The sequence below is a fragment of the Phytohabitans sp. LJ34 genome, from assembly GCF_052068095.1.
Taxonomy (GTDB): Bacteria; Actinomycetota; Actinomycetes; order Mycobacteriales; family Micromonosporaceae; genus Phytohabitans.
The window spans coordinates 1-54,729 of sequence record NZ_JBQHDG010000028.1 but is presented as its reverse complement, the minus strand read 5'-3'; the positions used below and the strand labels follow the sequence as shown (position 1 = coordinate 54,729).

Here is a 54,729-nt window from a genome sequence, read left to right as displayed (position 1 = left end):
TCGTTGGTGGTGTAGTCGGCGCCGAGCGGCGGACCAGATCCAGCTTCCGGCTGTGGTCCACGCCGGTCACGTGCGCGCCACTAGCCTTCGCGAGCTGCGCGGTGATCGCTCCGACGCCACCGGCCGCCCCGTTGACCAGCACCCGCTGGCCGGACTGGAACGATCCGGGTGGAGGTTGGCCAGGACAATGTATCCGGCGGTCGGCACTGTTGCCGCCCGCTCGAACGTAATGTTGGGTGGTTTGACCGCGAGCCTGCTCTGCGGCACCGAGACGTAGTGCGCGAACGCGCCGCCGTTGCGCCACGAGTATCCACGTAGCGTCTTCCCGAAGACCTCGTCCCCGGGCTGAAACCTGGTGACCGCATGACCGGCCGCCTCGACGGTGCCGGCAACGTCGGTGCCCGGGATGCGGCCCGTGGGGCGGTGTAGGCCCGAACCCTTCGGGCGCGGTACGAACGGCCGACCGGTCACGACATGCCACACGTCCGGATGCACGGACGTCGCGCGCATCCGGAGCAGCACCTCGTCGTCGCCGACCGCCGGCCGGTCGACCTCGGCCAGGCGCAGTCGATCGGCCGGGCCGTAGCCGTCCTGAACGATCGCACGCATGCGCCCCCATCGTCGCATCGTCCCGGCCGAACCAAGCGAACTGTCATAGGAGCGTGGCAATCCTGATCGGTGATCGCCACAAACGGCGGCAAGCGTGGATCGCGTCAGAGCTCTACCGGAGGTGTGCCCCCTCCCGTTCTGGACGGAGATGTGATGACTCTCGTGATCACCACTCGTCGTGTACCCGAACCGTCGATGACCATCGCGATCGCGCCGCAAGGTGGAATCAGGGCGGAAAACGCCCGCATGCTCCACGATCGGGTCATCGCCGTGCTGGCGGCGACTCGACCCCACCGCATCGTCGTTGATCTCAGCGCCGTGCCGTCCATCGACGAGGGTGGCATCGACGCCTTGCGGGCCGGCCAGGAGGCGGCCTCCGCCCAGGGGGCGCGCCTGGTGGTGGCCGACCCGGATCCACGTGTGCGTGAGCTGCTTCGCCGCCACGGCCTCGCCCAGGTCCTGGACGGTTCGGTCCCCGCATAGGCCGGCCCTCAGCGCAGGCGCCGGCTGCGGTGTTGCGGCGCGTCGTTCACACAGCTGCACCTGTGCAAAGATTGCCGAGATGAACGCGGTGTGGTCGGCGCCGGCATGAGCATGCAGCCAAGGCCGAAGCCGGGGCAGCCCGGGTTCGTCGTCCTCGTGTGTGAGCGGTGCGCGGTCGAGTTCGGCTCGGCTGTTCACCTACGGGACTGGTTCGTGCTGTGGCCGGCGGCCGTCCGGGCCGGGTGGAGCGGGGAGCCGAGGCCCTTCGGCACGCACTTTTGCGGCACCTGCGGTGGGCCGGCGGTGCCGGACGAGGTGCCGTCGTAGCTGGTTGTCACGGGACTGTCATGGTTCCGCGAAGGTGCCTCCACATGGCCGCACCAGTCTGGATTTCGTACCGGCCGACGTGAGGAGGTGCGGCGTGAGTGTGGTTGCGCAACCTGTGGCCGGGCCGGTGTCGGTGCCGGTGTTGGAGATCTACCTGACCGACCGCCTCGATCGCGCCAGTTTGGCGCCAGTGCAGGCGGCACTGGACACGGCAGTGCGGCTGCGCCCGGACCGGCTGGTCGTGGATATGGCCGGATGCGTCGGGATCGACGCGGCGGGCGTCGCGCTGCTGCTTGATGTGCACCGCCAGCTTTTGCGGGTCGGTGCGGGCCTGACGCTGCGCGCGCTGTCACCGCGTCTGCGGCGGATTTTGCGGATATCCCGGGTGGAGCAGGTGCTGCACGTGGTGCCCGAGGAGGTGCCGCGCTCCGGGCATACAACGATCGGGAGCGCGCCGTGCTGACGCCGTGGCCGATGCCCGACGACGGGTCCGGACAGCCGGTTCGCCGCCCGGCGCCGCACGCGAGTCGGGACAGAACGCTGGCCGACAAGGTGGTGGCGCGGCTGGTCGAGGATGAGCGGACACGTCTGCAGAACATCGCGGTCGAGGTGCAGAACGGTGTCGCCATCCTCACCGGCCCGGTCGACACACCGGAGCTGATGTTCGTCGCCGGAGGCCTGGCGTGGCAGACGCCGGGCGTCCGCGACGTCTGCAATGCCCTCGAACCGTCCGATGGGGACGATCTGGCCAGCATCTGACCCCGAGTTCTGCGGGCGTGGGCTGCTGCTGGTGTCAGGGAGGAACTGTGAAAGCGATCATTTGTGGTGCGGGTATCGCTGGGCTCACGCTGGCCTGGTGGCTGGAGCGGGACGGCTGGGACGTGGTCCTGGTCGAGCGGGAGGACGGCCCGCGGGCCGGTGGATACATGATTGACTTCTTCGGCTCGGGCTACGACGTTGCCGAGATGATGGGGCTGCTGCCCGAGCTGAACAAGGCCCATACCAGGGTCGCTGAGCTGTCCTATGTAGACCACAATGAGCACGGCGAGGGCGGCATCGCCTGCTCGCGGGTCGCTTCGGTCTTCGACGGACGGATCCTGTCGCTCATGCGCGGCGCCCTGGAGCAGGCGCTGCTCGACGCGGTCAAGGGCCGCATCCACATCCGCTACGGCACGACCATCGAACAGGTCAGCGACGGCGACGCTGTCACGGTGAGGTTGAGCGACGGCAGCGTGCAGCGAGGTGACCTGCTGGTCGGCGCGGACGGCGTGCACTCGCGGGTCCGGGAGCTGGTCTTCGGGTCGCAGGAGCGTTACCTGCGCTACCTGGGCTACCACGCCGCCTCCTTCGTCCTGCGCGACGACGAGCTCGGCCGCCGGGTCGGAGATCGCTTTGTCATGGTTGGTGTGCCGGGCCGCCAGGCCGGGCTGTACCCGACCAATGACGGCCGGCTGGCCGCGTCGTTCATCCACGCCAGCCCCGACCGTGCCATCCCGCAGGACCCGCAGCAGGCGCTGTGCAAGCTGTACGGCAACCTCGGTGGCCTGGTGCGGTGGACGCTGCGGCAGATGCCGCAGGACGGCGAGGTCTTCTACGACCAGGTCGCGCAGATCGAGATGGACTACTGGAGCCGCGGGTCGATCGTGCTGATCGGTGACGCCTGCCACGCCGTGTCCCTGATGGCCGGGCAGGGAGCCTCGCTCGCCGCGGGCGGCGCCTTCGTGCTGGCCGAGGAGCTACGCACGGGCGCCGGTGTCGGACGGGCCATCGCCGCCTACGAGCGGCGGATGCGGCCGTTCGTGCAGGACCGGCAGCGGACCGGACGCAAGACGGCACGCTGGTTCGTGCCCACCGAGCATTGGCGGATGACCGCCCGCCGGATAGCCTTCGCCGCAGCCCGTCTTCCCGGCGCCACCGCGGTGCTGCGCGCCGCCTTCAGCCCACTGCGTGACAGCGTCGTGGAACGGCCAGTGGAGGCGCGAGCGGCATGAACGACGACTCCCAGCCCGAGATGAGCATGTTGATAACGGAGCGGCATAGCGACTCCGGCGTCCGTCTCCTACCGTTCGGTGAGATCGACATGGCCACCGTCGGCCAGGTGCGCGACGCGATCATCGCTGTGCTGGCCCGGGACAAGCCGGCAGCGATCGTCCTGGACCTGCGACACGTGTCGTTCATCGACTCGACCGGCATCGGTGAGCTTGTGCGATGCCACCGTGCCGCGGCCGTCTCCGGCAGCGTCCTGACGGTGGAAAACCTGGCCCCCTTCCCACGCCGCCAACTGTGGGCCACCGGCCTGCTCGGCCTGTTCGGCATGGCCGACCAGCACCACGACGGCCCGGTCCTGGCCCCGCAGATCGAAAGAAGTGCGTGATGGCGGTGCTGTGGCCGTACCCGGAGGACGCCTTCTTCTACCGTGCTCAGCCGGGCCGCTCGGTCGACCGCGAGGATGTCGACCAGGCGGTTGCCGAAGGCGTGCTGGCCCGCCTGTTGGGCCACGACGTTACCGGCGACCAACCCATCCACGTGGATGTGCAGAACCGGGTGGCGGTCCTCACCGGCTCGGTTGACTCGTCCGAAATGATCGGCATGGCCGGCGATCTGGCCTGGCAGGCCCCCGGCATCGTGGACGTCTGCAACGCGCTCACCGTGCGAACCTAGCGGGGTCTGAACAGTCGCCAGGTGCCGCCGATACCGGCGACGATGGCGACGATGGTGATGATCCAGACGTCGGAGGAGTTGAAGCCGCTGCCGGCGGTGGCGCCGGCGAGCGTGGCCCCTTGCAGTGAGCCGCCGTTTTGCTGGTCGCCAGGCAGGACTGCGGGCGGCAGGTCACCGTAGCGGACCAGGCCGGTGCTCTCCAGCAGGGTGAGGTGGTTGAGCACGAACTTGTTCGCCGCCTCGGCGACCTGACGCACGACATCGTTTCGGGTGCCGGAGCGGACCGCGCCGATGACCGGAAAGATCACGCCGTGCGCGGCCCGGAGCCGGTGAACGAAGATGCGGTCGAACTCGCGGTCGGAGGCGGCGCCACGCATTTCGTCGAGCCACTTTTGCTGGGTGGCGCTGGGCTTCGTCGGCAGTTGCACACCGAGCTTGTTGGCGCCATCGACGACGATCTGGTCGAGCTCGGCGTGCTCGGCGGCGATCTGCGCGCCAACCTCGCGGACCCGCTGGGCACTGCCGCGCTCGGCGGCCATCTGCCCGGCCGGCATCTCCCACAGCCCGGCCAGCCGCACACCGTTGAACAGGGCGAGGTCCGTCGCGCCGAGCTGTGCGGGCGCCGCGGGCTGAGCGTTGGCCGCGGCGGCCGGCGCGCCCAATGCGAGTGCCAGCCCGACGAGGACGGCCGTAAGAGCCGTAAGATATCGGCGGGTCACCACGAAATCACCTCCGTGAGTGTCGGCCAAACGCTTCTATTTGAGCACGCTAAACAGTCCGCTATAGGAAGTCAAATGGTGACTTCTTAAGAAAGAATTTGCGCTTGGTCGTTGAATCGACCGTGTCGTCCAAAAGGACGAAGTGGCCACGTCAGAATACGTTTGTTGTGAATGCCACAATACCGCTGCCGGCCGTTTTCCGGAGCGGTTTCGGAACGCTATGGGGTGTGTCAGTCAGTCATGGCCGCCGCCGGTCGCGCGTCGGTGCGCGACCGGCGGGTGGTGCGGGACGAGATGGTCATCCGGCCTGCTCGGTCACGGTGAAGGTGACGGTGCTGTCCTGGATGGCCGCGTCCAGGGCTTTGTCGTCCAAGGTCCGTACCGCCTCGGCGTCGAGATAGACCCGCGCTCCGGAGGTGTCGAGCACGTGGTCGCCGTCGAGAGGGCCGCTGACGACCCCGACGGTGAGCGCACCGGCGGCTGATCCGGTCGCGATGCGCAGGCCCGCTTGGTCGGGGATTCCGGGCCGGTCGGTGAGGCGGCGGATGAGGCCGATCGCGTTGTCGGTGAGGGTGACCATAGGTGTGGAACTCCTTGCCTTTCTGCCGGTTCAGGTGCTGCCGTCCGCGGGGGCGCGGCGGGGGTTCAGTGCGGGGTGCCGATGGCGACGTAGCGTGGATCACCGTCGGTTCGCAGCGGTGGTGCGGCGAGCGCGTGCAGAAAACGTCCGACCCAGCTGTCCATGTCCTGGCTGTGCAGCCGTTGCCGGGTGGCGCTCAGATTGGCGGAACGGATCCCGGTCTCGGCCGCGGCTGCCGCGATCGCGTCGAGCAGGGCGTCCGGGTCGTGCGGGTTGACACTCGTCACTCCGGGCAGCCGTTCGGCGGTGAACTCGCTGAGCACCAGTCGCGCGGTGTCGTCGGTACGCGCGGCGAGGAATTCCTTGGCGGTGGTCGCAGTGCCGGCGCTCAGCGGTGTGGCGAGCAGGACGTCCGCGGCCAGGTAGAGCGCCACCCGCTCGCGCAGCGGCGGGCTACGGCGCAGGTAGTGGATGACCGGGTGTCCGACCCGGGCGTGTTCGCCGTTGATTTGCGCGACGCGGCGGTCGATCCGGGCGCGGACCCGTTCCCGGCGTGTCGTGTCCGGCCCATCAGGGGCGGCGACCTCGACCAGGACGGTGCGGTCAGGGTCCAGGCGCCCGGTGCCCAGCAGGGTGGCGTAGGCGTCGAGACACTGCTCGATCCCCTCGGCCGGGTCCAGCCGGTTGACCGCGAGCAGGGCCGTGCGGGCACCGTGCAGCTTGGCCCGGATGCCGGTCGCCCGGGCACGAACCGAGGGATCGGCGGCCAGTAGTTCGATCGCGGCCGCGTCGATCGATAGCGGATATGAGCCGACCGTGACCCGCCGGCCCTCGATCGTTACGGCGTCATCGCGGACCGCCAGTTGCAGCAGGTGGCCGGCGAGTTCGAGTACGGTGGCGGCCGCCCGCGGGTGCGGCACGCCGATCAGGTCGGCGCCGAGCAGCCCGTGCAGGGTCTGGGCCCGGGTGGGCAGTTGCACGAACAGCTCGGCCGGCGGAAACGGCGCGTGCAGGGACATACCGATGCGCAGGTCGGGTCGGCGGCGGCGCAGCAGGGCCGGTACAGCCTGCAGGTGGTAGTCGTGCACCCAGACGATGCCACCCGGTGCCGCCAAAGCGGCGGCCGCGTCCGCGAACCGCTGGTTGACCCGCTGGTAGGCCACCCGCCACTGGTCCCGGAACTCGGGCGTCTCCACCCGCCCTTGATAGAGCGGGGCGAGCGAGGCGGCGCAGTAGCCCCGTTCGTAGTCCAGGACGTCGGAATGCGACAGGCCGACCGGATGCAGCCGCAGGCCCTCGTGCTCGAACCACGCGGTCGATGCGTTGACGCCTCCGGCCCAACCCAGCCAGGCCCCGCCGCGAGCGGCGACCGCCGGGCCCAACGTGGCTGTGCCGTCACCGATCCGGTCCGCCCACCTCGGCTGTGTGTCGTCGACCGTGACCGGCAGCCGGTGCGAAACCACCACCAGGTCGTGTAGGTCCGGACTGCGGGACCCGGTCATGATTCTCCGATGTGGACAGTTGTGGCGCCTGCCTCACCCCGCCCGTCGGGGGGATGGGAAGGGCGGGGTGAGGGGCTCAACGGCGCCACCGTCACCGCGTCGGCCGCGGGTCCACGAGTGTGCCGGTGCCGGCCGCCGCGGACCAGTCCTCGGCCGGCAGCGAGACCTTAGGCAAGACAATGTGCAGCACATTCGCCACGCGGGCCAGCTGAAGGTTGCGGTGCACGCTGGGCGACGGTGCGCGCAGGCTGAGCCGCCCGCCATCGCGCATCGCTTGACGGTGCGTCTCGAGCAGCGCGGCGACGCCGGACGCGTCGACGTGCGTGCAGCCAGCGAGGTCCACCACGAGGTGCTCCGGCCGCAGTGCGAGGACCTCGTCGAGCAGGACGCGTAGGCGGGGCGTCACCTGCGCGTCGATCGCCTCGGTGACAACGACCTCGACCAGTGGTACTCGGCCCGGCCGTGGCAGCAGCTCGGCCAAGGCTGGAGTACTCACCTGGAACCTCCCGCGTGCAGGACATGATGATCTGGGGTCTGTCCAGACTCTTTAGGTGGTATGGCGGTCCCTCCGCGGTCCTGTGACAGTCCCATGACAAACCGCCGGGGATCCCGGCCGGGCTGCGAAACCTGCTCCGTGGCTGGGCATGATTTAGCGATGGAGCACGTGTTGCTGATCGAGGACGACGACCGGATCCGGCTGTCCTTGACGCTCGGCCTCGAAGACGAGGGCTACACGGTCCGGGGCGCGGCCACCGCGGAAGAAGGGCTGCGGGAGCAGCGGCGCGCGCCGGCCGACACGGTCCTGGTCGACCTGATGCTGCCCGGCATCGACGGCTACGAGTGCATCCGCCAGTTGCGCGCCCGCGACGACGTACCGATCGTGGTGGTCAGCGCGCGCGACGACACACACGACATCGTGGCCGCCCTGGAGGCCGGCGCCGACGACTACGTCGTCAAGCCGGTCGCGGTCAAGGAACTGTCCGCGCGGCTGCGGGCGCTGCGGCGCCGTGCCCGCGCCAGCACGGTCGCCGCCGTACCAGCACTGGTCTTCGACGACCTGGAGATCCGGCCCGAAGCCGGCGAGGTCGCGCTGCGGGGCGAGCCGGTGGCGGTGACCCGCACCGAGTTCCGGCTGCTGTGCGAACTCGCCGAGCACCCGGGCCGGGTGCTGTCCCGGGCGCAGCTGCTGGAACGGGTCTGGGAGTACACCTACGGCGACGAGCGACTCGTCGATGTCCACATCGGACGGTTGCGGCAGAAGATCGAGGACGATCCGACCTCGCCTCGGCACCTGGTGACCGTCCGCGGCATGGGCTACAAGCTGCAACGATGAGACGTCCTGGCCTGCGCTCCCGAGTGACCGCCGCGTTCGCGGCGGGCGCCTTCGTGTTGTCCGCGTCGATGGCGGCACTGTCGTACGAGTTTACCAGCCAGGCACTGATGGCCGGCCGGGAACGCAGCGCCCTGCGCTCGGCCTATTTGGACGCCGGCGTGGTACACGCCGGCCTGGCCACCGAACGGCCCGACATCTCCGCCGTGCTCAGCACCCTCAACACCGGCAACACCCGCCGCGCCCTGCTGCACCGCGACGGCCGCTGGTACGCCCGCGCCGCCGACGCCGGTCTGACCGACGCCATCCCGCCCGCGCTGCAAGACATGGTCGAGCAGGGCAAGCTCGGCATGCAACGGGTCCACACCGACAGCGGCCCCGCGGTCGTCGTCGGCGTGCCGCTGCCGTCGTCGTCCGGCTTCTACGTCATCGACTCGATGCGCGAGCTCGACCAGACCCTACGCACTCTCGCCCTGGTACTCACCCTCGTCGCCGCCGGCACGACCGCGGCCGGCGCCGGCTTCGGCTGGTACCTGACCCGCCGCGTGCTACGCCCTCTCGACACGGTCACCGCCGCCGCGCGTGAGATCACCGCAGGTGACCTCAGTGCCCGCCTCGACCCGGCCACCGAGCCCGATCTGGAACGGTTGACGACGTCGTTCAACGAGATGGTCGACCAGCTTTCGGCCCGCCTGGAACGGGACCGCCGGTTCGCCGCCGACGTCAGCCACGAGCTGCGCTCACCACTGCAGACGCTGTCCGCCGCGACCAGCGTGCTGGACCGGCACCGACCCCGGCTCGACGGCCGGGCTGCGACCGCGGTGACTCTGCTGTCTGACGAGGTGGATCGGTTCCAGCGGCTTGTCGCCGACCTGCTGGAACTGGCTCGCGACGATCGACCGATCCAGCGCACACTGTTCGACGTCGCCGCGGTGGCACGTGAAGAATGCCGCGCTCGCCGCCTACCCGAGCAGGTGGTGCGGGTGGCCGAGGGGAGCACGGCGACCTGGTCAGTCGACCGGCGCCGCTTCATCCAGATCCTGGGCAACCTGCTCGACAACGCCGACCGGCACGGCGGCGGCGCGGTCGCCGTGCGCCTCAACGCGACATCCGACGCGTTCGTGCTGGAAGTGGACGACGAGGGACCGGGCGTACGACCGGAAGACCGCGAGGCCATCTTCGACCGGTTCGTGCGCGGCCGCGCCGCCAGCGCACGCGGGGACAGCGACGGCACCGGACTCGGGCTCGCCCTCGTCGCCCGGCACGCCACCGCACACGGCGGACGCGTGACGGTGACCGACCGGCCCGGCGGCGGCGCCCGATTCCGGGTCGAACTGCCCAGGACGAACTCGTGACCAGAACACGCCGCTCTCCGTACGCCGGCACGCTGTCGGTGCTGCTCGCGGCCGCGGTCACCGGATGCGGCGCCCAAGCCGAGGACCTCCCTCGCGAGGTGAACCCTCCCAATGGGGTCTCGCACGCCTGGGCGACCGAGACACCGCCGGATCCCGGCCCTGGCGCCGGCGTTGTCGCGGAACGCCTGTACTTCGTCCGGGACGGCGAGCTGGTCGCCGTCACCCGCAACGTCGATGCGCAACCCAGCGTCGACGAGCTCGTCGACGACCTGCTCGCCGGACCCACCGACGTGGAGCAACGCGAAGGGCTCACCAGTTCGCTGCTCGGCAACGATATCGTCGTCGGCGTCCAGCTGAGCGACGGCCGGGCCACAGTCGAGCTCACCGCCGCCTTGGACGAGAGCGGCCGCACCGACCAGATCCTCGCCTTCGCCCAGATCGTCTGCACCCTCACTGCCCAACCCGGCATCACCGCCGTGAGGTTCACCCGCGGCGGCCAGCCTGTCGGTGTACCCCACGCCGACGGCTCGCTGTCCGAGGCTCCGGCCACCGCGGCCGACTACGCCAGCCTCCTCGCGACGTAGCCGGTGCGCGTTGCGGGCACCGCCCAGGCCGCATACGTTGGACACAGGTGTGCCGGGAAGGCTGGTCGGCGATACAGAAGGAGGCCGACCATGCCGCCGACGCAGCGACCAGGCACCCAACGGCAGGGCACACTCCGCGAGGTCACGTCGTGACGCTGTCGATCGCCCACCTCTATCCGCACGGCAGCGAGTCGGTCGTCCTGGCTCTGCGCGGGACGCTGGACCACCACACAGCCCCACACCTGCGTATGGCGATCATCGCCGAAGCCGAGCGGATGCCGCGCCCCCGGTCGATCCTGGTGGACCTGACCGATATCGAGCAGGTCGACCCGGCCGGCGTGGGCAGCCTGGTCGCAGGAAACCGCTCCTGCGCGGTGGCCGGCATCGGCTTAGTCGTTCGCGGCACCTCGCCGCTGATCCGCGCACTTCTACAGCTGCAGACAAGCCGCGGACCGGCGCCTGCGACCGCGAGCCAACGGACCTCACAGTGGTGCACGCCTCGCCGCCCGCCACGCCGGCTCCGCCCGACCGGAGGGACCGCCGCCCCGCCACAGGCGCCGGCGCGGACCCGACCCGGCCGCGGACGGTGACAGGGTGGCGCGGCTCGTTGTCTGTTCGGCTGGCGGCGACTGCGTGTCTACCTTGCCGTGGTACTGCTTTCGGGTCCCGGGATCGCGGTCGCTGGCTGCGATACGCAACCAGGGCGAAACCCCCATGGTCACCGCCGACCCCGCGTGGGCCCTGGCGGATCAGCCGGTACAGCTGCGGATCTCCGGCCTCAGAGCTGGCCAGCGGGTCGAGGTCGCGGCGACGTCAACCGACTACCAAGACATGAGTTGGCGCGGCCATGCGGCCTTCACCGCCGACGAGGACGGCACTGTGGACCTCAACCGCGCCGCGCGATGGCACCTACGACCAGGTCGACGGCATGGGCCTGCTCTGGTCAATGGTCCCAGCGGACGGCGACCCAGACCAACAGTGGTTCTTCCCCACGTGCCCGGAACTCGCCGCCGCATTCGAGATTCAGGTCGCCGTCACGGTCGACGGCCGCGCGGATGCCAACCGCACGCTGCGTCGGCAGTGGATGTCGCCCGCAGCCACCCATCGGGTATTCCGGATGGAGACCGAGGGCATCCACGGCGACCTGTACCTACCGCCAGCGGGCAGCACACCCGCGTATGCCGGCGCTTGTCTTCGGTGGCTCCGAGGGCGGCACCAGTCAGAAGTTCACGGCCGCGTTGCTGGCCTCGCACGGCCATCCCGCGCTGTCGCTGGCGTACTTCCGAGTGCCCGGGCTGCCGCAGACGCTGGCGGACATCCCGCTGGAGTACTTCACCACGGCGGCGCGGCTGCTGGCACGTCAACCTGGCCTCAGGCCGGAACCCGTCGCCGTCGTCGGGTACTCGCGGGGCAGCGAAGCCGCTCTCCTACTCGCCCACCACTACCCCGACCTGTTCCGCGGCGTGGTCCTGCACGCGCCCGACGACACCGTAGGCCCGCGTTCCCGGATCCGGCAAGCCCTGCCTGGACCAAGGACGGCCGGGCCACACTCAGCGGGCCGATTCCTGTCAGCAACGTCGAAGGGCCCGTCCTGGCCATCGCCGGTGGCGAGGACAACCCGTGGCCTTCGACGCCGCAGGCCCAGGCCATCCAACCACGGCTGCACGCCGACGCCGCCAAGGCCACCGTCGAGGTGCTGACCTATCCTGCCGCCGGACACGGCGCTGCCACCTACCCGTTCCAGCCGGCAGGCGTCGTGGGCGTACACCCCGTCGACGGCCGCACCTACCACCACGGCGGCACCAGAGCCGCGAACGCCGCCGCCCGCAGCGACAGCCGGTCCAGGGTGATCGCCTTCCGCGCGGACCTGCCCTAGCCGCCCCGATAGCCTCAGGTCGCCTCGAGGTCGCGGCGGAGCAAGCCGACCAGCCCGGTCGCGACGAGCGCGGTCGCGGTCGGGACCGGCGAAGGGGTTCGTCTCCTGGGCTTCATCGCCGAGGACCAAGCCCGACGGCAAGACGTTGCGCCGGCAAGGGATTGGCGGGACAACTTACCGCGCCCGCGTGGTGGTGAACCTTACCGAACGGTGACGACCGCGCCCTCGCTGATGCGGTTCTTACAGGCCGATGACGTGCGTGCGCGTCACTCATCGAGGTGTCCGCTGCCGCCGTACCCACTGGCGCCGCAACCGCGGTGCCATCGGCTTGGGCCGTGGCGTATCGAGTGAGGTGAGAGCATGCGTCAACGCGTGATCCGGACGCGGTCACAGGAGTTCCGCATCGTGGCGGTGCTCGTCGTGCTGGCGGCGACCGCCGCGGTCACGGCGGGCATCGTGTCCAGCGCCCGTAACGGCAGAGCGTTCGCCGAAGCGGCGCCGCTGTCCAGCTTCGTGCCGATCCAACAGGTGGCACCGAACGTGAAAGCCCCGGCACCGCGCCGTGGAGCCTCGACAGGTGTGTTCACCGTGGACTGTGGAACGAACGAGAACGAGAAGTTCAGCCCGGACAACCCGGTCGCGCAACCCGGGATCCGCAACGGCGCCCAGCACGTGCACGACTTCGTCGGCAACCTGTCGATCACCGCCGACTCCAGCGACGAGAGCCTGGCCGCCTCCGACACCACCTGCCGCAACGGCGACAAGTCGTCGTACTTCTGGCCGGTGGTCCGTATCGACCGGACCGCGAACCGGCAGGCCAACCCGGTCGGTGCGAACCCCGACACACTCAAGACCGCCGGCACCCCCACGGTCGCGTGCCCCAGCGTGGCCGACAAGCTCCCGGCCGTCCCGGCCCCGGCGTCCGCCGAGGTGAACCGCAACCTGCGACTGCTGGACCAGCAGATCGCCGAAGCGAACCAGCGCATCGTGACCAGCCGGGGCCAGGGCGGACCAAACTTCGTCAACAACGCCATCCTCGGCCCGCTGCGCTCCAAGCGAGTGGCCACATTGGACCGCATCGCCATCGCCATCGGCCGCCAGGGCACCCACCCGACCGGACTGGCCTCCTTGGCAGACTGTGACCTGAGCTACGACGGTGCACACGCCGGACACAACGGCGGCAACGACACCGGCGCTCCCGCATCGGCGCCGGCCGCGATGACGCCGACCGTCAACTGCCCGACCGTCCGGGACAAACTGCCGGCCGTCCCCGCTAGCGCGCTCGACGAGGTGAACCGGAACCTGGCCCTGCTGGACCGGCAGATCGCCGAGGCCAACCAGCGAATCGTCACCACACAAGGACAGGGCGGCCCCAACTTCATCGACAACGCCATCCTCGGCCCGCTGCGCGCCAAGCGAGCGGCCACATTGGACCGCATCGGCATCGCGATCGGTCGGCAGGGCACCCGTCCGACCGGCCTGGAAGCACTCGCCCCCTGCACCCTCAACAGCGGCGGCAACAACAACGGCACCGAGCAGGAACTGCCCGGCGTGCAGGGTCCGAACCAGGAGATCGCCGGCAACGTCGGCGGCATCGTCCGCCCCGCCAAAGTGCTGATCGAATACCGCGGCAACCCCACCAGCAAGGTGGTGCCGATGCCCAGATTCCTGCGCGCGATCACCGGAGACGCCAAGCCGACCAGCCGCGGCCCGGCCAACGCCCGCAAATCCTGGACTTGCAGCGGCTTCGCCGACCGGCTCTCCGACAAGTACCCGATCTGCCCGCCCGGCAGCCAGGTCACGCGCGTGCACGACTTCCCCAGCTGCTGGGACGGCAAGAACACCGACAGCGCCAACCACCGCACCCACATCCAGTTCCCCGACGCCAAAACCGGCGCCTGCCCCACCGGCACCCGCGCCGTGCCGCAACTGCGGATCAGCGTCAGCTACGACATCCCCCTCGACGTCCAGAAGAAGGGCCAGTACCAGCTCGACACCTTCCCCGAGGAGAACCACAACCCGTTCTCCGACCACAACGACTTCCTCAACGTCAACTCCATCCACCAGATGACCAAGATCACCAACTGCGTCAACGCCGGCCGCCGCTGCCGCTGACAGGCGCAGGCTCGTACCAAAGTGACCATGCCCTACGACGGCCTGTGCGGGGACAGGGAGGGTAGCCGTCTCCCACAGGCCGTCCTGGCCCTCGATAACCCGAAGGCCCGCGTACGTTGCCGAACGGTCGGCGACAAGTAGGGACCAATCCTCGATCGACGTCTTTTGGCATCTCAGTGCAAGGTTCGACAACCAATGGCAAGCCGGGATGGGCACATGTGGTGCAAGGAGTCGCCGGGTCAGCGCGGCCGTCCCGACTGCAAGGGGTCGCAGGTTAGATGCGGCGCAACGGGTGCGCCGATGTGGAATCACCGGCACCGGCGGCCGAGCCCGCCGATCGGGAGCAGCCGGACAGCGCCCTTGCGCAACCTCGTTTCCGATGCCTGGACGCCGTGGCATCGCGACGGTTAGCGGCGCCCCTGATCGGCGGCCCGGTCGGCGCCGCCCTGGCCCGCCTGGAGCGCGGAAACCCCGCCGAACGGATCCGCACCGCGCTCGACCGCGCGGTCGTGCTATGGAGCGAGGACTCGGCGGATTCGGCGGCTAGAATTCGGCCGGCTGCCGCAGGTGTTGCGAGTGGCTATGGTTGCCTGTTCGTGGCCGAACACCGGGTCTAGCGATCACGGTGGTCGCGGTGCTGACCGCGATCAACGTGCGTGACGTGCGGGCGTCCCGGTTCGCGTTCGCGATCCCACCCACCTGTGGATATGGCGCGGGCCGGGCGCTTGATCTGCTCGGGTCAGCTAGGCGGGACAGTTGCCTGCGGACACCGGGCGGGTTAGGTTGTGGTTGGTGTGCCGGGAAGCCTGGTCGGCGAGCACGAGGAGGCTGACCATGGCGGTAATGCGGTTCCCGGTATCGCATCTAGCGAGCGTAACTCTCCCTTTTGCGTGGTGCGGGCTGATGTGTCCGCGCGTTCGACGCTGCGTGGATTGACTTCGGCCGTTGGTGGGGCCGCAGGGTGCGGTCCGGTCGGGTCATGTCGGTGTTCGCGTGTTGGGTTCTTACCGAGGGGCGGGAGAGTGCTGCTGTGACGCTGTCCATGAGTTGGCGATACATGCTTGACCGGTCGGTGGTGTTGGCGTTGCGCGGTCAGCTCGACTACGCCGGTGCGCCCGATCTGCGGGCCGTGATCTCGGCCGCTGCGGTCCGCGACCCGCGGCCGCCGAGGATCGTGTTGGACCTGAGTGGGGTGACGTTCATCGACCACGTCGGTGTGGGCACCCTGGTCGTGGGTAACCGCATCTGCGCCCAGGTCGGTGTCGAGCTCGCGGTGTCCAACCCGTCACCACTGATTCGGCAGCTGCTCGGGCTGCGCAAGGACCGCCGGTCCGACGGGCCGGACCTGACCGGGCCGGTTCGCGAGACCACCGAGCCCGTTACGCCGGGCGGGGAGTGGATCGATGTCAGCGCGAGGGCTGGATAGCCAGCGCCTGGATCGCCCGCTGATGACGCGGGCGGCATTGGGTGGACTGTGCGCGGCGGTCTGCGTCTTCGGCGCGCTGCTGGCCGCACCGGGCATCGCGGTAGCCCAGGCATCCACGGTCGCAGTGACCACTGTGGACGGTCCAATCACACCGGTGGTCGCGCAACACCTCATCGACGGGGTGGGCGAGGCCGCCGCTGGGGGGCACCAGGCGCTGCTGGTGGAGCTGGACACCCCTGGCGGTCTGGATACTTCGATGCGGCAGATCATCAAGGCGTTCCTGGCCGCCGATACGCCGGTGATCGTGTACGTGTCACCGCCGGGTGGCCGGGCCGCGTCGGCCGGGGCGCTGATCACGTTCTCGGCGCACCTGGCGGTGATGGCGCCGGGCACCACCATCGGTGCTGCGACGCCAGTGAACGCCGAGACCGGCGAGAAGGCCAGCGACAAGGTGATCAACGACGCGGCGGCGTTCGCCGAGTCGGTGACCCGTCAACGCGGCCGGAATGTCGACTTCGCCGTGGCCACTGTCCGGGAGGGACGCGCCGTGACCGCCGACGAGGCCGTGCGGATCGGTGCGGTTGACCTGATCACGGACAACCGGGCCGGGGTGCTGGCCGCCGTCGACGGGCGTACGGTCACCGTTGCCGGTGGCCGGCAGGTCACGCTGGACACGGCTGGTGCGCGGACGGTGGACTACGAGATGGGGCTGCTGCGTCAGCTGCTGGCCGTCATCGCGGACCCGAACCTGGTGTTCCTGTTCCTGTCCATCGGCACCCTGGCCCTCATCTACGAACTGGCCGCCCCCGGCATGGGCCTGGGCGGCGTCACCGGGGCGATCCTGCTCATCCTCGGCTTCTTCGCCCTCAGCGTGCTACCGGTCAACATCGCCGGGATCGCCCTGCTGGTCCTGGCCGGAGCGCTGTTCGCCGCCGAAGTATTCACTCCCGGCGTCGGGGTGTTCGCCACCGGCGGCACGATCGCCCTGCTGGTCTCCGGCCTGTTCTTGTTCGAGGACGAGGCGGTGCGGGTCAACCCGGCCGTGCTGTTGCCGACCGTGCTGGTCGTCGGCGGCGGGTCGCTGCTGGCCGGCCGGCTTGCCTGGCGGGCCCGCAAGAACCCGCCACTGTCCGGTCCGCAAACACTGCTCGGCGCCGTCGCCACCATCAACGCCGCAGCGGGCAACACCGGCCGGATACGCGTGCAGGGCGCCTGGTGGAACGCCCGCAGCCCGCACAGCGACCTGCACGACGGCCAAACCGTACGAGTGCTCGACGTGCAGGGCCTGACCCTCATGGTCGAACCCGCGAAGGACAGGGAGGACCCCGATGTCCAATAGCATCCTGGCGTTGCTGATCGCCGCCGGCGCGGTCCTACTTTTGCTGACCGCGTCGGTGCGCATCGTCCCAGAGTACGAGCGGGGCGTGATCTTCCGGCTCGGCCGGGTGATCGACGCCAAGGGCCCCGGCCTGTTCTTTATCATCCCGATCGTCGACCGCATGGTCCGCGTGTCCCTGCGCACCGTCACCATGGACATCCCACCGCAGGACGTCATCACCAAAGACAACGTCACCGTCAAGGTCAACGCGGTCACCTATTTCAATGTCACCCAGCCGATCCGGTCCGTCATCGCGATCGAGGACCACATCGTCGGCACCTCCCAGATCGCCCAGACCACTCTGCGCAGCATCCTCGGCCAGGTCGACCTGGACGAACTGCTGATCAAACGCGACGAGATCAACCAGCGGCTGCAACAGATCATCGACGACGTCACCGACCCGTGGGGTGTCAAGGTCACCCTGGTGGAAGTCAAGGACGTCGAACTGCCCGAGGCGATGCGCCGGGCCATGGCCCGGCAAGCCGAAGCCGAACGGGATCGCCGCGCCAAAGTCATCCACGCCATCGGCGAATATGAGGCCGCCGCCAACCTCGGCAAGGCCGCCGAAGTCCTCGAGGCCCACCCCGCCGCCATGCAGTTACGCGTGCTGTCCACCATGGCCGAAGTCGCCTCCGAACGGAACTCCACCCTCATCTTCCCGCTGCCCATCGAACTGCTCCGCCTGGTCGACACCCTCACCGCCCAAGCCGACGGTGCCACCCCGCGCCCAGCAGCCACAACCCGACCCGCGCACGACACATAGCCGCTCATGACTGTCCCGCCATCGTGTCGCGTTGTGCGCTCGCCGCACCGGTGGCCGGCGGCGACATCCGCGTCCACTGCCCGGGCGGGGCCGATCGCTTCGACAGCACCGTGGGCCACCGGAGGTCCCGCCTTGTGCCGCCATCTCGCATCAAGGTCGAAAGGGGGACGGCATGCTCGAAGGTGAACACCACCGCCGGCTTCACGATCTCACCGCGGCCGTGACGCGGGACGACCCCCGATTCGCCGCGGCGCTGGCCCGGGGCACGCCATGCGCCCCGTGGGAGTACCGGCGCCGCCGCCGCATCATCCTGCTCAGCGCCGTGCTGCCCATCGTCGTGGTGTGCGCGGCGGGGTACCCGGTGATCGGTCTGCTGCTGGGTTGGTCGGCGGCACTACTGGCGATCGTCTGTACCCGGCACCTGCTGCAGAACCCGCGTCAACGCGGCGACGGCCCGCCCCGCCCCGATACCGAGGGCCCGCCGTTCTTCGTGTGAGCCGTCCCCTGGGACGTTGCCCGAGGCCCAGGATTGCGGCCGCTGCCCGGCAGGCGCCTGCCATGTCGGGTCGGTGGCGGACAGCGTGACGGCGTGCGAGGCGGCGAGCGCTGGACGAGGATGGCGCACCAACAGCAGGTCCGTAGGAGCACGAGGCCGAGTAGTAGCGCAGTCCACCAGAGCATCGACGGGTCGGCCACGGCTGGCAATCCGTCCGGTGGCCCGAAGCGGGGGCGGTGGCGGCCTCCGACCACGCGGCGGCCGGAAACTGTAGTGGTGTGCGTAGCTTGTCGCGTTGCGGTCCGCTCGTTCCCGGCCGAACGCGTACCAGTGTGCGGGTTGCTGCGGTAGACCGCGTCGAGGTCCCGGGTCACTGCACGGATCTGCGGCGGGGTAGCGGCCGGTGCGGATCAGCTGGGTGAAGGCCATTGAGGCGAGCAGCAGCAGTTGCACCTGTTCACGTGGGCGGTCGTAGCATGCAGCAGCAGAGTCCATGTTTCGTATCCCTGGCCGCGCCCCACTTTCAACGTGTACCACAATCGGTAACCGACCCCATCCCACCAGGCTTGTGACCGGTTCAGGATAGGCGGGCCGGCGGCAGCAGCACCGGCCGTCGCCGGGCGGCCAGGTCCTCAACCCAGCCGACACAGACGACGGTGGCAACCGTAGTCAGTACCCCCAGCCCGAGGGTGGCCGCGTAGCCGCGTCCGCAGGACAGGTCGACTTCGGCGAGCATCAGCAGGCCGCCGGCGGCGAACAAGGCCGGCAGGTGCCAGATCCGGCCACCGCAGCGGGCTGTCCGGGTCGGCCAGCCAACCGCGGGCCAGCATCAACGGCACCGCCACCACGGCCAACGCCCACGGCGGCGGCAGCAGACGTCGCATTCGCGAACCGACGGTCCGGACCGGGCCGCCCCGTTCCAATGAGGCTGCGGTCAGGCAGCCGGCGACGGCGAACATCACCGCCATGGACGGAACAGCGCGGCCAGCCAACTGGTCCACAACGCGTGCTGCATATAGACGCGGAGTATCGCGGTGGCGGGCAGCATGTCGAGGTAGCGGCTGCGCGGGGTGGACGCGTTCATCGGTGCACCCGGGTCGGTGTGTCAACGGCTTCGCGACCGTCGGGCCATCTGCCGTCCTGCCCGGTGCGGCGGACGATGCGGTCCCCGGCGTGGCCGCTCATGCTGTCGGCGCTGGTCGCCCGTCGGCGCTGGCGCGGCACGACTGACCTCGGCGACCCGTGTCGCGGACACAGAGTGCCTAACTGCGGCCGCTGGTCTGAGACTGCCGGGTCCACGGCAGCGGTCAGGCGCCGAACAGCCATACGACCGCGAGGACAATGGTCGTCGTCACGGCGGCGGTGAGGATGGCGCTGCCAACCGTGATCAACACCAGCGGCCAGCGTGGGTACACCTCTGCGTTGCTGCGCAACTGTTGGACGGACCGGTAGCCGTCGTCCGCGCCGGTGAGGCGATCAAGTGCTGTCGCCGCTATGTGACCTGCCACGCCGCCGCGGGTTGGCTGGCTTGGGTTGCCGGCCGGCCCCCGATCAATAGCCTCGGGGCTGGGCGGCGTGGCCGGGCACCTGTGCCGCACGGGTGAGGAACGCGGCCGGCCGGTCGTGCGGCGGCGCCGTACGGGGCGGCCGCCCGCGTCGGGCATGGGATGGCAGGTGCGCGGCGGGTTCATGGTGTGCCCGTCGCCTCCGGTGAACCGACGTCGTCAACGGCCGCAGTCGGCAACGAAGTGTGGTGGTACTTGTGGCGCGGACGATCAGGTGCAACACCGCTGTTGACCGCGTGGTTCGGGGAGCCAGGGTTTCCCAGCACGGCAGCGGTGAGTGGCACCAGTGTGAAGCCGAGAAGCAGCACCGGGGGCGCCTTCCAATCCGGGACACGAAAGCGGAGGTGCCGACCAGACTTCCCGGCGCGCCAAGGGTGTTTCGAGGCCCATCGTACGGGCCGCGACCGCGACCCAGGGTCAGGGGCATGGATAGGGCGCGTCCTGTCGTTGCCTCACCCTCACGTAGGGAGCTTCGTCGAGCCACCAGGCGCCATCTGACGCACACCACCACCGTTGTGCCGTCGCGGTGGAGCCGAAAGGGCCGACCTGTCGTGGCCGTCCGCGCTGAGACGCGGACGGATCGGCCAGCGTGTATCGCCAGCCGTGTCCCGCGGGCGTCCAGCACCGCTATGGTTCCGGTAGGTGCGCCGGGAAGTCTGGTCGGCAGGGGTCCTGCTGCCGTGGCCGGAGGTTGGCGCATGTTGGAGATGTCGCGGTTGGTGTGGCCGCCGTTGTCCTGGCGGGCCGGGTGAACGCGCCGCCGGTGCGGATGGACAGCGTGGTTCGGCGGGTCGGCTCCCGTGGCGTTCATCGTCTCGACATGACGGTGCAGGCTGGCGAAACGTTGGCCCTGGTGGGTCCGTGCGCGGCGGGCAAGACGGCCATCCTGCGACTGCTGTTGGGGGTAGATGAGCCGGCCAGCGGCGTGGTGCGGGTGTTCGGCGGCCGAGCCAACGATCCGTACATCCGCCGCCGGGTGGGTTACGTGCCGGCACGGATCGCGGTAGACCCGCGCTACACGGTGCGGGATTTGCTGGATTTCTACGCCGTCTTACACGGCGGTCACGACCGAGTGTGGGTCGAGGCTCTGATCGAACGGTTCAGCGTCGATCCCGGTGCGCGGATCGGTCGGCTCAACCCCTTTCGCCGTCGGATCGTCGGGATCACGGTCGCGGTGGCGCACCGTCCCGGTCTGCTGATTTTCGACCAACCCGCCGAACCCGCACCGCCATCGCTTCGTGCCAGCCTGCACCAGTTGATTGCTGAGCTCACCGCCGCCGGCGCGGCCGTTGTCACGGCTACCCGAAGCCTCGACCACATCGACACCGCCGCCAACCGGGTGGCCGTGGTGGACGCAGAACCTGTTGACGGCGTTGCCCGGGCCCGGCACACCGACGCACCGTCTACGGCGTCCGGATGGCTCAGCTCGGCGTAGCGGGGCTCCGTCGACCGACCCATCCGCATCCGGTATTCAACGCGTCGGCCACCCGATCAGTACCGGCCCGGACTGCGCGAGGCGGTCGCGGTGGCCAACTCGCCCTGCGCGGGCTCCTACCTGGGCCGTTGGGAGACGAAGTCATGGCGAGGTCGGCCGTGTGCGTTGCGTCGGCTGCCGGGGCAGCATACGTTGGGCACAGGTGTGCCGGGAAGGCTGGTCGGCGGTCCGGCAGGAGGCTGACCCATGGCACGGGCACGGCAGCTCGCCTCGAACGGCATACTCCACCCGCCGGCGAAGGCGGCAAGGTCCGCCGCGCTCTGCCTCGCCTGTGGACAGATCGTGAACCCCGAGCCCACCGTCATCAGCGCTCGAACGATCCACAGCGGACGCCAGCCGACTACCACATCGGGATCACCCCCAGGCCTGGCCGCCTCGCCGAGGCCGGCAGGTAGCGGACCGGGAAGTGGCCGGTGACTGGGATGCGTGAGCCTAGGTGGTTCCTCAGCACGCGACCTGGTCCCTTTGAACTGACCGTGGGGGCCGCGGCCATGGTCGCGGCCACCGTGGCGGCCGAGAGCTTCCTCGCGCCGCAGCAGGCGTCCGGACGCCTGATCACGGTCGTGGTCGCCGCGGGTGTCTGCGCCGCCGTGGTGAGCCGGGTACAAACCGCCGCCGCCGTCACCGGGCTGGGCTATTTGTTGTTCGTCGGCTTCCTCGTCGACGGTACCGGCGAGTTGCTCGGGCAAGGACTGCTTGGGCAGGGGCAGCTTCTCGCCTTCGCCTTCGCCGCCCTGGTCGGTGTGGGTTACCGCCGGCTCCGGGCGGTGCAAGCCGATGCCGCCCTTGACGCAGAACTGTACGACCTGCTGGACAACGCGGAAAAGACCGGCGACGATGACCAACGCCCACCCGGCTGATGTTGACCCTGTCGGCGACGACCGGGCTCATCGTGGCCACGTACGGGATGTCGTCCGCGATCGCGGACAGCACCGCCGGGCCCACAGCAGCACCATCGAGGCGGGAACAGCCGCCCCTTCGGTCGCGTCGGTGGTAGCGCGGAGGATTCTTCGATGACGCCGGTGTTGACCAGGGCGTCGACTATGACGAACAGGCCGGCGAAGAACACAACATCGGCCATTCCACGTCCCGGGCGACGTCGCCGGCTTCGCGCCGGGACCGGACCAGCAGCACCCAGCCCGCCAACGATCGCCACCACCGACAGCTCAGGTGCAGCGCGGTGGCAGCACGAACGCGGCGGTCACCGCGGCGCGCACGACCGCGCTGACCACGGGCAGGCGGGTTTGCGAGCCGCGTCGCGTTCGGAGGGTGCCGACCTGCGCGGCCGGCCGCGCGGGTCGTACCGGAACGCGGCCCGGAACAGGATCCGGCACAGCCCGATGAACACGACCAACGGGAGCAGCACGAGCGGGGCGGGATGGGTGAGGGCGTCGTTTTGGGACGTGCCGGAGCGGCTGGCGAAGATGATGCTCGGCCGGTCACCGACCAATGTGGAGGTACGCCGATATTGGAGGCAGGGACCTCGGCGATCAGGAACGGGTGGCCGGTACGCCGAGCCGCTCGCAGGCCAGGAACGTCAACGGGGCGTGGGGTCGCCCTGGCAGGACGACGGGAACGCCATCCCCCGGCACCTGCGTGCCAGGCAGGATCGTCTTCGGTCGGCCGGCGTCGTCGACCACGATCAGCCCGGGGCAGGGTTCTACCCGGCCAGCAGCCGGGCCACCGCTCAACGGCGGTGTGTCCACTGCGACCGCTCGGGAACAGCGCAGCCACGTCGTGGGCCCGCACAAGCGCTGCCCGGTCGAGGTGGTCACGACAGCTACGACGCCGACCCGACTTCCGGGCACACCTGGCGATCACCCCACCCGGCCGGCGGGTAAGGCCACCAACCTTTGATCGGTGGACCGGCGGCCGGCGCGGCGGAGGAGGGGGATGCGCGCCGGCCGCCGGAGTCATCCGCAGCCGCGCGCCGCTTTCAGGATCGCCGCTGCGGCGTGCTCGTCGCCGAGCTCGCTGGACAGGTACACGACGATCCGACCGGCGGCCGGGTCCACGGCCAGCAGGTTGCCGCCGAGGGCGCCGACGCCCCAGCTGCCGTCGTCCTCGATGATGACGCCCAGACCGCGGCGGACCGACCGGTTCAACACCAGGTCGTACCCCTCGATGTGGACCCGTCCGAGGTCGGTGGCCAGCACCGGATCGAGCAACGAGGCGTTCTGGTGCCGGCTGGCGGACAGCACGGTGGAGAAGAGCATCGCGACCGAACGGGCGGTGCCGTAGATGTTCACGGCCGGCAGTGGGGCGCCGCGGCAGTACGCGCTGTTGATGACGTCCGGGTCGAACGCGCCGACTGGGCAGTCCAACGCCCGCTGGCGCGGCGTGTAGGGCAGGCCGAGCGTGCGCGGCAGCCACTGCTCGTCCGCGTGCCGCACCTGGGCGGCGCGGGTCTGCTGTTTCGGGTTGAGGCCGAGGGCGAGGTCCAGCTGTGCCGGGCGGGCGATCTCGTCGCGCAAGAACACCCCCAGGGTGCGGCCGTCGACCTGGCGGACCAGCTCACCGACCAGGTGCCCGTAGGTCAGCGCGTGTTCGGCGACCGCTGTGCCCGGCGGCCACAGCGGGGCGGCGTTGGCCAGGTCGTTGACCAGGATCTGCCAGTACGGGATCAGCCGGGCCGGCCGCGGAATCGGGAAGGCCGGCAAGCCAGCGCTGTGGGACAACAGCTGCCGCACGCTCACCTGGTCCTTGCCGGCGGCGCCGAACGCCGGCCAGTAACGGGCCACCGGGGCGTCCAAGTCCACCAGCCTGCGGGAGGCCAGCATGAGCACTGCCAGCGCGGTGACGGCTTTGCCGAGGCAGAACAACGGTGTCAACGTCCGCGCCGACCACGGAACACTGCGCGTGGGATCTTGCCAGCCAGCGTGCAAGTCCAGCACCAGCCGCCCGTCCTGGACCACGGCGACGGCCGCGCCGGCGGCACGCCCGGTGTTCATCTGATCGGCGAAGGCGTCACAGACCGCGCTGTACTGGCTGTCGACCCACCCACCCATCGCGACCCGGCCGTTCACCGGGCACCTCGAACGCACCATCTGGCCGGCATCGGCATAACCCCCGCACGGTTGTGGCCATGCCGACCAGGCTTCCCGGCGCACCTACATTGCAGCCTACCCGAAGCTGATCGGCCCGATGTCGCCGTCTGGCGGTTTCGGCCCGGGGAAGGCATCGCGGTTCGGTTGGTGGGCTGTGTTTCGGTGTGGCGGGCCGTAGGCTATGGGTTAGGTGCGCCGGGAAGTCTGGTCGGCAAATGTCAGGCACGTCCCCCGACCAGCGAGGCCACCGATGACGATTTCTTCGCATACCCCGGTAGCTGTCGCGTCGCGCGCCGCCGGCAGCGCGTCGGTCGGGTCACCGTGCATCACAGCCAGCGCTGGAGGTGCGACATGCTCACGCCCATGGATGACCTGATCGGCCGGCATCTGCGCGACAGCGGCAACCAGCCGGTCGGGAAGATCACGGCTGTCTACCAGTACCCCACTGACATGAACGCCCCATGGGGCGCCGTCGCGATCAGTCACGGCCTGATCCGGCGCTCCACCCATCTGGTCGACCTCGAGCAGGCCGCTCTGGAGGGGGAGGCGGTGCGGGTGCCGCATACCCGCCAGATCATCAACACCGCCCCGAACCATCCACCGATGGTCGGTAACACCCTCGCCGACCACCATGCGGTGGAGGTTCGGACCCACTACTGGGGCGCCGCACAGCCCGCTTGACAGTCTCACCGGCCACGTCTGGGCCTGGCCGCGACGGCGGTCCGCCCAGGCGGACCACCGCCGTCGACGCGTGCGCGCTGGCGGCGCAAAGCCGTGTTCCGAGGGGTACAGCGCCAGCCTGGCCCGTCGCGGCCGGCTGGCGACTGCTCGCGGCCGCTGGCGCGCAGGCGTAGCAGGCCGCGTACTAGCGGCGATGCGCCACGCACCGCCAGGTGGATGCCGGCCACGGCGCAGACCCAGTTTCCGGCGACGAGGCAGTCCACGGCGGCTGGGTCGACGTGCTCAACGTCGCGCAGGTCCACGACGGCGGCGGTGTCCGCCGCGTGTGTGGTGATCGCGGCGTGTAGTCCGGTCGCCGCCGGTTGGTCCAGGGTGCCGCGTAGCGCGAGCACCACCTGGCCGTCCGCCGGATACACGTGCGTCACCGTGCCCAAACCCGGACCAGGCGCGGGACGGCGAGCCGCCGTGACCCGTCCATTCGAGGAGTTGCATTGTGGACAGACGCGCCAGCGGCGGCTCGCCCTTACCGTGCTCTACAAGGTGGGTCGGGCCCGCAGCGGCTACACGGCCGCCAGAATGAAGCCATCAGCGCGGAGGCCGTGACGAGGGCCGAACCGGTCATGATCAAAAAGAGGGGCCAGCTGGCGCGTCCGGGCTCGCTGCGGGGCCGGGGGCGGTGTGAGGAAAATGGTGCGTGGCCCGCTTGCGAGCCGCTCGCTCCACGGTGGAACTCGGTCCGGTCGCCAGCGGGCCGCGATCAGATGCACGGCATGCGGGCCCAAGGCCGCCGCCCCACGCAACGGGGCCGGCCGCGCGGCACACCGCGATCGCCCGCACGACGCGTGTGTCCTCGACCGGTACCGGGGTGGCAGGCCGTTAGCGCAGTCACGGTGCCGCCTTCGACGCCGCAGATGACGCCGAGTCAGGGCCGCCGCTGGGAGGGCGGCGGCGTATGTGATGCCAGGCAGCAGTGCGGGCCGGGTCGAAGGTGCGGGCGACGAGGATATCGGTCGAGGAATGCGCCACGACCGACAGCACGATGGTGAGCGCGACCAGGTGGAACACCTCGTCGCCGGCGGTGATGCCGGACTCCAGGACCAGCAGCCCGTAGACCACCGAGGCGAAGCCCTTCGGCCCGAACCACATCGCGGCGAACTGCTCGGTCCGGGACAGCCCGGAGCGAAGGAACGACACTCCGAGCGCGACCGGCCTGGCCACCACGATCGCCGCGATGGCGAAGACCCAGCCGGTCCAGGAGATCTCGCCCAGAAACTGGATCGAGATGAGGGCGCCGAAGACCAGCAGCGCGGCGAGCTTGAACAGCTCGGCCATCAGCTCGCCGAAGTGTTCGAACGCCTCCCGCTGGCGGGGGCCGAACGTGGCCACGGTGATCCCGGCGGTGAACGCTGCCAGGAACAGGTTGCCGTGCGTGACCGTGCCCAGTGCGAGGACGAGCAGGCCGATCGCGACCGCGTTCAAGGGCTCATAGGCGGTGGAGGCGGCGAAGAACCGGGTCTTCTCCAGCCGCAGCGCCAGCCACGGCACACCTACCCCGATTACGACGCCGACCGCCAGCTCGAGGCCGAGCTCACCCAGATGCAGATCCTCGGAGCCGGCCGCGATGGCCAGGAACAGGACCACGAACGGCAGCGCGAGGCCGTCGTTGACGCCGGACTCGACATTGAGCAGGTGCCGCAGCCGGGCCGGTACCTTGTCGTTGCCGACTAGTGCGGCGGCGAAGACCGGGTCGGTCGGGGCTAGGACGGCTCCGATCAGCAGCGCTTCGGGCCAGTCGAGGCCGGCTATGTAGTGGGCCAGCAGCGCGGTGATGAGCAGGGTGAGTGGCAGTCCCCAGCCCAGCGCGCGGCCGGGCAGCCGCCACGCGGTGCGCAGATCCGCCCAGCCGACCCGCATCCCGTCGGTGAACAGCACCGCGAACAGGGCCAGTTCGGCCAGGGTGGCCACGATCGGCGAATCGGCGCGCAGATCGAGCACGCCGAGGGTGTCCGGGCCGAGCGCGAACCCGGCGACCAGGAAAAGCACCGCGGTGGACAGGATCGTGCGGTGAGCGAGGCTGGACAGCAGCACCGCCGCGAGCAGCACGAGCGCGAAACACAGCAGCAGCACCGGGGCGCCTTCCGATCTGGGACATGACGGTTGCAGGTGCCGACCAGACTTCCCGGCGCGCCAAGGGTATTCCGCTGGTCATCGTACGGGTCGCCGAGAAGACTGTGGGGCCCCCGGTCGGCCGGGCTGCTCGCACACGGCGGTAGCCAGCCATCCCGGGCTGGCGGCCGTAGCATGTGAACGAGGAGATGGTGCCGGTGGCCGTCGAACCTGCTCGCAGCGGATCGGACCCTGCGCCGTACCGGCTGACCGCGGTGGTGGTGAGCGTGGCCGAGCGAACCTCGCGCCACACCGTCGCCGCCATCCTGCTGCAGGACTCCGGACCGCCGCGGGTGGTGCCGGGCGCCTCGATCGCGATGCGGCCGCTGGCACCCGCGCAGTGGACGATGCCGGACGGTCGAACGCGTACCGGGCTGGTGGCAGCCACCCCGCAGCAGCCAGCCGGCACGGCGGTGCGCATCTGGGTCGACCGCGCAGGCGGTCCCGTGCAGGCGCCGGCCACCGCCGACGAAGCCGCGACCCGGGCCGCCCTGCAGGCCGGGTTGGCCGCGCTGAGCTGCGCGGTCGTCATCGGCCTGCTGGGCAAGGTCACCAGCACAGCAGACCGTCGGCGCCGGTACACGGCGATAGACCGCGAATGGGAGCAGGTCGAGCCGGGCTGGAGTGGCCGACGCCGCTAGCCGCCGCGACACACAGGCGGGCGCGAAGGTGCCGGCCCGCGATGGTCGGGCGCCTCGATCCGTCACGAATCGGACCAGCCTGCGCTAGGAAGACAGTGCCGCGCGCTGAACCGCCGCTAGCTCTTGGTCCAGGTGCGCCGGGAAACCCTGCTCTCCACGGCTGAAGGCCGACGCGATGGCCCGGACATCACCGCACGGCGGGCCGCACCGCGCCTGGGCCTGGCCGGAGGAACGGCGCCTCCGGTTCTGGTGTCGACGGGTTGGTCGAACAATTCGTCGCCGGCTGCTCCTCGGCCAACGTGCCCGGCTGGCGCCGGCGCGGATCGCGGCGAGACGGCCCGTGTTGCTGACAGCGTGACGACGAGGACATGGACGTGCGGCCGCCGGATGGTGGCGATCTGGCCGGTTGCCTTGACGCCGTTGAGCTGGGATGGCTGCGAGGACCACATCGGGGTGTCGTTCGTCCTCATCCGTACCGGTCGACGAGCCAGGTGGAGAACATGAGGTCTCAGGTGGCCTGAGTCACAGCAATGCCAGCAGGAGCACAAGGCCGAGGAGCAGCACGACCCACCACACCATCAGATGTGTCGACCAGCCCACCGCAGTCTGTCCCCCCGGCCGCAGCGGCCCTGTCCCAACCTCCCAAACCCGTGCCGCGTGACGGCGTACCGGGGTGGCGAGCATACGAACGCGCACCGCGCCGTCGTTGACGGCGTGCCAGCCCGACGGCAGCATTCGGCGGTAGACCACGTCGAAGTCCAGGTTCACCGACCGGACCTCGGGCGGATAGAGGCCGGTCCGGACCAGCACGGTGAAGGCCATCGAGGCCAGCAGCAGCAGCTGCAGCTGGTTGATCACGTGCGGCGTCGTGTAGGGCACGTAGTCCATGTCGTGGGGCAGGATCCCGTACAGCAGGGCCGGTGCCACGCCGATCGCGACGCAGACCACGGCGGCCAGCGCCATCGCCGCGCGCATGTTCACCGGGGGCTCGGCGACGCGGTAGCCGCGGTCGTGCGCGAAGAAGGCGAAGTAGGGGATTTTGATGCCGGCGTGGTGGAACACGCCGGCGGAGGCGAACAGCAGCAGCAGCCAGATCACGGTCCGGTGTTCCTGCGCGACCGCCTCCAGGATCAGCGACTTTGTCGCGAAGCCGGAGAACAGCGGGAAGGCCGAGATCGAGGCGGCGCCGACGATGCACAGCACGGTGGTTTGCGGCATCGATTTGTAGAGCCCACCGAGTTCTGAGCCTTTGACGGTGCCGGTCCGCATCAGCACCGCGCCCATGCTCATGAACAGCAGCCCCTTGAACACCATGTCGGCCACGGCGTGCGCACTGGCACCGTTGATGCCCAGCGAGCCGCCGATACCGACGCCCACCACCATGAACCCGAGCTGGTTGATCATGCTGTAGGCGAGCACGCGGCGTAGGTCGTTCTCGATGACCGCGTAGAAGATCGGGAACACCGTCATGATCGCACCGATCCACACCAGCGGCTCGGCGCCGGGGAAGCCACGCGCCAGGGTGTAGACCGCGAACTTGGTGGTGAACGCCGACAGCGCCACCGCGCCGACGATCGTCGCTTCCGGGTAGGTGTCGGTCAACCAGGCGTGCAGTACGGGGAAGGCGCATTTGATGCCGACCGCGAGCAGGATCAGCACTCCGCCGGCCCCGTCCAGCCCGAGGTAGCTGAACTGCAGCCCTTCGCCTGCCGTTACGCGGAAGACGATTCCGGCCAGCATCAGCAGTCCGGAGATCGTTTGCGCGACCAGGTAGCGCATGGCGGCGCGATGGCTGCGCTCGGTTCGGCCCGCCCAGATCAGCAGGGCCGAGGACAGGCCGGCCAGCTCCCAGAACACGAACAAGGTCAGCAGGTCCCCGGCGAGGGTGCCGCCGACGGCGCTGGCCGCGTAGACCAGAATCACCGTCTGCTGCACCGAGTCCCGTAGGTGCAGTGCGTAGACAGCGGTCAGCAGGGCGGCGATCAGGAACCCGGTGGCGAACACGCGAGACAGCCCGTCCACCCGCACCGGGTTCAGGACCAGGCCGAGGAACTCGAACGTGGCGCCGCTGCCCTCGGGCAGCAGCCACAGCACGACGAGCGCCGCGATGGGCAGCGCCACCATCAGGATCCGGCGCGGCCAGCCACGTAGCAGCGGCACGCCGAGCGCGCCGACCATCAGCAACAGGGCGGGGCTAGTCGTCATCGCGGTGCTCCGGCCGCTCGTAGTAGTCCTCGTCGCGTCGCAGCCACCGCCGCAGCCATTTGGCCGAGAGCACCAGCCCTACACTGCCGATGAATCCGTAGACCGGGTAGAAGTCGAACCAGCCCTCGAAGCCGAAGTGTGGATGCTTGCGGTAGAACAGGTCGGCGAGCAGCGCCAGGGCGCAGAGCACGGCCAGGGCGTACACGACGCGGGTCACATTGCGGGGGTCGTCCAACCAGCGAGGGTCGTCGTCGTTCACGGCAGCTCCAGAATCCCGGCCAGCGGTGCCAGCACTGCTTGCGCGCCGAAGAAGAGCGCGACGCAGCCGGCCGCGGTCAAGACCAGCGGCCCGGCGATGCTCAGGCGGGCCTCGCCGTGCGCCAGCGGGCCGGGCGGCGGCAGGAAGAACCCGCGCATCGGAATCGGCATCAGGTAGGCCAGAGCCAGCAGCGAGCCCACCAGCAGAACGACTAGCATCACCATCTGGTCGGCCTCGGCCGTGCCCAGCAGCAGCAGCCATTTGCTCCACGTGCCCCCGAGTGGCGGCAGGCCGACGATGGAGATCGAGGCCGCCAGGAAGGCGGCGAAGGTCCACGGCATGGCGCGGCCCAGCCCGTCCAACTCGCTCACGCGGGACTTTTTGGCGGTGATGTAGATGGCCCCAGCGCAGAAGAAGAGGGTGATCTTGCCGACCGCGTGGGTCACCATGTGCAGCGCACCGCCGGCCACGGCCACGTCGTGGGCCACAGTCGCGGCGAGCACGATGTAGGCCAGCTGGCTCACTGTGGAGTAGGCCAGGCGCCGCTTGAGGTCGTCCGAGCGGAGCGCGACCAATGCCGCGGCGAGCAATGTGAACGCCGCGACCCACATCATCGGTCGAGCGGCGCCGCTGCCGCTGAGCGTGTCGAGTCCGAACACGTAGACGGCGACCTTGAGGACAGTGAATACTCCGGCCTTGACCACGGCCACCGCGTGCAGCAATGCAGAGACCGGGGTGGGTGCGACCATCGCCGCCGGTAGCCAGCGGTGCACCGGCATTAGCGCCGCCTTGCCGATGCCGAACAGGTAGAGGGCGAACAGTACGGTGAGCACGGCGGTCCCGGCGTGGCCTGCCAGCAGCCCGCCGGGCCGAAAGTCGGTGCTGCCGGCCAGCAGCCAGGTCCACACGATCGCGGGCAGCAGCAGCCCGATGGATGTGGCCAGCAGCACCACGAGATAGGTTCGGCTCCCGCGCCTGGCGTCCGCGCTGCCCTTGTGGGCGACCAGCGGCCAGGTCGCCAGGGTCATGATCTCGTAGCCGATGAACAGGGTGACCAGGTTCGCCGACAGCGCGATCCACATGGCGGCCGTTATCGTCAGCGCGAAGAAGGCATAGAAGCGGGTTTGGTTGTGCTCGTTGTCGGCGCGCAGGTAGCCGGTGGCGTACACGGTCGTCACCGGCCATAGCACGGCGGCGACCGTCGCGAACAGCAGCCCCAGCGGCTCCAGGGAGAACTCGAGCGACAGTCCGGGCAGCCAGGTCCACAGCTCGAAGCGCAGGTCGCGGTCGACTTGCGGCCACAACCCGAGCACGGCGGCGGCGAGCAGGATGCCGCTGAGCAGCGACGCGCCTTCGCGCGCGTTGGGGTGGCGCCGCAACAGCAGCAGGGCGCCAAGGCCCAGCAACGGGAGGGCCACCGTGACCGGTAGCGCCAGAGCCTGGCCGGGTGAGGTCCATGCGGCGAACAGTTCACTCACCCCGGTTCCCGAGCAGGGCGTCCGCCGCGGCGTCGGCGAGGCCGGCCGGCACCGTCGGGTCGAGTCCGAAATAGAGCGAGGCAAGGACCAGGACCCAGATCGCCGCGACCATCGAGGCCGGTGGCTTCGCTGTCTCGCCGGGCTCCACCGGGTTCCGGAACCAGGCGATCTCGAGGATGCGCCCGATGTAGACCAGGGCGAGCAGCGAGCTGACCAGCATGACTACCAGCACTGGCCACTGGCCCTGGTCGAGCAGGGCGGCCGCCAGCGCCCACTTGCTGACGAACCCGGCGGTCGGTGGCACACCGACCAGGCCAAGGCCCGCGATCACGACAGCGGCGAAGGTCCAGGGCATCCGGCGGCCCAGGCCGGCCAGCGCGGTGAGCCGCACCGAACCCAGCCGCAGCAACAGCAGTCCGGCCACGCCGAACAGCGCCGCCTTCACCACGGCATGGTTGATCATGTGCAGGTAGCCCGCCGACACGCCGGCTGAGGTCGCCAAGCTGATGCCGGCCACGATGTAGCCGATCTGCGCGACGCTCGACCAGGCCAGCAGGTACTTGAGGTCGGTCTGAAAACAGGCGACGGCGGACCCGATCAGCATCGCCAGGCTGGCCAGCAATAGACCCACCGGACCGATCGGCATGGTCCCGAATACCAGGGTGGCGCCGAACACGGTGAAAGCGAACCGGCAGAACACGTAGATCGCGACCTTGGTGCTGGCCGCGGCGAGGAACGTGCTGACCGCCGACGGAGCTTCCGCGTACGCGGCCGGCAGCCAGGCATGCAGCGGGAACACGGCCATCTTGACCGCGAGGCCGACGAAGACGAACACCACCGAGGCCAGCAGTGCGCGGTTGCCGTCGATGTCGGCCAGCCGCCGCGCCAGGTCCGCCATGTTGAGGGTGCCGGTGACCGCGTAGGCCAAGCCGATGCCGATCAGGACGAACGTGGCGCCGACGGTGCCGATCACCAGATAGCGGAAGCTGGCCACCAGTGCCCGTCGCCGCCGCCCCATGGCGATCAGCGCGTAGGACGACAGCGAGCTGATCTCCAGGAAAACGAACACGTTGAACGCGTCGCCGGTGACCGTGATGCCCAGCAGCCCGGTCAGCGTGAGGCACAGGCACGTGTAGAGCAGGGGAACGCGTCGGGTGTCGATCTCGGCGGCGACGCTGCGCCGGGCGTAGACCGCAGCGATCACCGCGACGAACGAGACCAGCAGCAGTACCGGCGTGTTGAAACCGCTGATCACGAACTCGATACCCTGCGGCGCCGGCCAGCCGCCCACCGCGTAGCGCATCGTCTCGCCGTCGGCCCCGCGTACCGCCAGCAGCACGGCGCTGAGCAGCGAGCCAAGTGCCGCCAGCAGGAACATCAACCAGGCCGCGGTCCGGGACCGCAGCAGTAGGCACAACGGCGTGCAGGCCAACGGCACCAGAACCGGCAGCACGGGCAGGTGCGCCGTCACGTGCTGCCCTCGTCGTGGTCGCGTTCGAGCAGTTCCTCTTCCTCGACCGTGCCGTACGCCTCGAACACGCGGACGGCCAAGGCCAGCCCCACCGCCAGGGTGGCCACGCCCACCACGATCGCGGTCAGGATCAGCACCTGAGGCAGCGGATGGGAATAGGTCTCCACGCCCTCGGAGATGATCGGTGCGCTGCCGCCATCGACCTTGCCGAGGCTGATGAAGAACAGAAACACCCCGACTTGGAACATGGCGAGGCCGATCAGCTTCTTGAGCAGGTTGCCGTGGCTGATGACGACGTAGAGGCCGATCATCATGAGCGCGAAGAGCAGCCAGAAGACATAGTGGGATCCGATCACCGCGTCGTCCTCCGGCTGGCGAAGCTGAAGAAGATCGACGTCATGACCGCCGCGACCGTGATACCGATGGCCGCCTCGACCAAGAGGATTCCCAGGTGTTGTCCGGCCGCGGGATCGCCGGGGCTGAGGGTGTTGTAGTCGAGGAACGAGCCGCCGAGCAGCATGCTCACCACGCCGAGGCCGATGAACAGCACGAGGCCGAGCGGGATCAGCGACCACAGCACCGCCTTCGGCAGCACCCGCTGAGCCTTGTCCAAGCCGAAAACCAGCCCGTACAGCACGAACCCGGTCGCGAAGATCACACCGGCCTGGAACCCACCGCCCGGGCCGAAGTCACCATGGAACAGCACATACAGTGCGAACAGCAGGATGAACGGCATCAACATGCCGCTGACCACACGCAGCACCCGATAGTCGACCAGGTCGAGACTCTTACGCCAGCCGGCGTCCTCCGGCCGGGCGAGCGGCCCCAGCAGCAGCAGGACCGCCACCCCGGCGGTCACGACCACGACCAGCTCGCCGAGCGTGTCCAGCCCGCGGTAGCTGGCCAGCACAGAGGTCACCGTGTTCGGGATACCGATGTCCTCTTGGGACTGTCGCAAGTAGACGTCGGTGATGGGGTGGTTCTGCACCGGGGTGTCGGCGGCACCGAACCCGGGCAGATCCTGAGCGGCGTAGATGAGCGTGCCACCGGTCAGCACAGCAACGGCGGCACCGGGCAGCCGACGACGGCGCGGCGTGACCGTCTCCCGCGAACGGGTCAGGCTCAGCCCGCCGAGCAGCAGCACCGTGCTGATGCCGACACCGACCGCGGCCTCGGTGAACGCCACGTCCACCGCGTCCAACAACACGAACAGACACGCGGTGACCAGACTGAACAACGCGGTCAGCATCGTGGCCTCATAGAGCGCACGCATCCGCGAGACGGTCAGCGCCGTCGCGGTCAGGATCACAAGCAGGGTGACATTGATCAGCACGAACGTCGTCATCAGCGGCGTCCGTCACCTTCGTGCCAGATGGGAACGCCGTCCCGACGGGCGGCGAAGGCAAGCACGTAGGTCGCGGTCGGGCCCGTCAACACCAGGAACAGCATGATGATCACCAGGCGGACACCGGTCTCCCAGCTGGGTGTCCGCACCAGCAAGCCGAGCAGGATCAGGCCGGCACCAGCCGAGTCTGTGATGCCGGCGGCGTGGATGCGGGTGTAGAAATCCGGGAACCGCAGCAGTCCCACCCCGCCGGACAGGACATATACAGCGCCCACGGACAACAGCACGCCGCTGACGACGTCGAGCACGGTCAAGCCCCATCCTCCCCGTTCTGGCTACCGACCGGGTCGTCGTGGTGGGTCAGCCGCAGCACCGCGACGACCGCGACGAAGTTGACCAGCGCGTACAGGATCCCGATGTCCAGGAACTCCGGCCGCCCGAACAGGAACCCGGCGACCGCGACGAACAGCACCGTCTTCGTGCCGAAATTGTTGATGGCGAGGATGCGGTTGTAACGACCTGGCCCCACGAACGCCCGGACCAGCGCGAGGAGCATGGTGACCAGCAGCGCGGCCATCACGGCGAACATCATCGGCGCGGCTCCAGACGGCGGACCTGACGCAGCATCGCCCCGGCGCGCAGGCCCTCCACGCCTGACTCGTCCAGGCTGTGAACCTTGATGCTGTCGTCGTCCACGTCCAAGGACAAGGTGCCCGGCGTGAATGTGATCGAGTTCGCGTACACCACCTGCGAGAACACCGACAGACCCGAGGAAGGCGTCGAGTCCACCACCGGCCGCAGCGCCGGCCGCGGCGCCCACACCTTGCGCGCCACCGCGAACGCCGAGACAAGCACCTCCACACCCAGCCACGGCAGGTATCGCAGCAGACGCAGCACCAGAGGCAACGTGACCCCGTCACGCTCGACAACGCCGGCACGACGCCAGAGCAGGCACACCAGCAGGACCGACGCCGCACCGAGGATCAGGAACAGCACCTCGAAGTGCCCGGACAGGACCAACCAGAACACGACGAGAACGGGCACGGCCCGCAACACCGCCCGCATCGCCCCATCACTCTCGCCCGACCCCGCTGCGGCGGCGGCAGCACCGTCGGATCTCCTCACGCGAGGCCGCCGTCGTCATCGGGCCAACCGATCAGGCGAGCGCCCAACACCGCAACCTGCAAGACGAACGCATCGGCAGGATCGTCGGCAGCGTACCCCGTCAGCTGCTTGACCCGACGCAGCCGGTAGGTAACCGTCCGGACGCCGATGTGCAGGCGTTGAGCGGCGACCGTGGCGACCCTTCCAGCCGTGAAGTAGGCCGCCAGCGTCTCCAGCAGCGGACCCGGACCGAGCCGAGTCTTGCGCAGCGGCTCCAGCACCTCCACGACCAGTTCGAACAATGCGGCGCTGTCACGACGTAGCACCTGGTACACCAGCAGGTCGCGGGCACGAAGGACACGCTCGGGCAGGTCGAGACGGTCACCGATGTCCAGCGCATTGCGCGCCTGCTCGAACGAACGCACAGCGCCGCCTGGCCCGGAATGGGGTTGGCCGATGCCAACCCGCCAGGAGGCGTCCGGCCGCAGGGCCCCGGCGAGTTGGCGGACAAACTCCTCGGGAACCAGGTCAAGGCCGTGCGGCGCCAGGCAGATCAACAAGCCGTCCTTCGTACTCACCAGAACGTCCCGCGGCCCGAACTGGAACCGCAACCCGGACTCGACCGCTCGCGCCGCTGACCCGCCGTCCACAAAGGCCTCTGCCGCGCGCGCGGCGGCTACGACATGGGTTCCGCCGAGCTGCAGACCGTACCGCTCGGCACGCTCAGCCAGCCGCCCAACATCGCGCCCGTCGAGCAGGTCATCGATAAATTCACGGCGCAGCGACTCCTCCCGACGCACTACCCACCGCTGCACCTCCTCGTAACCTTCCGTCAACGTCATAACGGCCGCGTCCGCGGCCCGCAGCACCGACTCCCCACTCAGCCGCAACTGCTCCGGAGGCGCCGCACCCCGCACGCCCGGCAACAACGGCCAGACCAACCGAGTCGCCACCAGGTAGAGATTGATCAACCTCCGCATCGGTATGCCGCGTTCGGCCGCCGCCGCCCCGATCCCGCGCCACCGCTCCAACTCGTTCTGGTGAAGCCGCCGCCCGCTCTGGCTCACCTCGACCAGGGTTCGCAGGTAACCGTCCAGCAACTCGGCCGGCACCCGGTCCGCGTCGTCGCTGGCCTTCGCGGCCAGAACCGCGAGATCCTCGGCCGACAGCGGACCACCGGCGCCCAACCCATCCAGGGAGGCAACGATCACCTCGACCTGTCCTCGGTCGCGGCCGCCACCACCCCGAGCAGGCGATTGGCGCTGACGACCCCCAGGGTGCCGCCATCGTCGCCCTCCACCAGCACCAGAGAACAGTTCCGCCGCGCCATCAGCTCGGCCAACTCGACAACCGTCGCCTGCGGGCGGGCCACCGGTACCCGCTTGGCCACCTCGCCGACGACAGCACGCACCGGCGTGTCGACGAGCACCGCGCAGATCCGGTCCGCGTGCTCCTCATCGAACACCCGCGCCAGGCCCGGTCCATCGTGCAGATAACGCGGCAACACCAGCCTGACCAGGTCGACCGACGACAGACACATCACCACGCGGTCGTGTTCATCGACGACGACCAAACCCGGCCACCCATGCTGCGAGACCATCCGCAACACCGACAGGAACTCATCATCCAGCCGCACGGAAGGCAGCGTCTCCATGACATCGGCAGCACGCATAAACCTCTCCCGTCGCCGATCTCGCCAATGACGCCTCAACCCCGCAAACCCCAACCTTATGATATGCAGAGACTCCGAACCAATGACCGACACAGCCAAGCAAACGGCCTCGTTTGTTGCCGGCCGCCGGCAAGGTCACCCCCGTTCAGGCCCGACAGGCAGTGAAGCGATCGGAACGACACCCTAAGAAGCGGTAGCCCGTGTTCGGGCCGTCGGTCCGGCAGCGGGAACGGCTAAGGCGCACATCCAGCTCCGGTTCATGCGACAGGTCCAAACGCCAGGCCCTCGGCCGCCGCTGCCGCCAGCTCGCTTGGGCCCGGTCAGGTGACGGCGGTGAAGCGTTCCACCTGGTCGAACGTGGAAAGTGCTGGCCACTGTCTGACGCCGATCACGTGACGCCGTAGCGGGTGCGCCGGGCCGAGTCCACCAGGGTGCGCCCGACCGCGTCGGCGGCGGATCTTGCCGATGGCGTACTCGTCGTCGAACTCGATCAGGTCGATTGCCCTACTGACGATCAGGTGAGCGACCCGGTCGCCCATGGTGGCCTCGGGGTGGCTGACGTAGGTCGGCGCCGACCACGGACCGGATCTTGCCAAGCTTGGCGGTGATCGCCTTTGGTCCATATTCCGGTACGCCAATATCAGCCAGCGCGAGGACGGTCAGCACGCTGGCGCGGCCGCCCGAGTGCCCGGTGTGCCACGATCGAGGGGTGGATGCCGTTCTCTGGATCGTTCTGGGGGTACTGCTCGCGGTCGCCGAGATGTTTACGTTCACGTTCGTCCTGATCATGTTTTCGACCGGCGCGTTCGCCGCCGCTATCGCCGCTGCCCTCGGTGCTGGTGTGCCCGTGCAGGCCGCGGTGTTCGCCATCGTCTCCGTGCTGACGCTGGTCGCGGTGCGGCCAATCATCCAGCGCCATCGGCAGTCGGACGTGGAGATCGACGGAACGCCGATGGGTGTGCAGGCCATCTCCGGCTCCACCGGCCTGGTCCTCGAGCAGGTCGACATCGAGCACGGGCTCGTCAAGATCGACGGAGAGCTGTGGACCGCGCGCGCGTACGACGCCACCCAGGTACTGGAGCCCGGCGAGCGTGTGCGGGTCATCGAGGTCAAGGGCGCCACCGCCATGGTCTGGCGGGATTTCTGAACCGGGGTTGGGGTAGAAATGGATGTTGTCATCGCGATCATCCTCGCCATCGAAATTCAAAGCCTGCTCGTCGGCGAGTCCGCCACCCCCGACCAGATCGCCGACATCCACACCGCCGTCCGTCGCGATGCCGGTTTCGCACCCACTGACATGGTCCGCTGATCCGTCGAGTCCTTCGTTCATCCGATGGCCCGTGTCGTCCACCGGCCCGGGCTCCTGGACCCCCTTCGTGCCAGCTCGTGAAGCTGCGTCAGGCCTGTGCGAGCGATGCGTCAGACGCCGCGCCAGATCGCTGTGCTGCCCCCGCCACCGCTTCAGATCACCCAAACCGACGCGTCTCTTCGCCCGCATCGTTCAGCGCTCCCGGCGGCAGTGCCGCCACATACACCTCAACGAGCCGGGACACCCTGTCCCACGACGGCTCCCGTCACCCACGTGCCCCGCAGCAGATCCCCACCGACGACGCACCCTGCCCGGCCCGCTTGGCCAACTCCGCGATCGACAACCCCGCATGCCGTCGTAACTGATCCAGATCAGCGGCGAACGCTCCTGCAACTCCGCCAATCCGCCACCCACTGAGCCCGCTCGACAACGGGAACGACCGGAATCCGGTCAGGCCTAATCCAGCCCTCACCAGCCCCGTCACCATCGCCAGCATCATTCGCACCATCCTCACCTGGATCGTCAACCATCTCGACCTCTAAATGCCACCAGATCGGCGGTCGGTGCGGCCAGCAGCCCGAACGCCCCGAACACCGCGACGAACCAGGCCGTCATCGCGGCGCTCAGCAGCAGTGCCCGGCCAACCGCCCGCCTCTGGTGCCGCTGGCGGTATCGCCGTCCAGGACCAGGAACGACAGGTACGCCGGCAACAGCGCGAACCCCGCGGTGGTCAGGACAGGATGCCAGTGATTCTCTGCGGCAGTGGGACGTGAGCGCGTAGCAGGTGGCCGTGTGCGCGGGCCAGCTCGGGGCCGGGATCCACGCCGAGCTCGGTGCGGAGCAGCGCGCACCCCTCCCGGTACACGGCGAGCGCGTCGCCCCGTCGACCGGCCAGGTGTAGCGCGACCATGAGCTGGGCGCGGGCGCGTTCGAGCAGTGGCCGCTCGTCGAGGAGCGAGCGCAGCTCGGGGATGACGTCGTGGTGGCGGCCCAGCCCGAGGTCGGCGGCCACTCGGTCGGCGAAGGCGGTGAGCCGGTGCTCCTCCAGACGGACCACTGTGGACGGGACGAACGACGCGCGGACGCCGCCTAGCGCCGTGCCGCGCCACAGCTCCAGCGCCCGGTGCAGGGTCCGCGCCGCCTCGGCGACCCGCTGCTGGCGCAGTGCGGCCCGGCCGGACCGGGACATGTCGAGGAAGATCGACAGGTCGATCCGCTGCGGATCGGCCGCCAGCCGGTAGCCGGCGGGGTGGGTCTGGATCGAAGCCCCACCCACGCCGGCGAGCAGCTTGCGCAGGCTCGAGACGCTGACGTGCACCTGCGTACGCACGGTCGAGGGCGGGCGCTCGCCCCACACCGCGTCGACGATCTGCGCGCCGCTGACGATCGTGTTGGCGTTGACCAGCAGCAGCGCCAGGAGCGCGCGGGCCCGGCCACCGCGGACCGGCACCAGCACCCCTTGGCGCAGCACCTCCACCGGACCGAGGACGCGGAAGTCCACGGTGGCCAGAGGGTTTTGCCGAACATTGGCAACCGGCACCGAAAATGGCGAAGCGATAGCCCCCACGCAGCCCTCCCCGAGCTCCCCGTAAGCGCGAGTGTGCTTTGCATGGAAGCGTACGAGGCGATCACTGGCCGCGCTACGAGGCAGGTCCGACAAGTCCGACGCGGACCGTTACGGCATCGCTACGAAAAATCGATCACGTGCGAACCTCGAAGTCGCACCAGGCGGACCACGCCGACGCCACGCCGTGGTCGACGGCGCGCAGCCGCCACCGGTAGTCGCCGTCGGCCAGGGTGCCGGCGGGCACCTCGTACAGCAGGGTGAAGCCGTTGAACGGCCGCACGTCCTGCCGTAGGAAGGCCGCGGTGCCGGGCCGGGCGACCTCGAAGGTGGCGCCCACGGTCGGGTACGGCGTCCCGGGCGGCGAGTAGCCGCCGCCAGGCGCGGTCGGCGTGGCGGCGAGCGCCGGACCGCTGGTCGTGGCGGTCGGTGCGCCGCCACCGCAGAGGTCGAAGCCGGCGTACGGACCGGAGGACAGGCGCAGCGTGGCCGGCACGCCGGGGCGCGGGCCGGCCTGCGCGGCGGGCGCCAGCGCGAGACCGAGCACCAGGCCGACGACGGCACTGCCGGCGGCGGTCCGGGTTGTGGCTACGGACATCGTTGGGCTCCTTCCCTAGGTGGATGGCCGTGAATGTCTCAGTCAGTGCAGCACGGCCGCCGCCGATCCGCCTGGGCCCACGGATCTCCGTAAGCAACCGGTAAGACCCGGCGTGGAAAAGCGAACCGCCGGCGTGGATAGCGAACCGATAGTGACGCCGTAGCCGGGACGTAGCGGACCCGTAGTGCCTACACCAAGACTCCGCACCGACCACGTGAACGAAACGGGGAGGGAAACCAGTGGCTCACATAGCGATCAAACGCAGAGTCGGTGCGGTGCTGCTCGCGGCCGTCTGCGCCGCGGCGGGCATGCTCCTGGCGACGCCGGGTCCGGCCGCCGCCGCACCGCCCGCCGACCATGTGCTGTTCTGGAACGATGTACTGCTGCGCACGTACCGCCAGGCCGGCGGGCCGCCCACCACGCTGTCCCGGGCGGGCGCGATGATGCACGGCGCGATCTACGACGCGGTGACGTCGTTCTCCTGCGAGGAGAACGAGCGGCAGGGTCTCGGCTGCGACTCCGAGCCGTACCTGGTGCGCGTCGACATCCCGAACGGCGTCAACCTGTTCCACGTCACGATGATCGACTACGCCGCCGTATCAGTGCTCCGGTCGGTGTTCCCCCAGTTCAACTTCGACGCCGACCTCACCGCCGCGCAGGAGGGGCGGACGCCGTCGCCCGGGCAGACCGAGTCGATCCGGGTCGGCAACGCGGCCGCCCAGGCGATGCTCAACGCGCGGGCCAACGACGGCTCGGCGAACAACACCCCCTACACGCCGGGCACCAACCCGGGCGACTGGCGACCCACCGGGTCCGGCAACGCGGCCTCGCCGAACTGGGGCCTGGTGCGACCGTTCGCGCTGACCTCCGGCTCCCAGGTACGGCCGCCGCTGCCGGGCGGCTTCGCCAGCACCGCCCAACTGCTGGCCAGCCCGCTTTACGCCGCGCAGGTCAACGAGGTCAAGCAGCTCGGGCGGGAGACCGGCTCGACCCGGACCGCCGAGCAGACGCGGATCGCGTGGTTCTGGGCCAACGACCTGGATGGCACGTACAAGCCGCCGGGCCAGCACTACGCGCACACCCAGATCGTGGCCAAGCAGCGGCAGCTAACCGAGTTCCAGAACGCGCGCCTTTTCGCCCTCGTAGCGCTCTCCATGGCCGACGCGGGCATCGCCTCGTGGGACGCCAAGTACCAGACGGCCGTTGACCTGTGGCGGCCGGAGACCGCGATCCGCCTCGCCGACACCGACAACAACTCAGCCACTATGGCCGAGCCGGGCTGGGAGCCACTGTCCGCAACGGCCGCCGGAGTCAACTTCTCACCGCCGTTCCCCGCGTACGTCTCGGGCCATGCGACCTTCGGCGCGGCCTGGGCGGGTGCCATGCGGCACTACTTCGGCACCGACAACATCACGTTCACCGCGACCACTGAGGACCCGCACGCCATCGGCGTGACCCGCACGTTCACCACCTTCAGCGCGGCCGCGACCGAGGACGCGCGGAGCCGCATCTACCTCGGGGTGCACTACCAGTTCGACGCCGACCAGGGCATGGCCACGGGGACCCGGGTGGCGGACCACGTCGCCGCCAACTACCTGAAGGCCGCACCCGAGTGGGACTTCTTCGGCCCGTTCCAGACCGAGCAGGAATGCCAGGCTGAGGGTGACCGCCTGGTCGCCACGCCCGACTACTACGAGTACTTCTGCGACGGGTACATCGGCGAATGGTTCCTCAACGTCCGCTGACCATCCAGATCGGAGGGAAGGGCCCGGCCGCCGCGGCGACCGGGCTCGTTCGCCGTCCGGCGCCCAGTAGCGAGTCAGAGTCTCCTGCGCTGAGGTCTACCGTCGGGTCCGGCGTAGCAGTGGAATTACCGCGGTGGCGATGAGTAGGACCGCCACGGTGGCGGCGACGGTTGCCGGGCCAACGCGGTCGAGCCAGGCCGACGCGGTGGCCTGGACTCGGGCGGCGTTGTCGATGATCGGGTCGGTGGTGTCCGCGTCGCGGAAGATGCGGATCTCGTACCACCCGTACCAGGCCACGTAGGCGCCGGCGAGCAGCAGCAACGCCCCGGCGGCCCGGCTGATGACCGGGGCGGCACGGCGTAGCCCGCGTATCAGTGAGGTGCGGGCCAGGGCGACGGCTAGAGCGACCGCGCCGACGACCAGGGCCATCCCCGCGGCGTAGGCGAGGAACAGCCCGACGCCGGCGGCGATCGAGTCGGTGCGGAAACCGGCCACCACGACCGCGAGGAACGGGCCGATGGTGCAGCCCAACGAGGCGATCGCATAGGAGGCACCGAACAGCGCCATCGAGCCGAACCGGCGCCTCACCTGCGGCCCGGCGCCAATCTTGAGGCCGAATGTGGGTAGCTGCCGGCCGGTCAGCAACCAGCCGCCCGCGCCCGCGAGGACCACGCCGATGACGACGCTCACCCAAGGCAGGTGCCGGGCGACCACGTCCGCGGTCGGTGCGGCCAGCAGCCCGAACGCCCCGAACACCGCGACGAACCCGACCGTCATCGCCGCGGTCAGCAGCAGCGCCCGGCCGACCGCGCGGCCGCGGCCGCCGGCGTCCGTATCGCCGTCGTCCAGGACCAGGAACGACAGGTACGCCGGCAACAGCGCGAACCCGCACGGGTTGACCGCGGCCAGCAGCCCAGCGGCCAACGCGAGGGCGTACGGGGCGTCCGGCACCAGCTTCGTCCTCAGCCGGCCAGTGCGGTGACCCGGTCGCGGAGCGCGTCCGGTGTCAACGGTCCCTTGTGGACCACCGTGCCGGCTGTGTCGAGGAGCACGTAGTACTCCTGCGTGGTGACACCGAACCGCCGCCATATCTCGCCCTCGTCGTCGGCGAGGTTGACGAAACCGCTGATGCCCTGATCGGCGACGAACCTGCGCATAGGTTCCGCCCCGCTGTTCAGCCCGGCCACCCCTACCACATGGACCCGATCGGCGAAGTCCCGCTGGACGCCGGCCACGTCGTCGGCCGCCGCGCGGCAGCGCGGGCACCACGCTGCCCAGAACCACAACACGACCGGCTTGCCGGCCAGAGTGGCGGCGTCGAACGGCTTGCCGTCCACCGTCTGTGTGGTGAAGGTCAGCGCCTGCGGCACCGCGACAGATCCGCCTGTGGGCGTCGACGCCGGGAGTGTGCTCGCCGTGGTCACGGTCGGGTCGCCGGCGGATCCCGGTGTGGCGTCACCGCCGCAACCGGCGAGCAGGAACGCGACAGTGGCAGCCGCAATGGTGTGCCCGACCCGCGACATCGCAACCTCCGCGCGTGTATGGATGAGACCGCATCATCCAACCACTGGTACCGACCGACCAACCCTTACCGAGCCCTTACAACAGCGTCACTCAAGTGTCAGCCCGCTTCCAGGTGCTCGCCGGTCCCGCGCGGGAGGTGCCGTCGACGCAGGTGGCTGGCCGTGGCGCCGAGCGCGATACCGGTCCAGAGGACGGCGAGCCAGATGGCCAGCTGCACCGGGTAGTCGCGGTCCTGGAGGCCGGGGTTGGGCGGCGCGGGATGGGGTCGCCAGAGCAGGGGTATGGCGATGAGCAGCAGCGTCGCGGTGACGGCCAGGCCGGCCGCGATCCAGCGCCGCCATGCCCGGCCGGGCAGGACACGGCCGAGGGCGAGGCCGGTGAGGCCGACCAGCGGTGCGGCCACCGCGTCGTGCAGGATCGGGCCGGCGATCAGCCAGGTCGCGGCGGCCGGCAGTTGCGGCACGAGCAGCCAGCCGCCGTACGCGGCCAACCCGATACCGGCCGCGGCGAGCAGGAGACGGACGGCCTTCACCGGATCTCCAGTCGGGTGACCCACTTGGTCTGCAACACGCCCGGGCGGCTCGGGGCGATGATCCGGCACGGGTAGCCGTGGTCCGCGTCCAGCACCTGCCCGTTGACCCGGAGCGCGAGCAGGGTCAGCGGGTCGGCGGCGTGCGGGGCGGGCAGGGTGCTGGTGGCGTACAGCCCGGCGCGCTCCAGCGACGCGACCCGTACCGCCCGGCCGGTGGGGGCGCCAACCGCGGCGAAGAGGTCTCGCACCGGCACGCCGGTCCACCGCGCGGTGGCGCTCCAGCCCTCGACGCAGGCGATCGGGAGCGTGGCCGTGTGCTGCGGCAGCGCGGCGAGCTCCGCGAGCGTGAACGCGTGGCGGGCGCCCGGCCAGACGATCTCCAGCCGCCAGCCCTCGGGCACGTCGACGCCGGCCGCCGCCGCGGTGCGGTTGACGGGCAGCCCCTGCGGGCCGCCGTCCGACCGCCACGCGAGCGCGGAGACACGGCGCAGCCACGGCACGGTGATGCCGGCGGTGGCGAGCACGGCCACGGCGGACGCCGCCCACGCAGTGCGCAGGAACGCCCGCCGGTCGCCGTCCGGCCGCGTACCGAGGCCGGTCCGGGCGCGCGGCAACTTGACCGCGATGTGTACGGCCAGCGCGCCCACCGCGATCCAGCCGACCGCGTAGTGGCTCTCGATGAAGAAGAACGACCACGGGTACGACTGGGCGACGTTGAACAGGCCGGTCGACAGCTCGAAGAACGCGGCGCACAGTAGGACGAGGATGGAAAGCCGCTCGGCCGCGTGGGTGACCACAAGGGACGGTGGGCGTCGGGGCGGGCGGATGAACAGGCGCGGGTAAACGCTCCACAGCTTGGCCAGCAGCAGCGGGATCGCGGCGATGCCGGAGAGCACGTGTACGCCCTGGGTGATCCGGTACAGGCTCACCGGTCGGGTGGGCCAGGTGAACCAGCCCGGCGGATGCTGGGCATAGTGGCTGGCCAGGCCGGTCAGGAAGCACAGTCCGAACGCGATGCCGAGCCACAGCCCGACCCGAGCGGTGACCGCGGGCGTGTGCGCCGGCGCCCGGAAGTCCTCTGGGCGAGGGATGCGTACCCTCATGGCCGTTCCAGCTCGGCGAACCAGCGCCGGTCCCGGTGCACCACCGCGCGCACGGTGAGCCCGGCCGTGGCGGCGAGCCGGTGGATCGCCGCGACGCCGAGGCGGGCCCACCGAAACGAGGGCGTCCGGACGGCGGAGTGCCCGAAGGCCAGGTGGGCGTACCCCCGCCACAGGCCGGTGTTTGCCGGGTCGACCTCGGCGAGGACGGTGCCGCCGGGCCGCAGCAGGGCGGCACAGCGGCGCAGGAGCGTGACCGGGTCGCCGCCGATGCCGATGTTGCCGTCGACGAGCAGGATGTGCGCCCACCGCCCTTCGGCGGGCAGCGGAGCGAACACGTCGCGGCGCAGGGTGCTGCCACCGCGGCGGCGGGCCTGGGCGATGGCGCCGGCGGAGGTGTCGATGCCGAGAGCGGCGACGCCCTGGGCGGCCAGCGCCGCGGTCAGCCGCCCGGGCCCGCACCCGACGTCCAGCGTCGGTCCGGTGCACCGGCCCAGCAGATCCCGGACGGCGGCTTCCGGTGTGGCCCGCCACCGCCACACGGGCAGGCGGGTACGCCACTGGTCGTTTCCCACCAACCACACCGGCCCGGCCCCTGCGTGCGCGCCCTCCCACGCGGTCGGCGTGCCGCCACCGCCGGTCTCGGCGACGGCGCCGGCGAAGCGCGACCCAGGCACCGCCGTCGCCACCGCGAGCGCGTCCGACCACGTGTCTACGTCGGATAGCACCGGCAGGTCAGCCACCCGCAGTCCCCTTCCGGTCAGCGCCAGCCGGGTGAGGCGGCCGGTGTCCGGTGTGGACATCGGTACATCGCGCAGCGCTTGGGCATGGCGGGCGTCGCGCAGCCCGAGCGCCCACCAGCCGCCGTCTCGCGCCGGGCCGAGCACCGCGTCGGCGTCCGCCAGCCGTTGCGCCGCGTCGGCGAGCAGGTCGGCCGTCACCTGCGGTGTGTCCATGCCGATCTGCAACACCGGGTGGCCGGGCTGCAACGCGGTCGCGTCGAGGTGAGCGTGGGCCAGGCGCGCACCGAACCCGTCGCCGCGCTGCCGCAGCAGGGCCCAGCCGGCCAGCGCGGCGTAGATCTCCTCCACCCGCGCTCCCCGCGCACGCGGGGATGGTCCCCCGGGCTGCGTGGTGATCAAGCTCAAGCTGCGCGCGCTCCCCGCGCACGCGGGGATGGTCCCGGGGATCTGCTCGCGGTCGTCAAGTACGGGTCGCGCTCCCCGCGCACGCGGGGATGGTCCCGGTCCGGGCCCGGGCGACCGTTGAGCGGCCCGGCGCTCCCCGCGCACGCGGGGATGGTCCCCACCCCCGAGATCCCGAGGAGGGATCATGCCCGCGCTCCCCGCGCACGCGGGGATGGTCCCCCCCCCCGTCCACCAGGAAGGGGGCACCGTGGCTGCGCTCCCCGCGCACGCGGGGATGGTCCGTCCGCGTCCCCGGTCTGCCGGTTGCCGGCCGCGCGCTCCCCGCGCACGCGGGGATGGTCCGGCGCCTACCACGGCGCGGTCGACTTCTTTATGGCGCTCCCCGCGCACGCGGGGATGGTCCCGCGCCCGTTACCCCGGCCGCGGACCTCGCCGAGCGCTCCCCGCGCACGCGGGGATGGTCCGTGGGGCAAGGACCCGTTCGGTGCGGCGATCGAGCGCTCCCCGCGCACGCGGGGATAGTCCCGAACAGCGGCCGCTCCCTTTGGGGGGCGGCCGGCGCTCCCCGCGCACGCGGGATGGTCCCTGTCGCCGGTAGGCGACGCGGTCAAGGAGTACGCGCTCCCCGCACACGCGGGGATGGTCCCGCGGCGAAGATGAAGCTTTGCGCCGGCCTGACGCGCTCCCCGCGCACGCGGGGATGGTGCCGGGTGCCAGAGGGCAGGCCACCGGCACGACCCGCGCTCCCCGCGCACGCGGGGATGGTCCCGTGACCCGATGACCTTCCGCCCGTGGTCGTACGCGCTCCCCGCGCACGCGGGGATGGTCCCGAGGACACGACCGTCGAGCAGGCGGTACAGGCGCGCTCCCCGCGCACGCGGGGATGGTCCGTGGTACGCGGTCATCCCGCAGCAGAAGTGGATGCGCTCCCCGCGTGCGCGGGGATGGTCCCAGTTTCGGCGGCTGCATGTGATGGGCCAGATCGCGCTCCCCGCGCACGCGGGGATGGTCCCCTACGACGTCATATACCTGGCCGGGCAGGATGGCGCTCCCCGCGCACGCGGGGATGGTCCCCTGCGCGCCCTGGTCGGTGTGGCCGGCCAGATGCGCTCCCCGCGCACGCGGGGATGGTCCCCCGAACCGGAAGGCCCGCCGGGTCACCCGGCAGCGCTCCCCGCGCACGCGGGGATGGTCCCGCGACCCGCGACCAGACGGCCACGCAGTCGTCGCGCTCCCCGCGCACGCGGGGATGGTCCCGCGACCCGCGACCAGACGGCCACGCAGTCGTCGCGCCCCCCGCGCACGCGGGGATGGTCCGTTGCACGACCGGAACCGCGCGTCCGACCGATGGCGCTCCCCGCGCACGCGGGGATGGTCCCATCCCCAGGTCCGTGGCAGCAGTATGCGGTGAGCGCTCCCCGCGCACGCGGGGATGGTCCCGCGCAATAGGCCGCCACGACCGAACACTGCACGCGCTCCCCGCGCACGCGGGGATGGTCCCCCAAGCCTGCCAACGGTTCCGGCTACGGGAGCGCGCTCCCCGCGCACGCGGGGATGGTCCCACGACCACGGCGGGAAGGACTGGCTGTGCACCGCGCTCCCCGCGCACGCGGGGATGGTCCCGCCGAGCGGGTTGTCTGGCCCGAGCAAACTACGCGCTCCCCGCGCACGCGGGGATGGTCCGGACCGGGCGTGATCTTCGTGTAGTTCGGCGGTACGCTCCCCGCGCACGCCGGGGATGGTCCCTTTCACGAGTGCGAGGTCAACCTCTGGGTGCCGCGTTCCCCGCGCACGCGGGGATGGTCCTGAGTACGGAGTGGGCGCGCACGCGGGGATGGTGGTTCCTTGCTTGATCGACCGCAGCCACAGCCTATGTCGCTCCCCGCGCACGTGGGGATGGTCCCACGCCGGACGTCACGGTCACCCTGGACGCCAGCGCTCCCGCGCACGCGGGGATGGTCCCACAAGCCCTTGGTCGACGACGCGACCTGGATGCGCTCCCCATACACGCGGGGATGGTCCTCGGGTACGGCCGGCGTTATTGACGAGAATGTCGCGCTCCCCGCGCACGCGGGGTGGTTCGGTATGCCGCCGTTGACACGCGCACCCCTGGTCAGCGCTGAGCGCTCCCCGCGCACGCGGGGATGGTCCCGCGGCGATCTGCTCCAGGCCGTCGATGAACGCGCGCTCCCCGCGCACGCGGGGATGGTCCGTCCCTAGCGTCCGTTGTGATCGCGACGGGTGCGCGCTCCCCGCGCACGCGGATGGTCCGTAGCCTACAAGTCGGGCGTGGTCGACCAGATCGCGCTCCCCGCGCACGGGGGGATGGTCCCATGCCAAAGGGCGATTACCTTGCGGCCTGGGCGCGCTCCCCGCGCACGCGGGGATGGTCCTGCCCGCGTGGAGGCCGAGGGTGAGGGCTACTCGCGCTCCCCGCGCACGCGGGGATGGTCCCTCATCCAGGAGGAACAGCCAGACCGGCATACCGCGCTCCCTGCGCACGCGGGGATGATCTGGAGATCTCCGGGTAGTCGAGCGCGATGGGCTGGCGCTCCCCGCGCACGCGGGGATGGTCCCCGCACAGCAGCAGTGGCACGTCGCTGGCCCCGCGCACGCGGGGATGGTCCGCCGACGACACCGTCGAAGTCAAGGTGCGCACGGAGCGTCATGGGACCGCGCTCGGTCGATTTTGCCGGTCAGACTGCATCTCGGCTGCATGGCGTCTCGTTCGTCGATGACGTCCCGATCGTGCCGGCCCGCCACGTCATCCTGCGCAGGCCTGGGGACCGGGAAATGACCGGGGACGAGTGCCGACCACTGGTGTCGCAGATCGGGACGTGTCCCGGGTTGGCAGGGTATGTGTCCCGTGTTCCGTCGAGTGTAGGGGAGCGCCATCCGACGCGATGCGGGATGGATCCGGAGTGCGGCAGGTCTGCCTCGGTCCGCCCCGTTGCGCGATCCAGCGAAAGGCGCGATTCGACGCGTGGGCGTCTCGTTGCCGGCGCGGCGTCTTGTTAGCGCAGGCAGGTCCAGTGTGGACGGGGGCATCAGGGGCTGCACTTGACTGGAGCCGCTAACGAACGCGCTCACAGCGGAGATCAATTACATCCGATGTGGTAGCACGGGCCAACACCACCCAGTACACAGACGTGTTAGTATTCGCAGGTCCCTTTGTATTTGAGGATATAGGCCGACACGAGGCAATACTCCATAGTGGAGCCGTTCCAACGCTGGGGTCAAGGGGTCGTGGGTTCGAATCCCGCCGTCCCGACATAGTCTGAGCTGCTGATATGCCGGTTGTGGCATATCAGCAGCTGTTTATTTAGGCCTGTTGTGGTCGCAATGTGGTCGCATGCGCGCACCTTCCTGTTGACGGTTGACTTTTGGCCCGGCGCTCGGCGTTGTCGAGGGCGGTTGCGGTGGCGTCGACGGCGTCTTGGCGGGTCAGGTGGCCGTAGATGTCAACGGTGGTCGACAAAGTGGAGTGCCGCAGGGTCTTGGACACCATGGCCAGCGGAACTCCGGACGCGATTCATGATGGTGGCGGCCAGGTGACGTAGGTCGTGGACCCGGATGAGCGGCACACCGGCCGCTTCAGCCAGTTCGTAGAAGTGGCGCAGCACGTGCTCGGGGCGGATCGGCTGTCCTTCTGGCCGGCAGAAGACGAGTCCCCGTTCGTTGGACGCCGTGCCGGTGAGGGCTTCGGCGCGATGGCGCCTGCCGCGGCGCCGTAGCGCCTGGACAGCTCGGGTGGACAGCGCGATCCAGTCACGGCTGCCTGGCGTCTTCGGCGTACTGAGGACCAGGCGGCTGTTGTCGACGGCGACGAGGGTGTGCCGGACGAACAGCAGCCGGGCTTCGAGGTCGACGTCGGCCCATTGCAGGCCGAGTGCTTCGCCTTTGCGCATGCCGGTACAGATCAGCACCTCGAAGAGCTTGGTGAGCGGGTCGTCGACCAGGTGGCAGTAGCCCAGGAATGTGGCCGCCTCCTCGGTGGTCCAACATGGACGTTCGACGCGGTGGGGGAGTGGGATAGCGGTGTAGCGAGCGGCGTTGTGGGTGAGGCTGCGTTGGCGGATGGCGTTGAGCGCGCTGGATAGCGTGGCGATGCAACGGCGTAGGGTGACCGGGCCGCGGCCTGCGGCAAGCTGGGTCCGCACGAACTGGTCGACGTGTTGGTGCGTCAGGCGTTCGAGGCGAATGGCGCCGAAGGCGGGCAGGAGATCGTTGCGCAGGTAGTCGCGGTAGCGGGCTACCGTGGTCGGCTTGAGCTGACGTGCCTTGGCGTCCAGCCAGCCGATCAGGTAGTCGGCGAAGGTCTGCGCGTCGTCGAGGTAGACGCCGGCGTGTTCGCATTCCAGCACCCTGGCCAGGGCCGTGCGGGCGTCGGCGCGGGTGTCGTAGCCGCTGCGGCGCATGGTCTTGCGCTTGCGGTCGGGTGAGGGCATGTCCACGGCGAACGCCCAGCTGCGTGTCGCGGGTTGGCCAGTTGCGGGCAACGGGCGCCCAGTTGCCGGCCGTGCTCGTCGCGGCAACCGCAGCGGCGGTACACCCGGCCGCGGTTCGGATTCGGTCTCATGACGACCTCCTGGCATCGAGTGCTCCTGGAGGTCATCATGATTGTGTTCGGGTGCGACCACGTTGCGACCACCGGCCGCGTTGCCGCTGGTCAGCGGTGGGGCAGGTGAGGCTTCGTCAAGGGGCGGTGAGCTGGAGGCGTCCCCACCTATCGATCGGTAGATGGGGAGCGTGACGAGGGCACCGCGCCCAACAAGCTCCAGTCTGGCGGGTGTGCTATCTGCAGGGATGGGCCGACTACGACGTGTTACGGCTCGGCACGTGTGAGCCTTTGATCGGCTCACTCTTCTGCCGAGAACAGTGCACCCGATCGTGTCGATGAGAGGGTGCTTGCTCAGCCACTCGCACCTCACACCTAGACGAACGAATCTGCGGGACGCGATTGATCCGCATCCTCAAGGCTGGAGCCACTGGTGCGGCTCTTGGCCTCCTTGCTTTGGTGAGGCACCATGGTGTTTGTGACCGAAGATGCTCGGGCCAAGGCTGTTAAGCGGGTTGAGAATTCTTTTCGCGATATCTACCTAACCTTGATCAGCATCATTCAGGGCGTGGCGCTCGGTTTTCTGGTTCAGGCGGTCGGCACAGACTACCGTCACATAGGTGCTGATCGCGCTGGCCGCACTGCCGCTATCTTTATACTGATCGTTATCATCTGGCAGGAGTACGTCATCGGGTCGACCATGTATGCATGGATACCTCGCACGATCGACGCTTTGGTTCCTTTCCTGCTGGGCGCCGGACAGGGCCTGATGATCGCCGCATTGGACGGCACGATCACGGAGTTCCTATTCTTCTACACCTGCACGATTGGCATAGGGGTGGTGGCAGCGATCAACTACGCGCGGAACGCCACCGCCGGCGAGTTGGAATCCACCCGGGACGCGCAGCTCGTAATCGCGGTTCACCCCCGGCTTCTGGTCTGGCTGGATTCCATTGGGCTAGTGCTGAGTGCGACGCTCCTTATCTATGCACTTTCGTCGTTGCCGCAACCATCGTCGGCAGTGCTTTCATGGCTATCGGCCGCTTTAGTGTTCGGCCTGCTCGCCAGTCATTACTGGAGATGGGTGAGACCGATGCGCGAAGCGTTACACTAGTGGCGGTAAGGACTGGATGTACCACAGAAGGTTGGCCGAAGTGGGCGCGCGGCCCTATGCCGTGGTCGACTACCGGCCGCGATGCAATTGGCGCTGGCACCGCCACCATCATCTTTATGACCATGCTCCTTGCAGCCTTCGAGTGCTTCTCTGACTGGATTCTGCTCTGGGTCAGGAAGGACTTCCTGGCCCACGCCGACTGCCAGGGATGCGAAGACAGCCTCTCGGTGACGTCCCGCTACCTGGCGGCGGTGCCGCGACGACGGTCACCACCACTCCAAATATGGAAGGTGGGTATCGTCCTCAACGTGGTAAATCTCGTCTGCCTGTTGCGCGAAAGCCAATGCTTCCCTGAAGTGTTCGACTGCAGCACGCAATTCGCCGTCCGTCGCTCGGGCATCAAATCCTAATGTAGCCTCTGCTCGCGACAGGAGCACCGATCGACGCCTCGCAAGATCTTGGGGTGTCGCTGATTCGAGCTGGCAGAGATCTGCTGCCTCACGGTATAACCGTGCTCTCTCTGCGTGGCGCGCTCGCGCAGCGCGGGCCTCGAATAGCAGGGAGAGTCGAAACGCGGCAGTCCTGGCATCTACCGAACTCAGTGCGGTGAGCTCCCACGCTCTCAGCCTCACAATCGCGAGTCGCGGGGCGCTCGGATCTCGGTAGAGCATCCATGACCGGAGTTTCTGAAGATATTCTTCGCAGGATGTCGAGTATTCGTGAAGTCGCGCGAACCAAGGATGCGGGCCGATGACTAGCTGCCTTTCAACCTCATCGATCCAGGTGACCCAGAATTCATCCACCGCCGATGTATGTTGATCTTGGCCCACGTCGACACGAAGTTGAGCCCATGCTCGGTCCAAACGAACACGAGCCTGTAGTGCGTGTACTCCTGAGGTACCCTTGCAGCGTCGCAATGCCGGTACTCGGAGCAGTTTCGTAGCCACGACGACCAGAGTATGTCTATCGTGCGAAATGGTGAAGGGCACATCGGTGCGCGTGAAGAGCGACGCAGTGCACCTGTTTGCTTCGGCTGCCCCCCGGGTTGACCGGCTCGATCACAAAGCGCCCGACAGTCGCACTGTCATGCCGCGGTCCGTGCGCGCCGGGCGGTCTGCGCTGCTGCAGTTCGGATGATGCGCTGCTCCTCTGTCGGGGCGACGGGGGCAAATCCGCCAATCGGCGGTATGGCTGGCCATGGCCGCCACCCATGGTTCGTCGACGTTGAGGCCCGGGCCGCCCTCGGGCGCGCCTCCACCAGCTCACGCCGGCGGTAGCCGTCCGCGTCGTGGGTGAATGACGATCAAATCTGGACATGGTGTAGCGCGCTTGACAGGCGCCGACTTGTGTAGCATGCTTTACGCATGACTGGCCAGATCCGATACACCGCGCGCCTCACCAACGCCGTCCGCGGCGGCCACCAGTTGCAGGTCACGGTCTACGCCCACGAGGACGGCGACCTGGCTGGTCAAGCCGTCGTGGCATACCCCGTCCGAACTCTCGCGGGCGGCGCAGACCAGGCGAACCACGATGACGCCATCACCACCCTCGCCAACAATGGCTGGTCAATCGCCTCCACGGGATGGAGAGCCGTCGGTGGTTTCGACGCGCCCGTCGTAGAGGTCGAGCCGGTTGACTGGCGGCTGATCGTGGAGGATGCAACTGCGGCTCGGGAGGCCGCTGAGGCGCAGGCCAAGAAGACCGAGGCCGCATGGCGGTTCGTCGTCAAGCAAGCGCAGTCGCCGACCGCCCTGGGCGCCACCGCTACCGCCAAGGCCGCGAGGATCAGCCGCGAGCGCGTCTACCAGATCCGCGACGACCGTCGCTGACGAGGCTAGTCCGCGGTGGTGGGTAGCGCGTTGACGGCAGACGGATTCGGCCTCATGCCGACTGTCGAGCGGGCGAAGACTCAGCGCCGGGGCATCTTTGGCCCGCCCGCAGCGTGGTCTTCTGCTTCGGCGTGGGCTTGCCGGGGGAGAGAATCCGGTGGTCTTCGTGGCCCAGCGCGTACCACCTACGGGTGCCGATCCACGTGGTGACGGGCCCGAGTCTATGGAACAGAGTTGATGCTGTTCAGCAGGCGGCGGATGTCTTTGCGGGACTGGATTCGTACGAACGTCAGGTGGTGCCAGAGGGGGTCGTTGGCCATGGCTAGGTATCGATCCCGGTAGACCGAGTGCCGGTGCCAGGCCCATAGGATGACG

At 69.5% G+C, this 54,729-nt stretch carries 59 protein-coding genes, 4 pseudogenes and 1 CRISPR repeat array (1 of these 64 only partly in view); of the genes and pseudogenes, 29 read left to right on the top strand and 34 right to left on the bottom strand.

The features are described 5' to 3' along the window. Positions 1-5, bottom strand: a pseudogene (locus tag ACTMTJ_RS38470) (zinc-binding dehydrogenase); its annotated part reaches 385 nt to the left of the window's first position; the annotation flags it as partial. A gap of 61 nt (positions 6-66) precedes the next feature. Then, positions 67-609 (bottom strand): alcohol dehydrogenase catalytic domain-containing protein, encoded by a 543-nt coding sequence (locus ACTMTJ_RS38465; RefSeq protein ID WP_441223673.1) that lies wholly within the window; start codon positions 607-609, stop codon positions 67-69. A 153-nt stretch (positions 610-762) separates the two neighbouring features. Here ACTMTJ_RS38465 and ACTMTJ_RS38460 point away from each other — a divergent pair, with 153 nt between their 5' ends. The 7 genes from ACTMTJ_RS38460 to ACTMTJ_RS38430 all read left to right on the top strand — a co-directional run bounded on the left by ACTMTJ_RS38460 (position 763) and on the right by ACTMTJ_RS38430 (position 4,080). After that, entirely contained in the window at positions 763-1,092 is a 330-nt protein-coding gene (locus ACTMTJ_RS38460; RefSeq protein WP_441223672.1) for an STAS domain-containing protein, read from the top strand. 105 nt (positions 1,093-1,197) lie between these two features. Next, positions 1,198-1,419 (top strand): hypothetical protein, encoded by a 222-nt coding sequence (locus tag ACTMTJ_RS38455; RefSeq protein ID WP_441223671.1) that lies wholly within the window; start codon positions 1,198-1,200, stop codon positions 1,417-1,419. A gap of 94 nt (positions 1,420-1,513) precedes the next feature. Next, the gene (locus ACTMTJ_RS38450) at positions 1,514-1,882 is read left to right on the top strand and encodes an STAS domain-containing protein (RefSeq protein WP_441223670.1); all 369 of its coding nucleotides are present in this window, start codon (positions 1,514-1,516) and stop codon (positions 1,880-1,882) included. Further along, positions 1,876-2,178 (top strand): BON domain-containing protein, encoded by a 303-nt coding sequence (locus ACTMTJ_RS38445; RefSeq protein WP_441223669.1) that lies wholly within the window; start codon positions 1,876-1,878, stop codon positions 2,176-2,178. The genes ACTMTJ_RS38450 and ACTMTJ_RS38445 overlap by 7 nt, the downstream gene beginning before the upstream one ends. Positions 2,179-2,225: 47 nt before the next feature. Then, positions 2,226-3,410: an FAD-dependent oxidoreductase gene (locus tag ACTMTJ_RS38440; protein ID WP_441223668.1), complete on the top strand. Its 1,185-nt coding sequence runs from the start codon at positions 2,226-2,228 to the stop codon at positions 3,408-3,410. Further along, a complete protein-coding gene (locus ACTMTJ_RS38435; protein ID WP_441223667.1) occupies positions 3,407-3,793 on the top strand; it encodes an STAS domain-containing protein in 387 nt (128 codons plus the stop codon). Before ACTMTJ_RS38440 ends, ACTMTJ_RS38435 begins: the two co-directional genes overlap by 4 nt. Then, entirely contained in the window at positions 3,793-4,080 is a 288-nt protein-coding gene (locus ACTMTJ_RS38430; protein ID WP_441223666.1) for a BON domain-containing protein, read from the top strand. Before ACTMTJ_RS38435 ends, ACTMTJ_RS38430 begins: the two co-directional genes overlap by 1 nt. Here ACTMTJ_RS38430 and ACTMTJ_RS38425 read toward each other — a convergent pair. From ACTMTJ_RS38425 to ACTMTJ_RS38410, 4 genes are all read right to left on the bottom strand, one after another. Continuing rightward, a complete protein-coding gene (locus ACTMTJ_RS38425; RefSeq protein ID WP_441223665.1) occupies positions 4,077-4,799 on the bottom strand; it encodes a DUF4142 domain-containing protein in 723 nt (240 codons plus the stop codon). The genes ACTMTJ_RS38430 and ACTMTJ_RS38425 overlap by 4 nt on opposite strands. Positions 4,800-5,097: 298 nt before the next feature. Beyond that, complete coding sequence (locus tag ACTMTJ_RS38420) at positions 5,098-5,379, bottom strand: adhesin (protein ID WP_441223664.1); 282 nt, start codon at positions 5,377-5,379, stop codon at positions 5,098-5,100. 65 nt (positions 5,380-5,444) lie between these two features. Then, positions 5,445-6,881, bottom strand: coding sequence for an alpha,alpha-trehalose-phosphate synthase (UDP-forming) (locus ACTMTJ_RS38415; protein ID WP_441223663.1), 1,437 nt, complete (start codon positions 6,879-6,881; stop codon positions 5,445-5,447). 91 nt (positions 6,882-6,972) lie between these two features. Beyond that, the gene (locus ACTMTJ_RS38410; protein WP_441223662.1) at positions 6,973-7,377 is read right to left on the bottom strand and encodes an STAS domain-containing protein; all 405 of its coding nucleotides are present in this window, start codon (positions 7,375-7,377) and stop codon (positions 6,973-6,975) included. A gap of 159 nt (positions 7,378-7,536) precedes the next feature. On the opposite strand from ACTMTJ_RS38410, the gene ACTMTJ_RS38405 reads away from it, so the two are divergent. The 12 genes and pseudogenes from ACTMTJ_RS38405 (at position 7,537) to ACTMTJ_RS38350 (ending at position 18,204) form a co-directional block, all read left to right on the top strand. Continuing rightward, entirely contained in the window at positions 7,537-8,214 is a 678-nt protein-coding gene (locus tag ACTMTJ_RS38405; protein ID WP_441223661.1) for a response regulator transcription factor, read from the top strand. Beyond that, entirely contained in the window at positions 8,211-9,566 is a 1,356-nt protein-coding gene (locus tag ACTMTJ_RS38400; protein WP_441223660.1) for an ATP-binding protein, read from the top strand. The genes ACTMTJ_RS38405 and ACTMTJ_RS38400 overlap by 4 nt, the downstream gene beginning before the upstream one ends. Next, positions 9,563-10,150: a GerMN domain-containing protein gene (locus ACTMTJ_RS38395; RefSeq protein WP_441223659.1), complete on the top strand. Its 588-nt coding sequence runs from the start codon at positions 9,563-9,565 to the stop codon at positions 10,148-10,150. The genes ACTMTJ_RS38400 and ACTMTJ_RS38395 overlap by 4 nt, the downstream gene beginning before the upstream one ends. A gap of 149 nt (positions 10,151-10,299) precedes the next feature. Beyond that, a complete protein-coding gene (locus tag ACTMTJ_RS38390; RefSeq protein WP_441223658.1) occupies positions 10,300-10,740 on the top strand; it encodes an STAS domain-containing protein in 441 nt (146 codons plus the stop codon). Positions 10,741-10,864: 124 nt separating this feature from the next. Next, positions 10,865-11,237, top strand: a pseudogene (locus ACTMTJ_RS38385) (acyl-CoA thioesterase/BAAT N-terminal domain-containing protein); the annotation flags it as partial. Further along, positions 11,206-11,613 (top strand): annotated as a pseudogene (locus tag ACTMTJ_RS38380) (alpha/beta hydrolase family protein); the annotation flags it as partial. The pseudogenes ACTMTJ_RS38385 and ACTMTJ_RS38380, both read left to right, overlap by 32 nt. Before the next feature lie 98 nt (positions 11,614-11,711). Continuing rightward, on the top strand, positions 11,712-12,026 hold the full coding sequence (locus ACTMTJ_RS38375) for an acyl-CoA thioester hydrolase/BAAT C-terminal domain-containing protein (RefSeq protein WP_441223718.1): 315 nt from the start codon (positions 11,712-11,714) through the stop codon (positions 12,024-12,026). A gap of 360 nt (positions 12,027-12,386) precedes the next feature. Next, positions 12,387-14,141, top strand: coding sequence for a DUF1996 domain-containing protein (locus ACTMTJ_RS38370; protein ID WP_441223657.1), 1,755 nt, complete (start codon positions 12,387-12,389; stop codon positions 14,139-14,141). Positions 14,142-15,198: 1,057 nt separating this feature from the next. Then, complete coding sequence (locus tag ACTMTJ_RS38365) at positions 15,199-15,567, top strand: STAS domain-containing protein (RefSeq protein WP_441223656.1); 369 nt, start codon at positions 15,199-15,201, stop codon at positions 15,565-15,567. A gap of 22 nt (positions 15,568-15,589) precedes the next feature. Then, positions 15,590-16,906 (top strand): NfeD family protein, encoded by a 1,317-nt coding sequence (locus tag ACTMTJ_RS38360; RefSeq protein ID WP_441223655.1) that lies wholly within the window; start codon positions 15,590-15,592, stop codon positions 16,904-16,906. After that, entirely contained in the window at positions 16,896-17,708 is an 813-nt protein-coding gene (locus tag ACTMTJ_RS38355; protein ID WP_441223654.1) for an SPFH domain-containing protein, read from the top strand. Before ACTMTJ_RS38360 ends, ACTMTJ_RS38355 begins: the two co-directional genes overlap by 11 nt. A 172-nt stretch (positions 17,709-17,880) precedes the next feature. Continuing rightward, the gene (locus tag ACTMTJ_RS38350; RefSeq protein ID WP_441223653.1) at positions 17,881-18,204 is read left to right on the top strand and encodes a DUF3040 domain-containing protein; all 324 of its coding nucleotides are present in this window, start codon (positions 17,881-17,883) and stop codon (positions 18,202-18,204) included. A 577-nt stretch (positions 18,205-18,781) separates the two neighbouring features. On the opposite strand, the gene ACTMTJ_RS38345 is transcribed toward ACTMTJ_RS38350, so the two are convergent. The 3 genes from ACTMTJ_RS38345 to ACTMTJ_RS38335 form a co-directional block, all read right to left on the bottom strand. After that, positions 18,782-18,964 carry a hypothetical protein gene (locus tag ACTMTJ_RS38345; RefSeq protein ID WP_441223652.1) on the bottom strand — a complete coding sequence of 61 codons (183 nt, stop codon included), beginning with the start codon at positions 18,962-18,964 and terminating at the stop codon, positions 18,782-18,784. A gap of 198 nt (positions 18,965-19,162) precedes the next feature. Next, positions 19,163-19,288: a hypothetical protein gene (locus tag ACTMTJ_RS38340; protein WP_441223651.1), complete on the bottom strand. Its 126-nt coding sequence runs from the start codon at positions 19,286-19,288 to the stop codon at positions 19,163-19,165. Positions 19,289-19,511: 223 nt separating this feature from the next. Continuing rightward, positions 19,512-19,712: a hypothetical protein gene (locus tag ACTMTJ_RS38335; RefSeq protein WP_441223650.1), complete on the bottom strand. Its 201-nt coding sequence runs from the start codon at positions 19,710-19,712 to the stop codon at positions 19,512-19,514. A gap of 877 nt (positions 19,713-20,589) precedes the next feature. Here ACTMTJ_RS38335 and ACTMTJ_RS38330 point away from each other — a divergent pair. Next, entirely contained in the window at positions 20,590-21,204 is a 615-nt protein-coding gene (locus tag ACTMTJ_RS38330; RefSeq protein WP_441223649.1) for an ATP-binding cassette domain-containing protein, read from the top strand. A 551-nt stretch (positions 21,205-21,755) separates the two neighbouring features. Continuing rightward, positions 21,756-22,124 (top strand): hypothetical protein, encoded by a 369-nt coding sequence (locus tag ACTMTJ_RS38325; RefSeq protein WP_441223648.1) that lies wholly within the window; start codon positions 21,756-21,758, stop codon positions 22,122-22,124. Between the two features lie 341 nt (positions 22,125-22,465). On the opposite strand, the gene ACTMTJ_RS38320 is transcribed toward ACTMTJ_RS38325, so the two are convergent. Further along, positions 22,466-22,714 carry a hypothetical protein gene (locus tag ACTMTJ_RS38320; RefSeq protein ID WP_441223647.1) on the bottom strand — a complete coding sequence of 83 codons (249 nt, stop codon included), beginning with the start codon at positions 22,712-22,714 and terminating at the stop codon, positions 22,466-22,468. 463 nt (positions 22,715-23,177) lie between these two features. Then, the gene (locus ACTMTJ_RS38315; protein ID WP_441223646.1) at positions 23,178-24,290 is read right to left on the bottom strand and encodes a serine hydrolase domain-containing protein; all 1,113 of its coding nucleotides are present in this window, start codon (positions 24,288-24,290) and stop codon (positions 23,178-23,180) included. A gap of 384 nt (positions 24,291-24,674) precedes the next feature. On the opposite strand from ACTMTJ_RS38315, the gene ACTMTJ_RS38310 reads away from it, so the two are divergent. Further along, entirely contained in the window at positions 24,675-24,992 is a 318-nt protein-coding gene (locus ACTMTJ_RS38310; protein ID WP_441223645.1) for a hypothetical protein, read from the top strand. 5 nt (positions 24,993-24,997) lie between these two features. Here the strand turns inward: ACTMTJ_RS38310 and ACTMTJ_RS38305 are convergent, their stop codons facing one another. Together ACTMTJ_RS38305 and ACTMTJ_RS38300 are read right to left on the bottom strand one after the other, a co-directional pair. Beyond that, entirely contained in the window at positions 24,998-25,417 is a 420-nt protein-coding gene (locus tag ACTMTJ_RS38305; RefSeq protein WP_441223644.1) for an STAS domain-containing protein, read from the bottom strand. A 460-nt stretch (positions 25,418-25,877) separates the two neighbouring features. Beyond that, complete coding sequence (locus ACTMTJ_RS38300) at positions 25,878-27,119, bottom strand: cation:proton antiporter (RefSeq protein ID WP_441223643.1); 1,242 nt, start codon at positions 27,117-27,119, stop codon at positions 25,878-25,880. Between the two features lie 191 nt (positions 27,120-27,310). Here ACTMTJ_RS38300 and ACTMTJ_RS38295 point away from each other — a divergent pair, with 191 nt between their 5' ends. Then, on the top strand, positions 27,311-27,799 hold the full coding sequence (locus tag ACTMTJ_RS38295; RefSeq protein ID WP_441223642.1) for an Rv1733c family protein: 489 nt from the start codon (positions 27,311-27,313) through the stop codon (positions 27,797-27,799). 522 nt (positions 27,800-28,321) lie between these two features. On the opposite strand, the gene ACTMTJ_RS38290 is transcribed toward ACTMTJ_RS38295, so the two are convergent. The 12 genes from ACTMTJ_RS38290 to ACTMTJ_RS38235 all read right to left on the bottom strand — a co-directional run bounded on the left by ACTMTJ_RS38290 (position 28,322) and on the right by ACTMTJ_RS38235 (position 37,929). After that, positions 28,322-30,004, bottom strand: a complete 1,683-nt coding sequence (locus ACTMTJ_RS38290) for a Na(+)/H(+) antiporter subunit D (protein WP_441223641.1) — start codon at positions 30,002-30,004, stop codon at positions 28,322-28,324. Then, complete coding sequence (locus ACTMTJ_RS38285) at positions 29,994-30,263, bottom strand: hypothetical protein (RefSeq protein WP_441223640.1); 270 nt, start codon at positions 30,261-30,263, stop codon at positions 29,994-29,996. Before ACTMTJ_RS38285 ends, ACTMTJ_RS38290 begins: the two co-directional genes overlap by 11 nt. Then, positions 30,260-31,741: a proton-conducting transporter transmembrane domain-containing protein gene (locus tag ACTMTJ_RS38280; RefSeq protein WP_441223639.1), complete on the bottom strand. Its 1,482-nt coding sequence runs from the start codon at positions 31,739-31,741 to the stop codon at positions 30,260-30,262. Before ACTMTJ_RS38280 ends, ACTMTJ_RS38285 begins: the two co-directional genes overlap by 4 nt. After that, the gene (locus ACTMTJ_RS38275; RefSeq protein ID WP_441223638.1) at positions 31,734-33,212 is read right to left on the bottom strand and encodes a monovalent cation/H+ antiporter subunit D family protein; all 1,479 of its coding nucleotides are present in this window, start codon (positions 33,210-33,212) and stop codon (positions 31,734-31,736) included. The genes ACTMTJ_RS38280 and ACTMTJ_RS38275 overlap by 8 nt, the downstream gene beginning before the upstream one ends. After that, positions 33,209-33,568 carry a cation:proton antiporter subunit C gene (locus tag ACTMTJ_RS38270; protein ID WP_441223637.1) on the bottom strand — a complete coding sequence of 120 codons (360 nt, stop codon included), beginning with the start codon at positions 33,566-33,568 and terminating at the stop codon, positions 33,209-33,211. Before ACTMTJ_RS38270 ends, ACTMTJ_RS38275 begins: the two co-directional genes overlap by 4 nt. Beyond that, a complete protein-coding gene (locus ACTMTJ_RS38265) occupies positions 33,565-34,557 on the bottom strand; it encodes a DUF4040 domain-containing protein (RefSeq protein ID WP_441223636.1) in 993 nt (330 codons plus the stop codon). Before ACTMTJ_RS38265 ends, ACTMTJ_RS38270 begins: the two co-directional genes overlap by 4 nt. After that, on the bottom strand, positions 34,557-34,865 hold the full coding sequence (gene mnhG / locus ACTMTJ_RS38260) for a monovalent cation/H(+) antiporter subunit G (RefSeq protein WP_441223717.1): 309 nt from the start codon (positions 34,863-34,865) through the stop codon (positions 34,557-34,559). Before mnhG ends, ACTMTJ_RS38265 begins: the two co-directional genes overlap by 1 nt. Positions 34,866-34,867: 2 nt before the next feature. Continuing rightward, entirely contained in the window at positions 34,868-35,149 is a 282-nt protein-coding gene (locus ACTMTJ_RS38255) for a monovalent cation/H+ antiporter complex subunit F (protein ID WP_441223635.1), read from the bottom strand. After that, positions 35,146-35,622 carry a Na+/H+ antiporter subunit E gene (locus tag ACTMTJ_RS38250; protein ID WP_441223634.1) on the bottom strand — a complete coding sequence of 159 codons (477 nt, stop codon included), beginning with the start codon at positions 35,620-35,622 and terminating at the stop codon, positions 35,146-35,148. Before ACTMTJ_RS38250 ends, ACTMTJ_RS38255 begins: the two co-directional genes overlap by 4 nt. A 56-nt stretch (positions 35,623-35,678) precedes the next feature. Next, positions 35,679-36,872, bottom strand: coding sequence for a PucR family transcriptional regulator (locus tag ACTMTJ_RS38245; protein ID WP_441223633.1), 1,194 nt, complete (start codon positions 36,870-36,872; stop codon positions 35,679-35,681). After that, positions 36,869-37,333, bottom strand: a complete 465-nt coding sequence (locus tag ACTMTJ_RS38240; protein WP_441223632.1) for a CBS domain-containing protein — start codon at positions 37,331-37,333, stop codon at positions 36,869-36,871. Before ACTMTJ_RS38240 ends, ACTMTJ_RS38245 begins: the two co-directional genes overlap by 4 nt. A 320-nt stretch (positions 37,334-37,653) precedes the next feature. After that, positions 37,654-37,929, bottom strand: a complete 276-nt coding sequence (locus tag ACTMTJ_RS38235) for a hypothetical protein (protein WP_441223631.1) — start codon at positions 37,927-37,929, stop codon at positions 37,654-37,656. Between the two features lie 113 nt (positions 37,930-38,042). Here ACTMTJ_RS38235 and ACTMTJ_RS38230 point away from each other — a divergent pair, with 113 nt between their 5' ends. Both ACTMTJ_RS38230 and ACTMTJ_RS38225 read left to right on the top strand, forming a co-directional pair. Next, positions 38,043-38,480 (top strand): NfeD family protein, encoded by a 438-nt coding sequence (locus ACTMTJ_RS38230; protein ID WP_441223716.1) that lies wholly within the window; start codon positions 38,043-38,045, stop codon positions 38,478-38,480. Positions 38,481-38,498: 18 nt separating this feature from the next. Then, positions 38,499-38,642: a hypothetical protein gene (locus ACTMTJ_RS38225; RefSeq protein WP_441223630.1), complete on the top strand. Its 144-nt coding sequence runs from the start codon at positions 38,499-38,501 to the stop codon at positions 38,640-38,642. 537 nt (positions 38,643-39,179) lie between these two features. On the opposite strand, the pseudogene ACTMTJ_RS38220 reads toward ACTMTJ_RS38225, so the two are convergent. The 3 genes and pseudogenes from ACTMTJ_RS38220 to ACTMTJ_RS38210 form a co-directional block, all read right to left on the bottom strand. After that, positions 39,180-39,364: pseudogene (locus ACTMTJ_RS38220) on the bottom strand (cytochrome c biogenesis protein CcdA); the annotation flags it as partial. Between the two features lie 8 nt (positions 39,365-39,372). Then, positions 39,373-40,143 carry an AfsR/SARP family transcriptional regulator gene (locus ACTMTJ_RS38215; RefSeq protein ID WP_441223629.1) on the bottom strand — a complete coding sequence of 257 codons (771 nt, stop codon included), beginning with the start codon at positions 40,141-40,143 and terminating at the stop codon, positions 39,373-39,375. Positions 40,144-40,342: 199 nt separating this feature from the next. Then, the gene (locus ACTMTJ_RS38210) at positions 40,343-40,804 is read right to left on the bottom strand and encodes a hypothetical protein (RefSeq protein WP_441223628.1); all 462 of its coding nucleotides are present in this window, start codon (positions 40,802-40,804) and stop codon (positions 40,343-40,345) included. A 275-nt stretch (positions 40,805-41,079) separates the two neighbouring features. Between ACTMTJ_RS38210 and ACTMTJ_RS38205 the strand changes: the two genes are divergently transcribed. Further along, positions 41,080-42,549, top strand: coding sequence for a vanadium-dependent haloperoxidase (locus ACTMTJ_RS38205; RefSeq protein WP_441223627.1), 1,470 nt, complete (start codon positions 41,080-41,082; stop codon positions 42,547-42,549). Between the two features lie 96 nt (positions 42,550-42,645). On the opposite strand, the gene ACTMTJ_RS38200 is transcribed toward ACTMTJ_RS38205, so the two are convergent. The 6 genes from ACTMTJ_RS38200 to ACTMTJ_RS38175 all read right to left on the bottom strand — a co-directional run bounded on the left by ACTMTJ_RS38200 (position 42,646) and on the right by ACTMTJ_RS38175 (position 51,301). Then, on the bottom strand, positions 42,646-43,500 hold the full coding sequence (locus ACTMTJ_RS38200) for a cytochrome c biogenesis CcdA family protein (protein WP_441223626.1): 855 nt from the start codon (positions 43,498-43,500) through the stop codon (positions 42,646-42,648). Between the two features lie 11 nt (positions 43,501-43,511). Beyond that, positions 43,512-44,072: a TlpA family protein disulfide reductase gene (locus ACTMTJ_RS38195; protein WP_441223625.1), complete on the bottom strand. Its 561-nt coding sequence runs from the start codon at positions 44,070-44,072 to the stop codon at positions 43,512-43,514. A gap of 98 nt (positions 44,073-44,170) precedes the next feature. Beyond that, positions 44,171-44,605 (bottom strand): hypothetical protein, encoded by a 435-nt coding sequence (locus tag ACTMTJ_RS38190; protein WP_441223624.1) that lies wholly within the window; start codon positions 44,603-44,605, stop codon positions 44,171-44,173. Next, the gene (locus ACTMTJ_RS38185) at positions 44,602-45,708 is read right to left on the bottom strand and encodes a molybdopterin-dependent oxidoreductase (RefSeq protein ID WP_441223623.1); all 1,107 of its coding nucleotides are present in this window, start codon (positions 45,706-45,708) and stop codon (positions 44,602-44,604) included. Before ACTMTJ_RS38185 ends, ACTMTJ_RS38190 begins: the two co-directional genes overlap by 4 nt. Beyond that, complete coding sequence (locus tag ACTMTJ_RS38180; RefSeq protein ID WP_441223622.1) at positions 45,705-46,796, bottom strand: DUF2064 domain-containing protein; 1,092 nt, start codon at positions 46,794-46,796, stop codon at positions 45,705-45,707. The genes ACTMTJ_RS38185 and ACTMTJ_RS38180 overlap by 4 nt, the downstream gene beginning before the upstream one ends. A 2-nt stretch (positions 46,797-46,798) precedes the next feature. Then, a CRISPR array of direct repeats spans positions 46,799-48,536; the repeat unit is 28 nt; unit sequence GCGCTCCCCGCGCACGCGGGGATGGTCC. A gap of 1,778 nt (positions 48,537-50,314) precedes the next feature. After that, positions 50,315-51,301 (bottom strand): site-specific integrase, encoded by a 987-nt coding sequence (locus ACTMTJ_RS38175; protein WP_441223621.1) that lies wholly within the window; start codon positions 51,299-51,301, stop codon positions 50,315-50,317. Positions 51,302-51,889: 588 nt separating this feature from the next. Here ACTMTJ_RS38175 and ACTMTJ_RS38170 point away from each other — a divergent pair. The 3 genes from ACTMTJ_RS38170 to ACTMTJ_RS38160 all read left to right on the top strand — a co-directional run bounded on the left by ACTMTJ_RS38170 (position 51,890) and on the right by ACTMTJ_RS38160 (position 54,354). After that, positions 51,890-52,525 carry a hypothetical protein gene (locus tag ACTMTJ_RS38170; protein WP_441223620.1) on the top strand — a complete coding sequence of 212 codons (636 nt, stop codon included), beginning with the start codon at positions 51,890-51,892 and terminating at the stop codon, positions 52,523-52,525. Positions 52,526-52,641: 116 nt separating this feature from the next. Continuing rightward, the gene (locus ACTMTJ_RS38165) at positions 52,642-52,935 is read left to right on the top strand and encodes a hypothetical protein (protein ID WP_441223619.1); all 294 of its coding nucleotides are present in this window, start codon (positions 52,642-52,644) and stop codon (positions 52,933-52,935) included. 954 nt (positions 52,936-53,889) lie between these two features. Next, positions 53,890-54,354 carry a hypothetical protein gene (locus ACTMTJ_RS38160; RefSeq protein WP_441223618.1) on the top strand — a complete coding sequence of 155 codons (465 nt, stop codon included), beginning with the start codon at positions 53,890-53,892 and terminating at the stop codon, positions 54,352-54,354. Positions 54,355-54,729 lie beyond the last annotated feature (375 nt).

Excerpts from the sequence above, each read along its gene's own strand:
- ACTMTJ_RS38465 (WP_441223673.1), bottom strand. The coding sequence starts at position 609 with ATGCGTGCGATCGTTCAGGACGGCTACGGCCCGGCCGATCGACTGCGC.
- ACTMTJ_RS38460 (WP_441223672.1), top strand. The coding sequence starts at position 763 with ATGACTCTCGTGATCACCACTCGTCGTGTACCCGAACCGTCGATGACC.
- ACTMTJ_RS38455 (WP_441223671.1), top strand. The coding sequence starts at position 1,198 with ATGAGCATGCAGCCAAGGCCGAAGCCGGGGCAGCCCGGGTTCGTCGTC.
- ACTMTJ_RS38435 (WP_441223667.1), top strand. The coding sequence starts at position 3,407 with ATGAACGACGACTCCCAGCCCGAGATGAGCATGTTGATAACGGAGCGG.
- ACTMTJ_RS38430 (WP_441223666.1), top strand. The coding sequence starts at position 3,793 with ATGGCGGTGCTGTGGCCGTACCCGGAGGACGCCTTCTTCTACCGTGCT.
- ACTMTJ_RS38420 (WP_441223664.1), bottom strand. The coding sequence starts at position 5,379 with ATGGTCACCCTCACCGACAACGCGATCGGCCTCATCCGCCGCCTCACC.
- ACTMTJ_RS38415 (WP_441223663.1), bottom strand. The coding sequence starts at position 6,881 with ATGACCGGGTCCCGCAGTCCGGACCTACACGACCTGGTGGTGGTTTCG.
- ACTMTJ_RS38405 (WP_441223661.1), top strand. The coding sequence starts at position 7,537 with ATGGAGCACGTGTTGCTGATCGAGGACGACGACCGGATCCGGCTGTCC.
- ACTMTJ_RS38400 (WP_441223660.1), top strand. The coding sequence starts at position 8,211 with ATGAGACGTCCTGGCCTGCGCTCCCGAGTGACCGCCGCGTTCGCGGCG.
- ACTMTJ_RS38370 (WP_441223657.1), top strand. The coding sequence starts at position 12,387 with ATGCGTCAACGCGTGATCCGGACGCGGTCACAGGAGTTCCGCATCGTG.
- ACTMTJ_RS38365 (WP_441223656.1), top strand. The coding sequence starts at position 15,199 with ATGCTTGACCGGTCGGTGGTGTTGGCGTTGCGCGGTCAGCTCGACTAC.
- ACTMTJ_RS38360 (WP_441223655.1), top strand. The coding sequence starts at position 15,590 with ATGACGCGGGCGGCATTGGGTGGACTGTGCGCGGCGGTCTGCGTCTTC.
- ACTMTJ_RS38355 (WP_441223654.1), top strand. The coding sequence starts at position 16,896 with ATGTCCAATAGCATCCTGGCGTTGCTGATCGCCGCCGGCGCGGTCCTA.
- ACTMTJ_RS38350 (WP_441223653.1), top strand. The coding sequence starts at position 17,881 with ATGCTCGAAGGTGAACACCACCGCCGGCTTCACGATCTCACCGCGGCC.
- ACTMTJ_RS38340 (WP_441223651.1), bottom strand. The coding sequence starts at position 19,288 with ATGAACGCGTCCACCCCGCGCAGCCGCTACCTCGACATGCTGCCCGCC.
- ACTMTJ_RS38330 (WP_441223649.1), top strand. The coding sequence starts at position 20,590 with ATGACGGTGCAGGCTGGCGAAACGTTGGCCCTGGTGGGTCCGTGCGCG.
- ACTMTJ_RS38325 (WP_441223648.1), top strand. The coding sequence starts at position 21,756 with ATGGTCGCGGCCACCGTGGCGGCCGAGAGCTTCCTCGCGCCGCAGCAG.
- ACTMTJ_RS38310 (WP_441223645.1), top strand. The coding sequence starts at position 24,675 with ATGGATGACCTGATCGGCCGGCATCTGCGCGACAGCGGCAACCAGCCG.
- ACTMTJ_RS38290 (WP_441223641.1), bottom strand. The coding sequence starts at position 30,004 with ATGACGACTAGCCCCGCCCTGTTGCTGATGGTCGGCGCGCTCGGCGTG.
- ACTMTJ_RS38265 (WP_441223636.1), bottom strand. The coding sequence starts at position 34,557 with ATGACGACGTTCGTGCTGATCAATGTCACCCTGCTTGTGATCCTGACC.
- ACTMTJ_RS38255 (WP_441223635.1), bottom strand. The coding sequence starts at position 35,149 with ATGATGTTCGCCGTGATGGCCGCGCTGCTGGTCACCATGCTCCTCGCG.
- ACTMTJ_RS38250 (WP_441223634.1), bottom strand. The coding sequence starts at position 35,622 with ATGCGGGCGGTGTTGCGGGCCGTGCCCGTTCTCGTCGTGTTCTGGTTG.
- ACTMTJ_RS38240 (WP_441223632.1), bottom strand. The coding sequence starts at position 37,333 with ATGCGTGCTGCCGATGTCATGGAGACGCTGCCTTCCGTGCGGCTGGAT.
- ACTMTJ_RS38225 (WP_441223630.1), top strand. The coding sequence starts at position 38,499 with ATGGATGTTGTCATCGCGATCATCCTCGCCATCGAAATTCAAAGCCTG.
- ACTMTJ_RS38210 (WP_441223628.1), bottom strand. The coding sequence starts at position 40,804 with ATGTCCGTAGCCACAACCCGGACCGCCGCCGGCAGTGCCGTCGTCGGC.
- ACTMTJ_RS38195 (WP_441223625.1), bottom strand. The coding sequence starts at position 44,072 with ATGTCGCGGGTCGGGCACACCATTGCGGCTGCCACTGTCGCGTTCCTG.
- ACTMTJ_RS38185 (WP_441223623.1), bottom strand. The coding sequence starts at position 45,708 with ATGAGGGTACGCATCCCTCGCCCAGAGGACTTCCGGGCGCCGGCGCAC.
- ACTMTJ_RS38175 (WP_441223621.1), bottom strand. The coding sequence starts at position 51,301 with ATGCCCTCACCCGACCGCAAGCGCAAGACCATGCGCCGCAGCGGCTAC.
- ACTMTJ_RS38165 (WP_441223619.1), top strand. The coding sequence starts at position 52,642 with ATGACCATGCTCCTTGCAGCCTTCGAGTGCTTCTCTGACTGGATTCTG.
- ACTMTJ_RS38160 (WP_441223618.1), top strand. The coding sequence starts at position 53,890 with ATGACTGGCCAGATCCGATACACCGCGCGCCTCACCAACGCCGTCCGC.